The organism is Cellulosilyticum sp. ST5, assembly GCF_046529625.1.
In the GTDB taxonomy this organism is placed as follows: Bacteria; Bacillota; Clostridia; order Lachnospirales; family Cellulosilyticaceae; genus Cellulosilyticum; species Cellulosilyticum lentocellum.
In genome coordinates, this window is record NZ_CP132338.1 from 1,384,118 (window position 1) to 1,441,788 (window position 57,671).

At 34.0% G+C, this 57,671-nt stretch carries 58 protein-coding genes and 1 other annotated feature (2 of these 59 running past the window's edge); of the genes, 13 read left to right on the top strand and 45 right to left on the bottom strand.

Annotated features, from left to right (window positions below; genetic code table 11):
• The 3 genes from QTL86_RS06835 to QTL86_RS06845 all read right to left on the bottom strand — a co-directional run.
• A protein-coding gene (locus QTL86_RS06835) for a BMP family ABC transporter substrate-binding protein (RefSeq protein WP_410496855.1) crosses the window boundary here: on the bottom strand, positions 1–95 show its 5' end (the start). Its footprint begins 1,861 nt before the window's first position; the window shows 95 of its 1,956 coding nt (coding positions 1–95); it begins with the start codon at positions 93–95; its stop codon lies off the left edge, out of view.
• A 70-nt stretch (positions 96–165) separates the two neighbouring features.
• The gene (locus QTL86_RS06840; RefSeq protein WP_410496856.1) at positions 166–534 is read right to left on the bottom strand and encodes a hypothetical protein; all 369 of its coding nucleotides are present in this window, start codon (positions 532–534) and stop codon (positions 166–168) included.
• 55 nt (positions 535–589) lie between these two features.
• Complete coding sequence (locus tag QTL86_RS06845; RefSeq protein ID WP_013657184.1) at positions 590–1,360, bottom strand: DUF3298 and DUF4163 domain-containing protein; 771 nt, start codon at positions 1,358–1,360, stop codon at positions 590–592.
• 149 nt (positions 1,361–1,509) lie between these two features.
• Here QTL86_RS06845 and QTL86_RS06850 point away from each other — a divergent pair, with 149 nt between their 5' ends.
• Positions 1,510–2,865, top strand: a complete 1,356-nt coding sequence (locus QTL86_RS06850) for an aldehyde dehydrogenase (protein ID WP_410496857.1) — start codon at positions 1,510–1,512, stop codon at positions 2,863–2,865.
• 45 nt (positions 2,866–2,910) lie between these two features.
• Here QTL86_RS06850 and QTL86_RS06855 read toward each other — a convergent pair whose 3' ends face one another.
• From QTL86_RS06855 to QTL86_RS06895, 9 genes are all read right to left on the bottom strand, one after another.
• On the bottom strand, positions 2,911–3,138 hold the full coding sequence (locus tag QTL86_RS06855) for a hypothetical protein (RefSeq protein ID WP_127066628.1): 228 nt from the start codon (positions 3,136–3,138) through the stop codon (positions 2,911–2,913).
• Between the two features lie 64 nt (positions 3,139–3,202).
• A complete protein-coding gene (locus QTL86_RS06860; protein ID WP_410496858.1) occupies positions 3,203–4,147 on the bottom strand; it encodes a tyrosine-type recombinase/integrase in 945 nt (314 codons plus the stop codon).
• 66 nt (positions 4,148–4,213) lie between these two features.
• Entirely contained in the window at positions 4,214–5,038 is an 825-nt protein-coding gene (locus QTL86_RS06865; RefSeq protein WP_127066626.1) for a formate/nitrite transporter family protein, read from the bottom strand.
• Between the two features lie 84 nt (positions 5,039–5,122).
• The gene (locus QTL86_RS06870; RefSeq protein ID WP_410496859.1) at positions 5,123–5,974 is read right to left on the bottom strand and encodes a hypothetical protein; all 852 of its coding nucleotides are present in this window, start codon (positions 5,972–5,974) and stop codon (positions 5,123–5,125) included.
• Between the two features lie 480 nt (positions 5,975–6,454).
• On the bottom strand, positions 6,455–6,901 hold the full coding sequence (locus tag QTL86_RS06875) for a GatB/YqeY domain-containing protein (RefSeq protein ID WP_013657176.1): 447 nt from the start codon (positions 6,899–6,901) through the stop codon (positions 6,455–6,457).
• 61 nt (positions 6,902–6,962) lie between these two features.
• On the bottom strand, positions 6,963–7,142 hold the full coding sequence (gene rpsU / locus QTL86_RS06880; RefSeq protein WP_013657175.1) for a 30S ribosomal protein S21: 180 nt from the start codon (positions 7,140–7,142) through the stop codon (positions 6,963–6,965).
• Positions 7,143–7,325: 183 nt separating this feature from the next.
• Positions 7,326–9,971 carry an alanine--tRNA ligase gene (gene alaS, locus QTL86_RS06885; protein WP_410496860.1) on the bottom strand — a complete coding sequence of 882 codons (2,646 nt, stop codon included), beginning with the start codon at positions 9,969–9,971 and terminating at the stop codon, positions 7,326–7,328.
• 28 nt (positions 9,972–9,999) lie between these two features.
• Complete coding sequence (locus QTL86_RS06890; protein ID WP_013657173.1) at positions 10,000–10,584, bottom strand: D-alanyl-D-alanine carboxypeptidase family protein; 585 nt, start codon at positions 10,582–10,584, stop codon at positions 10,000–10,002.
• 50 nt (positions 10,585–10,634) lie between these two features.
• Positions 10,635–10,853: a binding site (T-box leader), on the bottom strand.
• Between the two features lie 104 nt (positions 10,854–10,957).
• On the bottom strand, positions 10,958–12,184 hold the full coding sequence (locus QTL86_RS06895; protein ID WP_410496862.1) for a DUF1015 domain-containing protein: 1,227 nt from the start codon (positions 12,182–12,184) through the stop codon (positions 10,958–10,960).
• Between the two features lie 154 nt (positions 12,185–12,338).
• On the opposite strand from QTL86_RS06895, the gene QTL86_RS06900 reads away from it, so the two are divergent.
• Positions 12,339–13,067, top strand: coding sequence for a lysophospholipid acyltransferase family protein (locus QTL86_RS06900; RefSeq protein WP_127066622.1), 729 nt, complete (start codon positions 12,339–12,341; stop codon positions 13,065–13,067).
• 56 nt (positions 13,068–13,123) lie between these two features.
• Here the strand turns inward: QTL86_RS06900 and QTL86_RS06905 are convergent, their stop codons facing one another.
• The 10 genes from QTL86_RS06905 to QTL86_RS06950 form a co-directional block, all read right to left on the bottom strand.
• Positions 13,124–14,353, bottom strand: a complete 1,230-nt coding sequence (locus QTL86_RS06905) for an NAD(P)/FAD-dependent oxidoreductase (RefSeq protein WP_410496863.1) — start codon at positions 14,351–14,353, stop codon at positions 13,124–13,126.
• Positions 14,354–14,706: 353 nt separating this feature from the next.
• On the bottom strand, positions 14,707–15,282 hold the full coding sequence (gene pgsA / locus QTL86_RS06910; RefSeq protein ID WP_013657168.1) for a CDP-diacylglycerol--glycerol-3-phosphate 3-phosphatidyltransferase: 576 nt from the start codon (positions 15,280–15,282) through the stop codon (positions 14,707–14,709).
• Positions 15,266–16,612, bottom strand: coding sequence for a 30S ribosomal protein S12 methylthiotransferase RimO (gene rimO / locus QTL86_RS06915; RefSeq protein WP_127066619.1), 1,347 nt, complete (start codon positions 16,610–16,612; stop codon positions 15,266–15,268). The genes pgsA and rimO overlap by 17 nt, the downstream gene beginning before the upstream one ends.
• Before the next feature lie 34 nt (positions 16,613–16,646).
• Positions 16,647–17,495, bottom strand: a complete 849-nt coding sequence (folD, locus tag QTL86_RS06920) for a bifunctional methylenetetrahydrofolate dehydrogenase/methenyltetrahydrofolate cyclohydrolase FolD (RefSeq protein ID WP_013657166.1) — start codon at positions 17,493–17,495, stop codon at positions 16,647–16,649.
• A gap of 21 nt (positions 17,496–17,516) precedes the next feature.
• Complete coding sequence (locus QTL86_RS06925; RefSeq protein ID WP_127066618.1) at positions 17,517–19,187, bottom strand: formate--tetrahydrofolate ligase; 1,671 nt, start codon at positions 19,185–19,187, stop codon at positions 17,517–17,519.
• 35 nt (positions 19,188–19,222) lie between these two features.
• Entirely contained in the window at positions 19,223–21,538 is a 2,316-nt protein-coding gene (locus tag QTL86_RS06930) for an FtsK/SpoIIIE family DNA translocase (RefSeq protein WP_127066617.1), read from the bottom strand.
• 99 nt (positions 21,539–21,637) lie between these two features.
• A complete protein-coding gene (locus QTL86_RS06935; protein WP_013657163.1) occupies positions 21,638–21,838 on the bottom strand; it encodes a YlzJ-like family protein in 201 nt (66 codons plus the stop codon).
• Positions 21,835–22,674: a ClpP family protease gene (locus tag QTL86_RS06940; RefSeq protein WP_207669738.1), complete on the bottom strand. Its 840-nt coding sequence runs from the start codon at positions 22,672–22,674 to the stop codon at positions 21,835–21,837. The genes QTL86_RS06935 and QTL86_RS06940 overlap by 4 nt, the downstream gene beginning before the upstream one ends.
• A 61-nt stretch (positions 22,675–22,735) precedes the next feature.
• Complete coding sequence (dapG, locus tag QTL86_RS06945; RefSeq protein WP_013657161.1) at positions 22,736–23,932, bottom strand: aspartate kinase; 1,197 nt, start codon at positions 23,930–23,932, stop codon at positions 22,736–22,738.
• Positions 23,933–24,004: 72 nt separating this feature from the next.
• A complete protein-coding gene (locus QTL86_RS06950) occupies positions 24,005–24,250 on the bottom strand; it encodes a TIGR03905 family TSCPD domain-containing protein (protein WP_013657160.1) in 246 nt (81 codons plus the stop codon).
• A gap of 176 nt (positions 24,251–24,426) precedes the next feature.
• Between QTL86_RS06950 and QTL86_RS06955 the strand changes: the two genes are divergently transcribed.
• The 8 genes from QTL86_RS06955 (at position 24,427) to sigK (ending at position 31,617) form a co-directional block, all read left to right on the top strand.
• Entirely contained in the window at positions 24,427–25,407 is a 981-nt protein-coding gene (locus QTL86_RS06955) for a nucleoid-associated protein (RefSeq protein ID WP_013657159.1), read from the top strand.
• A gap of 201 nt (positions 25,408–25,608) precedes the next feature.
• Entirely contained in the window at positions 25,609–26,481 is an 873-nt protein-coding gene (gene dpsA / locus QTL86_RS06960) for a dipicolinate synthase subunit DpsA (RefSeq protein ID WP_127066616.1), read from the top strand.
• Entirely contained in the window at positions 26,478–27,065 is a 588-nt protein-coding gene (locus QTL86_RS06965) for a dipicolinate synthase subunit B (protein WP_127066615.1), read from the top strand. Before dpsA ends, QTL86_RS06965 begins: the two co-directional genes overlap by 4 nt.
• A 122-nt stretch (positions 27,066–27,187) precedes the next feature.
• A complete protein-coding gene (locus QTL86_RS06970; RefSeq protein WP_127066614.1) occupies positions 27,188–27,445 on the top strand; it encodes a hypothetical protein in 258 nt (85 codons plus the stop codon).
• 117 nt (positions 27,446–27,562) lie between these two features.
• Positions 27,563–28,675 (top strand): endolytic transglycosylase MltG, encoded by a 1,113-nt coding sequence (gene mltG, locus QTL86_RS06975; protein ID WP_127066613.1) that lies wholly within the window; start codon positions 27,563–27,565, stop codon positions 28,673–28,675.
• 164 nt (positions 28,676–28,839) lie between these two features.
• A complete protein-coding gene (locus QTL86_RS06980; RefSeq protein ID WP_013657154.1) occupies positions 28,840–29,514 on the top strand; it encodes an O-methyltransferase in 675 nt (224 codons plus the stop codon).
• Positions 29,511–30,764: a peptidase U32 family protein gene (locus tag QTL86_RS06985; RefSeq protein WP_410496864.1), complete on the top strand. Its 1,254-nt coding sequence runs from the start codon at positions 29,511–29,513 to the stop codon at positions 30,762–30,764. The genes QTL86_RS06980 and QTL86_RS06985 overlap by 4 nt, the downstream gene beginning before the upstream one ends.
• 190 nt (positions 30,765–30,954) lie before the next feature.
• Positions 30,955–31,617 (top strand): RNA polymerase sporulation sigma factor SigK, encoded by a 663-nt coding sequence (sigK, locus tag QTL86_RS06990; protein WP_127066611.1) that lies wholly within the window; start codon positions 30,955–30,957, stop codon positions 31,615–31,617.
• Positions 31,618–31,673: 56 nt separating this feature from the next.
• On the opposite strand, the gene QTL86_RS06995 is transcribed toward sigK, so the two are convergent.
• From QTL86_RS06995 to mtaB, 6 genes are all read right to left on the bottom strand, one after another.
• Positions 31,674–33,341 carry a ribonuclease J gene (locus QTL86_RS06995; protein ID WP_041713665.1) on the bottom strand — a complete coding sequence of 556 codons (1,668 nt, stop codon included), beginning with the start codon at positions 33,339–33,341 and terminating at the stop codon, positions 31,674–31,676.
• Between the two features lie 27 nt (positions 33,342–33,368).
• A complete protein-coding gene (locus QTL86_RS07000) occupies positions 33,369–33,806 on the bottom strand; it encodes a Fur family transcriptional regulator (protein WP_013657150.1) in 438 nt (145 codons plus the stop codon).
• A gap of 46 nt (positions 33,807–33,852) precedes the next feature.
• Positions 33,853–34,155 (bottom strand): DUF1292 domain-containing protein, encoded by a 303-nt coding sequence (locus QTL86_RS07005; protein WP_013657149.1) that lies wholly within the window; start codon positions 34,153–34,155, stop codon positions 33,853–33,855.
• 35 nt (positions 34,156–34,190) lie between these two features.
• Positions 34,191–34,610 (bottom strand): Holliday junction resolvase RuvX, encoded by a 420-nt coding sequence (gene ruvX, locus QTL86_RS07010; protein WP_013657148.1) that lies wholly within the window; start codon positions 34,608–34,610, stop codon positions 34,191–34,193.
• A 47-nt stretch (positions 34,611–34,657) separates the two neighbouring features.
• On the bottom strand, positions 34,658–34,909 hold the full coding sequence (locus tag QTL86_RS07015; protein ID WP_013657147.1) for an IreB family regulatory phosphoprotein: 252 nt from the start codon (positions 34,907–34,909) through the stop codon (positions 34,658–34,660).
• A 90-nt stretch (positions 34,910–34,999) separates the two neighbouring features.
• Positions 35,000–36,307: a tRNA (N(6)-L-threonylcarbamoyladenosine(37)-C(2))-methylthiotransferase MtaB gene (gene mtaB / locus QTL86_RS07020; RefSeq protein WP_127066610.1), complete on the bottom strand. Its 1,308-nt coding sequence runs from the start codon at positions 36,305–36,307 to the stop codon at positions 35,000–35,002.
• Between the two features lie 104 nt (positions 36,308–36,411).
• Between mtaB and QTL86_RS07025 the strand changes: the two genes are divergently transcribed.
• On the top strand, positions 36,412–36,651 hold the full coding sequence (locus QTL86_RS07025; RefSeq protein ID WP_013657145.1) for an HPr family phosphocarrier protein: 240 nt from the start codon (positions 36,412–36,414) through the stop codon (positions 36,649–36,651).
• A gap of 45 nt (positions 36,652–36,696) precedes the next feature.
• On the opposite strand, the gene thiI is transcribed toward QTL86_RS07025, so the two are convergent.
• From thiI to prmA, 5 genes are read right to left on the bottom strand one after another with little or no spacing between them, the layout of a single operon-like run.
• On the bottom strand, positions 36,697–37,878 hold the full coding sequence (thiI, locus tag QTL86_RS07030) for a tRNA uracil 4-sulfurtransferase ThiI (protein ID WP_410496865.1): 1,182 nt from the start codon (positions 37,876–37,878) through the stop codon (positions 36,697–36,699).
• Complete coding sequence (locus tag QTL86_RS07035) at positions 37,875–39,050, bottom strand: cysteine desulfurase family protein (protein WP_127066608.1); 1,176 nt, start codon at positions 39,048–39,050, stop codon at positions 37,875–37,877. The genes thiI and QTL86_RS07035 overlap by 4 nt, the downstream gene beginning before the upstream one ends.
• Positions 39,051–39,098: 48 nt before the next feature.
• Positions 39,099–39,467, bottom strand: a complete 369-nt coding sequence (locus QTL86_RS07040; RefSeq protein ID WP_013657142.1) for a response regulator — start codon at positions 39,465–39,467, stop codon at positions 39,099–39,101.
• Between the two features lie 2 nt (positions 39,468–39,469).
• Positions 39,470–40,210 carry an RsmE family RNA methyltransferase gene (locus tag QTL86_RS07045; RefSeq protein WP_127066607.1) on the bottom strand — a complete coding sequence of 247 codons (741 nt, stop codon included), beginning with the start codon at positions 40,208–40,210 and terminating at the stop codon, positions 39,470–39,472.
• A 16-nt stretch (positions 40,211–40,226) separates the two neighbouring features.
• Positions 40,227–41,195 (bottom strand): 50S ribosomal protein L11 methyltransferase, encoded by a 969-nt coding sequence (gene prmA / locus QTL86_RS07050; RefSeq protein WP_127066606.1) that lies wholly within the window; start codon positions 41,193–41,195, stop codon positions 40,227–40,229.
• A 160-nt stretch (positions 41,196–41,355) separates the two neighbouring features.
• Between prmA and QTL86_RS07055 the strand changes: the two genes are divergently transcribed.
• On the top strand, positions 41,356–41,547 hold the full coding sequence (locus QTL86_RS07055) for a hypothetical protein (RefSeq protein ID WP_013657139.1): 192 nt from the start codon (positions 41,356–41,358) through the stop codon (positions 41,545–41,547).
• Between the two features lie 90 nt (positions 41,548–41,637).
• Here the strand turns inward: QTL86_RS07055 and dnaJ are convergent, their stop codons facing one another.
• From dnaJ to gpr, 8 genes are all read right to left on the bottom strand, one after another.
• Positions 41,638–42,798: a molecular chaperone DnaJ gene (gene dnaJ, locus QTL86_RS07060; RefSeq protein ID WP_127066605.1), complete on the bottom strand. Its 1,161-nt coding sequence runs from the start codon at positions 42,796–42,798 to the stop codon at positions 41,638–41,640.
• Positions 42,799–42,904: 106 nt separating this feature from the next.
• Positions 42,905–44,749 carry a molecular chaperone DnaK gene (gene dnaK / locus QTL86_RS07065; RefSeq protein ID WP_127066604.1) on the bottom strand — a complete coding sequence of 615 codons (1,845 nt, stop codon included), beginning with the start codon at positions 44,747–44,749 and terminating at the stop codon, positions 42,905–42,907.
• A gap of 27 nt (positions 44,750–44,776) precedes the next feature.
• Positions 44,777–45,349: a nucleotide exchange factor GrpE gene (grpE, locus tag QTL86_RS07070; protein WP_127066603.1), complete on the bottom strand. Its 573-nt coding sequence runs from the start codon at positions 45,347–45,349 to the stop codon at positions 44,777–44,779.
• 17 nt (positions 45,350–45,366) lie between these two features.
• Positions 45,367–46,404: a heat-inducible transcriptional repressor HrcA gene (hrcA, locus tag QTL86_RS07075; RefSeq protein ID WP_127066602.1), complete on the bottom strand. Its 1,038-nt coding sequence runs from the start codon at positions 46,402–46,404 to the stop codon at positions 45,367–45,369.
• A gap of 111 nt (positions 46,405–46,515) precedes the next feature.
• Positions 46,516–47,646, bottom strand: a complete 1,131-nt coding sequence (gene hemW, locus QTL86_RS07080; RefSeq protein WP_410496866.1) for a radical SAM family heme chaperone HemW — start codon at positions 47,644–47,646, stop codon at positions 46,516–46,518.
• A gap of 11 nt (positions 47,647–47,657) precedes the next feature.
• Entirely contained in the window at positions 47,658–49,472 is a 1,815-nt protein-coding gene (gene lepA / locus QTL86_RS07085; RefSeq protein ID WP_013657133.1) for a translation elongation factor 4, read from the bottom strand.
• 83 nt (positions 49,473–49,555) lie between these two features.
• A complete protein-coding gene (locus tag QTL86_RS07090; protein ID WP_127066600.1) occupies positions 49,556–50,758 on the bottom strand; it encodes a stage II sporulation protein P in 1,203 nt (400 codons plus the stop codon).
• A gap of 58 nt (positions 50,759–50,816) precedes the next feature.
• A complete protein-coding gene (gene gpr / locus QTL86_RS07095; RefSeq protein ID WP_127066599.1) occupies positions 50,817–51,830 on the bottom strand; it encodes a GPR endopeptidase in 1,014 nt (337 codons plus the stop codon).
• Positions 51,831–52,045: 215 nt separating this feature from the next.
• Between gpr and rpsT the strand changes: the two genes are divergently transcribed.
• Complete coding sequence (gene rpsT / locus QTL86_RS07100) at positions 52,046–52,309, top strand: 30S ribosomal protein S20 (RefSeq protein ID WP_013657130.1); 264 nt, start codon at positions 52,046–52,048, stop codon at positions 52,307–52,309.
• Positions 52,310–52,352: 43 nt separating this feature from the next.
• Here rpsT and holA read toward each other — a convergent pair whose 3' ends face one another.
• The 4 genes in view from holA to QTL86_RS07120 are tightly spaced (each overlapping or abutting the next) and all read right to left on the bottom strand, a layout consistent with a single transcriptional unit that may run on beyond the window.
• Complete coding sequence (gene holA / locus QTL86_RS07105; protein ID WP_410496867.1) at positions 52,353–53,312, bottom strand: DNA polymerase III subunit delta; 960 nt, start codon at positions 53,310–53,312, stop codon at positions 52,353–52,355.
• A complete protein-coding gene (locus QTL86_RS07110) occupies positions 53,275–55,608 on the bottom strand; it encodes a DNA internalization-related competence protein ComEC/Rec2 (protein WP_410496868.1) in 2,334 nt (777 codons plus the stop codon). The genes holA and QTL86_RS07110 overlap by 38 nt, the downstream gene beginning before the upstream one ends.
• A complete protein-coding gene (locus QTL86_RS07115; protein ID WP_127066596.1) occupies positions 55,598–56,560 on the bottom strand; it encodes a GerMN domain-containing protein in 963 nt (320 codons plus the stop codon). Before QTL86_RS07115 ends, QTL86_RS07110 begins: the two co-directional genes overlap by 11 nt.
• Positions 56,557–57,671, bottom strand: partial view of a HAMP domain-containing sensor histidine kinase gene (locus tag QTL86_RS07120; RefSeq protein WP_127066595.1) — the 3' portion only. 313 nt of this gene lie beyond the right edge of the window; only the last 1,115 of its 1,428 coding nucleotides appear in the window; its start codon lies beyond the right edge, outside the window; it ends in the stop codon at positions 56,557–56,559. Before QTL86_RS07120 ends, QTL86_RS07115 begins: the two co-directional genes overlap by 4 nt.

The window sequence follows — 57,671 nt, forward strand, 5'->3', positions numbered from 1 at the left end:
TAACCAGATTCGCCTTTTAAAAGTTTTTGATTCCAAGCTTGTTTACCGCTCTTATAAGCCTGCTCATAAGCATGTTGTAATTCTGTATGATTCATTTTTTTCACCTTAGCTTTCTACATCTATTTAAAGAATTATTTTCAAAATAAGCAGTGAAACTTATTTAAATTATTTGGGTGAAAAGATTTCCAAATGTTCTTGGTCTATCCCCCAATGAAGTTTATTATCTTCTATAGTATAAATCATCTGAAAACTCATATTCCCAACGGTATATTCTATAGTGTTTGGTGAAATAATACGATAAACACCCTCGGGTAAATTATTTTTAAAGGTAACCTTGCCATCTTTTGTAAAGGTTAGAACTTCCCCAGTTTCTTCTGATTGCCAAGTATGAACCAAGGTAATAGCCTCCTTTTGCTTAAGAAAAGCTAAACAAAAGAAACTTATAACAAGTAATCCTATAATCATTAAAACGGTTATAGTGCCTCTATAATGAGGCTTCCTTTTTTTCTTTAGCACATATTTTGGTTGATACATGATTCCCCCTAGTTTTTTCTTTATATTTTACACTAAAATAGACTTATTGACAATTCTATTTCATATAAGGTAATAGCTTTGTCATATCTAAGGGAATTTCTATTACTCCTGCTGCATATGGTGCTATTTCATATACATTAAAAACGATGACAATTAAGCCATCTTGATTAATATAAAAATTTTGCTCATCTTTAATACCTACAAAGCCACCATCGCCTACAAAAAAAACTTCACCTTGTTGTATTCTACGACTTATTTGTTCATTGATTCCGGCATTAATTAAGGCTTTATAATCCACTGTAGGTTTGAATAGATCTTTTAACGAAATAATTTTATTTTTTATTAAATCAATGGTAATATAACGTAGTTCACCTAAGCCATGAGCTCCTCCACTATATTGATATTTAAAAAACTCCAATGTATAGTAAGGATAAGGAGAAGGAATAGCCGTATAACTTTCTAAGTATTCAAATTTCAGCGGCTTTAATCCATCGCGAATCATTTCTTTATTATATTGCAAGGCTTCTGAAATGGCATTTTTTTTTCTGGCTTTTGCTTCTTTTAAAAGATTTTGATTGAATTGCCTTTGAAAGGTGCGATCTGTAAGGCCTTGGAGTTGTGGTATCTTCATGTCTAATGAAATCACTTCGGACTGATAATGATAAGACTTAGGACAAGCTGTTACAGAATTTTGCGTTGCCATTACGAAAATAGCTGCTCCAGGTTTTTCTTTAGCCGGTTGTGTTTTGGCATAAAGTGTTGTAAATAGCATGCAGTAAATCAAACCTAAAGCGCACATTGCTTGAATCATTCTTTTTTTATTCATTTTATGCCCCCTATATAATTTATTTATACTCTTATTGTACCCTTATAAAAAAACCATATGTTAGATAAACATTTGTAAATCTGCAAAGTATTTCATCTTGAAAAATATGTCATAGCTTTGTTTAAAAATTTTTCTAAAGAGGTGTCATAATGTCTTCTATTTCACAATGTGTTCAAGATATGAATCATTATTTTTATACCCGAAAAACTTATGATTTAAAACTTCGTACGTATTACTTAAAAAAATTAAAAAGCGCTATTTTGAATCATCAAAAAGAAATTGAAAAAGCGCTTCATAAAGATTTTAAAAAGCCAGCTTTTGAAACTTACTTAACTGAAATTTATACAACAATTTCAGAAATCAATCATACGCTTAAGAATCTTAAAAACTGGTCAAAGCCTTTACAGTATAAAGGAGTACTTCCGGTTATAGGTGGCAATACAAAAGTATTGAAAGAACCCTATGGTATATGTCTTATTTTTTCACCTTTTAACTACCCTTTTCAATTAGCAATGATGCCTCTTATTGGAGCTATTGCAGCAGGCAATTGTGCCATTGTTAAGCCTTCAGAATATACACCAGCTACGAATAAAGTACTTCGTATGATTTTAAATGAAGTTTTTCCACCCTACTATGTAACACTTGTGGAAGGTGATAGCATGGTGTGTACTGAACTTCTTAACGAACCACTAGATTATGTTTTTTTCACCGGTGGCATAGAAACGGGTAAAAAGGTAATGAAACAGGCATCTGAACATTTAATCCCTGTAACTTTAGAACTAGGTGGGAAAAGCCCTGTTATTGTAGATCATACAGCTGATTTACGTTTAGCAGCTACTCGTATTGTATGGGGTAAATTTTTAAATGCAGGGCAAACCTGCGTAGCTCCAGACTATGTTCTTGTTCATGAAAGTGTAGCAGATCGCTTGTTATGTTATATAGGTTTTGTATTACAACATTTTTACAGAGAAAAAAAGCATATGGCACATATTATTAATGAAGCACATTATGTTCGTTTACTTCAACTTATAAATGAAGATAAAATACATTTTGGTGGACATTTTAATACAGATGAATTATATATTGAACCAACAGTTCTGTACCCTGTCGCACCTTCTGACTTATGTATGCAAGAAGAAATTTTTGGCCCTATTTTGCCTATTATACCTTATAAGCGTTTAGAAGAAGCTATTCATTATGTCCAACGTTATCCTAAGCCACTAGCATGCTATCTTTTTAGTAAAGACCAAAAACGTATTGACTATTTACTTAAACATCTTTCTTTTGGAGGTGGTTGTATTAATGATACAATATTACATGTTACTCACCCACAAGCTCCTTTTGGCGGGGTAGGTTATAGTGGAATGGGGGCATATCATGGTTATAATAGTTTTAAAACCTTTACTCATGAGAAAACCGTTCTTTATAGTACTCCTAGGGAGCTTCCTTTTCGTTATCCCCCTTATGATAAACAATTAAAATGGATTAAAAAAATGATTCGATAAACAAATAAAAGTGACTTCTACGATAAAGAAGCCACTTTTATTTGTTTATAAATCATGACAATCATGCCCTTTTTTCTTCTTAATTTGATTAAGTGTATCTAAGAAGCTTTCAATTTCACCAATTTCCATGTCACTCTTAATGTTCATGGTGTGAATTTTTTCTTCTCTAAAGTTTTTTAGGTGCATGGTCAACCCTTCATTAGAGTCTTTCTCTGTGTAAATACAGCGATAACCTTCGTTATATTTTTGCTTAAGTTCATTTAAATCACCCACAACTTACACTCTCCTTTCAGATTACATGTCTTAGTATAAGTCGTTTTTTGATTTTCATACGAGATTAATAAAAACTTAGTTTTTTAATCTGTTCTTGCTTATTGTGCGCATCTATTTCGTGAGTATAGATGGACAAAGTAATAGAAGGATTACTGTGAGAGATTAAAGAAGAGATTGTAGAAATATCCATATTAGCTGCAATACAATAAGAAGCGAATGTATGTCTAAAAAGATGCGCATGAATATGACGACCCGTTGCAGCAGAAAGTTTTTTCATTAAATCATGTAATGTACGTGTTGGCATATAATTGTTAGAATCTGTTTTACTCGGGAACAGATAATCACTTTCTTGAAGTAGATTTTGAAGTCCCAGAGATAAAGTGCTGATAGATTCATTGTAATTATCTAAGGCTTTCCTTAACTCATCATGTATAGGTACTTGATTATATTTACCTCCTTTTGTAAAAAGTGTAATGGTATTTTGTAATAAATTAATATCTTGTTTTTTTAAAGCAACTACTTCGTGAGCACGACATCCCGTATAAAGAAGAATACTAATAAGAAGCTGATTACGCAGTGAACAATAATAAAGATAGTCATAATAAGTGTTATTTACCTTTAATTTATATTGCTTCTCTTCTTTTTTTAAAAAATCAAAAATAAGAGAGATTTCTTCTCGGCTTAAAACTTCTTTAGGAACAACATTTTTCTTTGAACGTATAGGATCAATGTATTCATGAAGCTCTTCTGTACAAAGTTTTTTACGGTAACAAAATTTAAAAAAGCGATGCATAACTACTCTTTTACGTTTAATAGATGTCATTTTTAATTTAGAAATTTCTATAAAATAATCTTGAAAATCCTCAAAATTTAGGTCATCCACTTCCTTCTTTTGTGTCCAGTTCTTAAATTGATTTAAATCTTGTAAGTAAGCCTTAATCGTGTGAGAAGATAACTGTTCAGCTTCTAAAGACGATATAAAATATTGAATGGCTTTTTCAATAAGCATCTACAAATCCTCCTCATTAAAATAGATATAATAAAAGCCGCAGTATTAAACTGCGACTATGCTATTTTATTGTTGTGATGGTTTGGTGAGTTTTTTGTAAATAAGGAAATACATTCCTCCAATAAATACACCACCAATAATATTACCAAGAGTTACGGGAATTGCATTATTAATAAGGAATTTCCCCCAACTTAGCTGATCAGCTGTTGCATGAGCCAGTTCCATATATTCAGCATTATTCTTCACAAAAAGTGCTACAGGAATATAAAACATATTAGCTACAATATGCTCTGCCCCGCTGATTGCAAAAGCAAAAATAGAGAAGAAACCAGCCATTACTTTTCCTGTAATATCTTTAGCTGCATAAATCATCCAAATACCAGCACATACATAAATGTTACAAATAATCGCTAAACAAAGAGCTTGCGTAAATTGAAGGTTTGATTTAGATACGGCTGTTTTAATCGCATAAGCACCAAAACGACCATCACTCATATTAAGAATGCCGCTATTTGCTACTAAAAATGCGATTGCTACTGCTCCAATAAAATTACCTACTAATACAATAATTAAATTTTTAAAAAATCCACCCCATGTTGTGCGTTTTTCTAAAGTTGAAATGACGATTAAGCAGTTTCCAGTGAATAAATCTGCACCATTGATAACTACAAACATAAGTCCAATAGGGAATACTGCACCCGTTACTAATTTAGCTAAACCTTTATTTGCAACATCATGAGCTGCTACTGAGGAAGCAAAGCCACCTAATGCAATGTAAACACCTGCCATGATAGCCATTACTAGTACTAATAATGCACTACGATTAACTTTGTTGACACCGCCATCGCTAGTATAATTTGTGATTTCCTGTGGTGATAAATAATTTGCCATTTGTATACACTCCTTTTTCAGTATTAGAGTATACCATTATCACCTTGAGAATTCAATAAGCTTCTTGCCTTTTTATGTGTATTTCTACTTCTGTTTATACATATCTTGTAGTTTTTGGGTATAATCACGTTCTAGCTGGTGATAGGCTTCTTTCTCTTTAGTGATTTGTTCTTTTAGATGAGATATTTCTTCTTTAAAGCTTAACTTTTGTTCTAATAATTCATTGCGAAGTTGAAGCTCTTGTTTGTCTTTTAATTGAGTTAACTCCTGTTGTTGCTTCGTTTCTAACTGATTTTTTTCTTCTTTTAACTTTTCTACCTCTCGTTGCAAAAACCAAATTTCAGAAGCTAATTCATCATTTCTATTTTTAAGTTTACCATTCTCATTATTACGTTCTTCGATTTCCAACTCTAAGCGCTTATATCCTGTTACTTGTTCTTTTAATAATGTAATCTCTTCCTCGAATTTGGTATGCAATAAAAGATGGTTATTCAATTGCTGTTGTACTTGCTCCTTCTCTTTTACCTCATCTGATAACTTACTTTTTAAAGCTTCTATTTCCTGAAGTTGACTAAATTCTTTTTTTTCAGCATCTTCTAGTATTTCTTTTGTCTTTTTATGTTCCAACAAAATTTCTTCTTTTTCAGCTACTTGCTCTTCCATTTTTTTCTCTATCTCCTTCAACTGTTCCTGATAGCCTAGCTGACTTTTTTCTATCATATGGGTATAAATACCCTGTACTCTTTTTAATAAAGTCTGCAATTCTTTTAAATCACCTTCAAAAAGTGAGTTTTCTTCTTTTGCTTTTTCTAGCTTATAACTAGCTAATAACATCCCCATAAACTCTTTGCCACTTAGCGTACTGTCTTTCATTAATTCACTTAATTCATTTTTCAATTCCTCTGGTACTTTTACACCAAATGTTACATCTGCCATTACTTCTCTCCTTATATGTAAACTTACATTATAAATAGTTAACCTTTATTATATATAGAGTTAACTAAAGTTAACTCTATATATAAGTTAACATATTTTCAAAATTAAAATCAAGCCACCACAGATAATTTTATATTATCTGTGGTGGCTTGATAAAAAAGTAAGAAAAGGTATTAGATTATTAAACTAATATTCTGTAAATTATATAAAGATTACCATTTAAATATAGAGACTTCAAAAAAATGCTATTTAAACGGGTATTAAAGATATCGTATTTCTAAAATAGAATTCAAAATAAAATGAATGACATTAAGGAGTTAATACTATAGAGAGATATAACAAGGTAATAAATCAGACGAAATAAAATGATTTGGCAACCAGTGAACTGGCTCATTTGGAGAATTGAAGATGAAAATAAAAAATTAGCAAGGAATGCAAAAAGGACGTCCTTCTGGACGTCCTCATTAAGCATTGCACTGATTAATTGGATAAACATTGTTTAACAATGCTGCTCACTTTTTGGTTATCAGCTCTGCCACTCACCTTAGGTTTAATGGCAGCCATAACTTTACCCATATCTTTCATAGATGTTGCTTCAACTTCTTCGATCACTTGATGAATAAGTGAAGTTAGCTCTTCATCACTTAACTGCTTAGGCAAGTAACCTTGTAAAACAGTAACTTCTGCATTAGTATCTGCTACTAAATCTGGGCGATTTCCCTTTTCAAAATCAGCGAGAGCATCTTTGCGTTTCTTGATTTCTTGTACAATAATATCAAGAATTTGTTCTTCACTAACCTCCTGCAGAGTGTCTTTCTCTTTTTGAAGAATGGCACCACGAATGCTTTGGATGGTATTTTTGCGAAGGACATCTTTTTCTTTCATGGCTTCTTTCATATCTGAAAGAAGTTTTTCTTTTAAAGACATCTGCATCATCCCTTGTACAAAAAGCTTATGCTTTTGTATTCATATGGTAAACAACAAACAATTAATATTGTTTATTTTTTTTACGTGCTGCTTCTGATTTCTTTTTACGTTTTACACTTGGTTTTTCATAGTGTTCTCTTTTGCGGATTTCTTGCATGATACCTGCTTTTGCACAGTTTCTTTTAAATCTACGAAGAGCGCTATCTAATGATTCATTTTCGCGAACAGTAACCTCTGACATTTCTTTCCCTCCCTCCGGTGCAATGTTGTGCTTTATGCATTTGTACGGAGAAAAGATTAAAGCACTACGTTAAATTATAAAGTAATTTACGTGATACGTCAAGTATTCCACGTATATTTAATAGGATATCCTTAAGTTTTTATTACTTTTGATTCATATAAAATACATCATATATTATAAAAACTAGGCATTAAGCTGTGCGTTGATTGTTGTTTCAGCAACAGTAATAGCTTCTTTAATCTTAGAAGCATCTTTACCACCAGCTTGTGCCATATTAGGTCTACCGCCACCTTTTCCACCAACAACACCTGCTACAGCAGAAATGATTTGACCACAGTGTACCCCTTTTTCTACAGCACTTGGAGTAGCCATAGCTACAAGGTTTACTTTATCTGCAACATGGCTCATTAATAAAACAACCCCATCCTGAAGTTGATCTTTTAATGAATCACCCATGTTTTTAAGATCATTCATATCAAGTTCATCTATTTGACTTACTAACACTTTTATACCATTAATCGTTTTTGCTTGCTCAGTAAGGGCTCCTGCCTTACTAGCTGCAATTTCAGCTTTAAGTTTTTCATTTTCTTTTTCAAGATTTTTAAGCTCAATAGTCATACTTTCCACTTTTTTTACTACTTCTGTTTTTTTAGCTTTAACGAGAGCACTTACCTCATTTAAGCTATTTTCCATTGTTTGATAGAAATGAAGAGCACCTCTACCTGTTACTGCTTCAATACGTCTTACGCCAGCAGCAACACCTGTTTCAGAAATAATTTTGAAAGTACCAATAGCAGCTGTATTTTGAAGGTGTGTACCACCACAAAGCTCTACTGAGTAATCACCCATATTAACAACGCGTACTGTTTGGCCGTACTTTTCACCAAAGAGAGCCATTGCGCCTAACTTTCTAGCTTCATCAATAGGCATTTCTTTAATAGTAATGGTTAAACCTTCAAGAATTTTTTCATTTACCAAAGCTTCTACTTTTTCAAGTTGTTCATGAGTTAAAGCTTCAAAGTGAGTGAAGTCAAAACGTAGACGATCTTTATTCACATTTGAACCTGCTTGCTCGATATGCCCACCTACCACTTCACGTAATGCTTTTTGTAAAAGGTGAGTTGCACTATGGTTACGAGAAGTATCCATACGTGATGCATTTTCTACTGTAAAAGTAGCAGATTGACCTTTTTCAATAGAACCTTCTACTACTTGAGCATGATGAGCAAACTTACCACCGATAACTTTAGTTGTATCGCTAACAACAGCTTTACCTGTAGCTGTTGTAATAAGACCAGTATCACCTGCCTGACCACCACTTTCAGCATAAAATGGTGTTTCAGAAATAACAACATAAATAGAGTCACCACAGCCTGCTGCTTCTAAAAGTTCTTCATCATTTGCAAGTACCTCTAATGTACCTGTTGTTTCAAGCTTATCATAACCCACAAAAGTTGTCTTCATAGTTGAATCCATTTGATTAAATATGGTTTCATCTGCACCCATATATTTAGAACCACCACGCGCATCCCTTGCTTTTTGACGTTGAGCATCCATTTCTACTTTGAAACCTTCTTCATCAGCTTTTAATCCTTGTTCCTCAAGAATTTCATGTGTTAAATCAATAGGGAAACCATAAGTATCAGAAAGTGTAAAGCAAGCTTTACCGTCTAATACCGTTTTACCTTCTGCTTTCATTTCATCGATGTGTGCTTTTAAAATATTAAGTCCACGGTCAATCGTTTCATTAAAGTTCTTTTCTTCTACAGTAAGAAGTTTCGTAATATATTCATATTTATCTTCAAGCTCTGTATACTCATGTTTGGAATTATCAACTACTGTTTTAACAAGATCTTTTAAGAATAAACCTTCAATACCTAATAATTTAGCATGTCTAACGGCACGTCTAAGAAGTCTTCGCATAACATAGCCGCGCCCTTCATTAGAAGGAAGAACACCATCCGCAGCCATAAAAGTTACTGAACGAATATGGTCTGTGATAACACGAATTGATACGTCGTTTTTGTAATTTTCACCATAAGTAACACCTGCAAGCTGGCAGACGTGATCACGGATAGCTTTGATTGTATCGACATCAAAGATAGAACTTACACCTTGCATCATAGCTGCAAGTCTTTCAAGTCCCATACCTGTGTCAATATTCTTTTGAGCAAGTGGTGTGTAAGTCCCGTCTTCATGGCGCTCAAATTGGGTAAATACTAAGTTCCAGAATTCCATATAACGGTCACAGTCACAACCCACACCACAATCAGGGCTATCGCAGCCAAATTCAGGACCTCTATCAAAATAGATCTCTGAACAAGGGCCACAAGGTCCATCAATACCAGCTTCCCAGAAGTTATCTTCTTTACCCATATAAATAACTTTTTCATTAGGTAAGCCAATTTTATTTCTCCAGATTTCAGCTGCTTCTTCATCATCTTGGTAAACAGTTACAAATAAACGTTCTACTGGAATCTCAAGGTGTTTTGTAACAAACTCCCAAGCCCATTCAATCGCTTCTTCTTTAAAATAGTCACCAAATGAGAAGTTCCCCAGCATTTCAAAGAAAGTACCGTGACGTGCTGTTTTACCAACATTTTCAATATCACCTGTACGAATACATTTTTGACAAGTTGTCATTCTTCTTCTAGGTGGTTCTTCTTGACCAGTAAAGTATGGTTTAAGTGGTGCCATACCTGCATTAATGAGTAATAAACTATTATCATTGTGTGGTACTAATGGAAAGCTTTTTGCACGAAGATGCATTTTACTTTCAAAAAATTTAAGATACATTTCTCTTAGTTCATTTAAACTATAGTTTTTCATTTGCTCCTCCTAATAAATATCATTTATATTAACCTTGATTTAGCGCTATATACTCTTCTAAACAAAGCCCCTTTTGTTTCATCACGGTAGCTACTTCTATACCTACATAACGGTAATGCCAAGGTTCATACGTAATGTGTGTGATGTGTGTTTTATCTTTAGGATAACGTAGTACAAATCCTTCTAAATAACTATTTTTCAAGAGCCATTTACCAGTGGGCGTTTCACCAAAACTTATAATAAGAGGATCTTCCAGAACTCTCATACTCCAAGTTGTCACATCAATGGCTAAGCCTAACTGATGTTCACTATGTCCAGGAACTGCTACTATTTTAGCAGCTTCTATTTTGGCTGTTGTTTCATCCATACCTTGTTTTTGATAGAAAGCTATTTTTTTATCAAAAAGCTTTTGCTGATAAATAAAAGAACGATAGCCACTTACTAAGCTTAAAGGCTCTAACCATTCATTAAACAACCTATTATTAAGCCTTATAAAAGCATGAAGTACAACTTCACATACCCAGATTCCTGAAGTAGGATCCTGAATTAAATCTTCTGGAATAAAAGTCTCACTTAAGCCATGAGAAGGATTAACTAAACAGACGTCATTCATATATAGCCTCCTTTAAAAAGTTACTGGAAATACAAAAAAACCTCAATCCCAATAGGGACGAGGTTTCTCGCGGTACCACCCTAGTTATAGGCATAAAAAGCCTATCACCTTAAGGATTGTTAACGAAATCACCCGAATACCTCTACTTTTGTATGTTCAAGATATTTACTCCAAGACTGCTTCTATAAACAGGTATTAAAAAGCTTTCACCAATTGCTTCTCTCTCTGCAAACCCTTATTTATATACTCCTTCTTTTCACAGTAGTTCATATATATTATACGTTTAGTTTAGTTTGTCATATGCTATTCTTATACGATTATATGTAATCTTTTAGTTTTTGTCAATATATGACTTTTAAGGCTTTAGTACGTCTCAATCATTAATTTCATGAATAAAAATACCACTACGTAGTTTAGGCTCAAACCAAGTTGATTTTGGTGGCATTAATTGATGTGCATCTGCTACTCGAATAAGTTCATCCATAGAAGTTGGGAACATGCTAAAGGCTATATCCATATCTGTATCTGTTCTTCTATTGAGTTCTTCTATACCACGAATACCTCCTACAAAATCAATGCGTTTATCACCTTTTGGATCATGAATTTTAAAGATAGGCTCAAGGACATAGGTTTGTAGTAAAGAAGCATCTAACGAAGCGACAGGATCTGTTTCATCAATCCATTCTGGTTTCATAGTTAACTTATACCATTTCTTTTCGTAACGTATTCCGAAAGTATGTCTCTCCTTAGGTTTATAAATTGTTTCATTGATAGCTTCTATTTCAAATTTCTCTTGTAATTGGTTAAATAATTGCTCAGCATTTAAATTGCTTTCATCTTTAAGAACACGATTGTAATCCATAATACAAAGTTGTTCTTTAGGAAAGATAGTTGCTAAAAAATACTGTGCATCTTCTGAGTTTTTTCCTTCTTCACGGTACTTTCTTGCTACAGCCGCAGCAGCTGCTGCACGATGATGCCCATCTGCAATATAAAGTGCATCAGCTTCTTCAAAAGCAGAGGTAATGTTATGAATCGTATGAGGGTCAGATACTTTGAACACCTCATGTTTAACACCATCTTCTCCTATAAAGTAATAAACAGGTTCATGTTTAGCGGTGTATTCTAATAACCAAGCTGTTATAAGTTCTAATCCTTTATAAGCCAGAAAAATAGGGCCTGTATGGGCCTTGCAGTAAGAAACATGCTTGATACGATCTAACTCTTTGTCAGTTCTTGTATTTTCATGTTTTTTGATAATTCCTTCATCATATTCTTCAGCGGATACTAAACAAACAAGTCCATATTGTGTGGTCATACTATTACTTAAACCATAGATATATAAACTAGGCTCATCTTTAATAAAAACACCTTCCTTAATCATACGTCTTAGCGTATCACCTGCGAAAGCATATAATTCATCCCCTTTTGGATTTGTAATATGCATTTCAGGTTTGTCTACATGAAGAAAAGAATAAGGGTTTCCTTCTACCATCTTTTTTGCTTCTTCTGTATTCATTACATCATAAGGTAAAGCAGCTACTTTAGTCACTAATGAATTGGTTGGTCTGAGTGCACCAAATGCACGTATGGTTGCCATTTTATCACTCCTTTCAATTAATGTTTATATCATAACATATTTTCTGACAAGAATGAATATTTTATGTTGAATCTTTAGTAATGATGTTTTCATTTTACCTTCATTGGTTTTGTATTATAATAAAAAGAGTATCAGATAATTTGGAGGCGAAAAAATGAGGACAATAATGTGGTTTGTAAGCTTTGTTTTTACTTTGATTGGAACTCTTCCTAAATTAAGAAAAGCCCATAGTTTACAAAAAAGTGGTGATGTAGAAGCATTAGAAGCTTATGTTCACGAAGCATCTACAAAATGGATGTTAGGTAATATTAAGCGTAGTGGTGCAACAGTAGAAGTTAATGGACTAGATAATCTTCCAACTGACCAAACTGTTGTTTATGTTAGTAATCATCAAGGAAACTTTGATATTCCTCTTTTGATGAGTTATATCAATAGACCTAAAGGCTTTATTTCTAAAATAGAAGCTAAGAAAATTCCTATCATTGTGAAATGGATGGAATTATTACACTGTGTCTTTATGGACCGTTCTACTTTAAAAGGTTCCGCAGGAGCTATTATTGAGGGAATTAAGGTTTTAAAGCAAGGACACTCATTAGTTATTTTTCCTGAAGGTACAAGAAGTAAAGGTGATCAAATGGGTGAATTTAAAAGTGCAAGTTTTAAGCTTGCTACAAAAGCAGGTGTACCTATTGTTCCTGTTACTATTGATGGGTCTTATAAGCTCATGGAACTTAATCATAATAAAATTAAACCTGCACATGTTAAATTAACGATTCATCCAGCTGTTCCTACTAAGGGCTTAAGTAAGGAAGCTTTAGAGCTCTTACCAGATCAGGTCCATGCAATAATCGAAAGTAGTTTACCTTATAGAAAAGCAGACTAATATTCTTATAAATTATGCAAAACAAAAAATAGAAAATATTTCCAAGGAAATATTTTCTATTTTTTGTTTTGCATAATACTATCTGCACATAAAGCTGCCGTAGAAAACGCCGCTTGAATATTATAGCCACCAGTATCTCCATCTATATCTAAAACTTCACCTACAAAATACAGTCCTTTTTGTTTACGACTTTCCATCGTTGTTGGATTCACTTCTTTAAGATGAACTCCACCTGCTGTTACCATTGCTATATGAAAACCACCTAAACTCGCAATAGTAAAAGGACATCTTGTAAGTTGGTCAACTAATGCTTCTCTCTGTTTCTTTGAAAGTTCTGCGCAGGTTGTATGTTCATCTAGAGAAATACGTTGGCATAAAGCTTGATAAAGTGTTCGTGGTAATTCAAATTGCTTTAAAAAAGTAATGATTTCTTCTTTTCCTCTTTTGGCAACCTCTGAAGCAAAATAGGCTTTAATGTTTTCATAGCTTTTAGGATATAGAAAATTTACTTGCAGCGCATCACCACTTTTCATCCACCTTGAACTATTAATAATGGCCGGTCCTGACAAACCTTTATGTGTAAATAATAAATCACCTACATAATTTTGAATTTTCTTCTGTTCTCTCCAAATCGTTATTTCTATTTGTTTAACTGAAACACCTGAAAGCACTTTAAAAGTATTTTCATCAAGTCTTACATCTGTCAAAGCTGGTCTAGGTTCAATAATGCGATGTCCCAAATGCTTGGCTAATAAATAACCTGTTCCATCTGAACCCATATGTGCATAGGATTTTCCACCTGTAGCAATGACAACTTGATCACTAAAATAGCGTTTACCGGTGGCAGTTTCTACTGTAAAAACTTTATCATATACAGAAATCTGATTTACAAGCTCACTATAAATCATTTCTACATTAGACTTTTGACACTGAACAAGTAAAGCATTTAAGATATCCATACTTTTCATGCTCTTAGGGAAAACTTTATTATTAGGAAATATCGTATAAGCTACACCTGCTTCTTCAAAAAAACGCATGGTTTTTTTATTGTCAAAAGCTAATAAAGCTTTTTTTAAAAATTTTGCTTTATCATCATAGCAACTAAAAAAATCCTCTATATCACCGGCATGTGTAAAATTACATTGGCCAGCACCTGATATAAGAAGTTTTTTACCTGCTCCCTTGTTACGTTCTAATAATAACACTCTCTTTTGCTTTTTAGCTAAAGCTTGAGCAGTAAAAAGACCAGCCGGCCCACCACCCACAATAATGGTATTATAATGCATACCTTATGTCCTCCACTTATTTGACCTTCTTTCCTATTATACAACAATTTCTCACTTTATTTAAAGCTTTAGGTATATTATTTCCATATTCTACACAAATTAAAATGTAGTTAGATAGGTGAGGCGAAAAATGAAACGTTTTATTATTTTACTTATCATTATATTAATTACATTTTTTTGTTTTTGCTACCAAGGTTATACCCTATCACACAAGGTCATTGTACTAGGAAGTGAACCTGAATATATATCTTATTAGCACCTTCTGAGCTACTTTATATTCAGTATGATGCTACAGATACTATTTCAGATTAAAAATACGGTATCTCATGAACCAATCATGAAATACCGTATTTTTAATGCGCTTCTGTTTTAAAGACATCTTTATTTTTCCATAAGTATTCAAAACCAGATACTAAAGTAAGAACTAAAGCTAAATAAGCTAAACAAGTAGCTAAAACAGGAAGTATAGGCCAATTAACTGGTAATAAATACACAATAATCATAGCCATTTGTATAACTGTTTTCAGTTTACCTAGGTAACTTGCTGCAATAACATGATTTTGATTAGCTGCAATAAGTCTTACGCCTGATACCATGAATTCTCTCAGAAGAATAAAAACAACAATCCACGTAGGCAATATGCCAGCAGGTAACATGCCTTTAATTCCAAAGTCAACAACAGCTAACATCGCAGCTGTAACAAGCATTTTATCTGCTAAAGGATCCATAAATTTACCTAAATTAGTCACTAAATTCAGCTTACGTGCTAAATAACCATCTAAAAAGTCAGTTAAACTAGCAATAATAAAAATAGCTAGTGCAATCCATAATACTGTACCTATGGATAAAGACAAAGGTAACCATATGATCCCCATAAAAGCAAATACTAAAACGACACGTAGTAACGTGAGTTTATTCGCTATATTCATCTACTATCTCCCCAATCAAATCATAGTCGTTTGATGCTGTAATACGTACATCTACAAAATCACCTGAAATGAGTTCTCCTTCATATTCTACAAATACTTCACCATCTATATCAGGTGCATCTTGATAGGTACGACCAATATAAACATCCTCATCAGTAATCTTACCTTCAATAAGGACCTTCATGGTTTTACCCACTTTTTCAGCTGTTAAGGCGCTAGAAATACCATGTTGAAGTGCCATAATAGCATCACGACGTTTAATTTTTGTTTTTTCATCAATTTGATCTTCAAATAAAGCTGCTGGTGTTCCTTCTTCTTTTGAATAAGTAAAGACGCCTAGACGATCAAATCGCATTTCTTTTACAAAATCATATAAAATTTGAAAATCTTCTTCTGTTTCACCTGGAAAACCTACAATAAGCGTTGTACGAAGTGCAATACCAGGTATTTCTTGTCTCAACTTACCAAGGCGTTCTTTAAGCTGTTCCAGAGAACTTTTTCTTGCCATACGCTTAAGAATGGCTGTTGAAGCATGCTGAATAGGTATGTCTAAATACTTACATACTTTAGGATTCGTTTTAATTTCTTCAATTAATTCATCAGTAATACTTTCTGGATAACAATATAAAACGCGAATCCATTCAATTCCCTCTATTTTCCCAAGCTCATGTAGTAATTTTGCAAGAGAAGCATTTTCTAGGTCACGCCCATATTCTGTTGTATCTTGTGCTACTAAAATAATTTCCGAAACACCATCTGCTGCTAATTTTTCAACTTCAGCTTTAATTTTATCCATCTGACGACTTCTATATTTTCCTCTTAATTTAGGAATAATACAGTAAGTACAATGCTTATCGCAGCCTTCGGAAATCTTTACATAAGCAAAGTAACCCGCAGTTGTTAAAATACGAGGCATTTCATCTAACATTTCACGATCAATCAAGTCAAAATGCTGAGTACGAAGTCCTTTTTGTTCTAAAATACCATTGGCAATGTCCACAATCTTATCATATGAAGTGGTTCCTACAACAGCATCTACTTCAGGAATTTCATCTAAAATTTCTTGCTTATAACGCTGAGCCATACAACCTGTTACGATAAGGGCTTTACAATTCCCTGTTTCTTTGTAGCCAGCCACTTCTAATATATTTTCAATACTTTCTTTTTTGGCATCTTCAATAAAACAACAGGTGTTAACAACAATGACATCTGCTTTTTCTTCATCACCTGTTAAAGAAAAGCCTCCTTGATTGAGTAGCCCTAGCATATGTTCGCTATCGACTAAGTTTTTATCACATCCAAGTGATACAAAAGATACTAAATAATTCAAAATGCTGCTCCTTTCATGTTAAGCTAACCTTATGTTAGCAGTGATTACTTTTAGCAGCAAGCACACAGTTCTTCATAAGCATAGCAATTGTCATAGGGCCTACACCGCCTGGAACAGGTGTAATAGCTGCTACATGGTCCTTGGCTGAATCAAAGTCTACATCACCACAGAGCTTACCGTTTTCATCACGATTCATGCCTACATCAATTACAACTGCATCTGCTTTTAATTGTTCACCTTTAATAAACTTTGGAATGCCTACAGCGGCAACCACAATATCTGCTTGCTGAAGTATATCAGTTAAATTGTTAGTTCTAGAATGACAGATAGTAACTGTACCATGTTCTCTTAATAAAAGCAAGCTTACAGGTTTACCTACAATATTACTTCTGCCAACAACCACGCAGTTTTTACCTACTATATCTACATGACTACGTTTAAGTAGTTCAATAATACCTGCTGGTGTACAAGATACAAAGCCAGGAAGTCCTATACTTAAGGCACCTACACTTTGCGGATGAAAGCCATCTACATCTTTTGCTGGAGAAATACGCATAATGACTTTTTGTTCATCCATATGTTTTGGTAATGGTAATTGAACTAAAACACCATGTACCTGGTCATCTCGATTAAGCGTATCAATAAGCTCAAGTAAATCTGCTTCAGGTGTTTCTATAGGCAATTCATAGCTAAAAGATTTAATACCTACATATTCACAAGCTTTCTTTTTATTCCCAACATACACCTGTGAAGCACTATTATCCCCAACTAAAATAACAGCAAGACCAGGATGAATACCTTGTGTTTTAAGTAATGCCACTTCTTCTTTTAATTCATCTTTAATCATAGTAGAAATAAGTTTACCATCTATAATCTTTGACATCTTCTCTCCCCCTTATTATCTTTAGAATAAGCCTGTAACAACGCCTTTACTATTAATATCAATTTGTTCAGCTGCAGGCTTTTTAGGAAGTCCTGGCATTGTCATTACATTACCTGTAAGAGCAACAATAAATCCAGCACCTGCTGATATTCTAATCTCTCTAATAGTTGTTGTAAAGGCTTTAGGTCTACCAAGTAATGCCGCATCATCAGATAAAGAATATTGATTTTTTGCCATACATACTGGTAAATACTCAAGACCTAAACTGTTAATTTTAGCAAGTTCTTTTTTTGCTTTAGGTTCAAACACAACTTGATCTGCTCCATAAATAGAAGTAGCAATACATTTTATTTTATCTTCTATACTCATATTGTCATCATAAAGTGTTTTAAACTTACTAGGTTCTGTATCAAGAACTTTTAGAAGTTCTTCTGCTAAGGCAATACCACCTTCTCCACCTTTTTCCCAAACATTAGCTAAGGCAAAGTGACATCCTTTAGCTTTGCAAGCAGCTTCAACAGCAGCAATTTCGGCTTCTGTATCTGTTACAAATGCATTTAAGGTCACTACAACTGGTACACCATAAAGTTGAAGATTTTCAATATGCTTTTCCAGATTACTCATACCTTCTTTAAGAGCTTCCACATTTTCATTTTGTAAATCAGCTTTTTGAATGCCACCATTATATTTAAGCGCGCGAATAGTGGTTACTAATACTACTGCGTCTGGTTTTAGATCGGCTTTACGACATTTAATATCGAAGAACTTCTCAGCACCTAAATCTGCACCAAAGCCTGCTTCAGTAACGACAATATCACCCAATTTTAAAGCAAGTTTTGTAGCAATAATACTATTACAACCATGAGCAATATTGGCAAAAGGGCCACCATGCATAATAACAGGGGTATTTTCTAAAGTTTGAACTAAGTTAGGTTTAATGGCATCTTTAAGTAAAGTAGTCATTGCGCCTTCTGCTTTTAAATCACCTGCTGTTACAGGTTCACCTTTCATATTATATCCAATAATAATTTGGCTGATTTTTTGCTTTAGATCATCTAGGTCTGTTGCAAGACATAAGATAGCCATAATTTCAGAAGCTACTGTAATCATAAAACCATCTTGGCGAGGTACACCATTCATTGGCCCACCAAGACCTACTACGATTTCTCTTAAAGCACGGTCATTCATATCAACGCATCTTTTCCAAGTAATGGTACGCACATCGATATTTAAGCTATTACCTTGGTGAATGTGGTTATCAATCATAGCAGCAAGTAAATTATTAGCAGCACTCATGGCATGAATGTCACCTGTAAAATGAAGATTAATATCCTCCATTGGAACAACTTGTGAATGACCACCACCTGCTGCACCTCCTTTGATTCCCATACAGGGGCCTAAAGATGGTTCACGTAAAGCAATGATCGCATTTTGTCCAAGCTTGCATAAGGCTTGTCCAAGACCTACGGTTACTGTTGTTTTTCCTTCACCAGCTGGTGTTGGGTTCGTAGCAGTTACTAATACCAACTTACCATTCGAATGGCTTTTTACGCGGTTCATTAATTCATAGGAGAGTTTAGCTTTATAATTCCCGTATAATTCTAGCTCTTCTGGCTCAATACCAGCTTTTTTAGCAACTTCTTTAATAGGTTTCATAATGGCTTCTTGTGCAATTTGAATATCTGTTTTCATCTTTTGCTCCTTTAACTTTGTAAATTGGTATGATTTTATAAAACTTTTCTAGGTTTACTTCCTTCATCAGGGCCAACAATACCTCTGACTTCTAAAGCTTCCATTAGTCTAGCTGCTCGATTAAAACCTATTCTAAAATAGCGTTGTAACATAGAAATAGAGAGTTTTTCCTTCTCTGCAGCAAATGCAATGGCTTTTTCTAAGAGTTCATCTTCCTCTTCATCATCTGCAGCTATAGGCATAGCTGCATTTTCCAAAGTTTGAATGACTTCTTCCTCGTAAACTACATGATCTGTTTTAATAGCGTTTACAATGCTTTCAACTTCTTGGTCAGAAATAAATGCACCTTGAATACGAATAGGTTTAGATTGCCCTACAGGATAAAAAAGCATATCTCCTTTACCTAAAAGCTTTTCAGCCCCTACCATATCTAATATCGTTCGTGAGTCTGTACCAGAGGAAACAGCAAATGCAAGTCTTGATGGAATATTAGCTTTAATAACTCCCGTAATAACATCAACTGACGGTCTTTGAGTTGCTATAACAAGATGAATTCCAGCTGCACGAGCCATTTGAGCAAGGCGACAAATAGCATCTTCTACTTCCTTTGCACCTGTCATCATAAGGTCGGCTAACTCATCAATTATGATAACAATCTGTGGTAATTTAGCACTTTCTTCTATTTGTTTCTCATTATAACCCTTCATATCCCTGACATTATTCTCTGCAAATAAGTTATAGCGTTTCGTCATTTCGTTAACAGCCCAGAATAATGCCCCAGCTGCTTTTTTAGGATCGGTTACAACCGGAATTAATAAGTGCGGAATGCCATTATATACACTTAATTCAACTACCTTAGGGTCAATCATAATGAGTTTGACCTCATGAGGTTTAGCTTTATAAATAATGCTTGTAATTAAGGTGTTGATACATACACTTTTTCCAGAACCAGTTGCACCAGCTATTAAAATGTGAGGCATTTTTCCTATATCGGCAATAATAGGTTTACCTGCAATATCTTTGCCTAAAGCAAAAGCAAGCTTAGAGGGAAAAGCTAAGAAGCGATCAGAATCAATAACTTCTCTTAAGTATACCATTTCACTTGTTGTATTGGCTACCTCTATTCCCACTGCAGCTTTACCAGGTATCGGTGCTTCTATACGAATATTAGGGGCTGCTAAGTTTAAAGCAATATCATCTGCAAGATTAACAATTTTACTTACTTTAACGCCTTGTTTAGGTTGTAATTCATAACGTGTGACAGAAGGTCCTTTATGTATTTGTGTAACCTTAGCTTCTACTCCAAAACTACCTAGTGTTTCTTCAAGTTTACGTGCATTACTTAAAGATTTTTTTGAAGCTTCTTTATTTTGAATAGCTTGTCCTTTTTGAAGCAAAGTGATTGGAGGAAATTGATACGGCGGAATAGGTACAGTATTTTCTTTAGTAAGTTCAGCCATAGTTTCTTCTATAACAGTTCCTTCATTAATTGCAACTTTTGATGCTGCCTTTATCGGTTCATCTTCTTTAGTTTCTTTAGTTTCTTTAGTTTCTTCAGTGTCTTCTATTCTTGTAGTGTTTTCACTATAAACTGATGAATCGTATATAGGAATTTCATCAAGTCTATGCGGTTCAGAAGCTATCAATGTTACCTCTTCATCTTGCATTGATGGTGTTTCAGACATAGGTTTTGATAACTTTTTAGAGGCTTTTGATTTCTTTTTGTTGGTTTCTTTGGTTGCTTTCATTTTTTCTTTGTGTGCATTGATATAGGCTACAAAACGTTCATTAATCCATGAAAAAACAGGAAATTGTGTTAAAACTAAAATCCACACTCCTAATAAAACGGTTAAAATAACATAGGTACCATATAAACCTATTAGACTTAAAAACAAGTAACTTAACACGGCACCTATATAGCCCCCATTTTGCCAACTTGCTTTTTCCAAGTAACTGATACTTAATAAGGATAAACTCTTATCTTCTCCATAATAAAGCAAATGAAAAAATATAATGAGCATAAATAATAAGGACCCTAAATAAACTGCTAGTTTAACCACTCTATCAAATCGACCTTGAATATAAAAAATTCCTATAATCATAGTAGCTACGGGAATAATATAGCCACCGACTCCAAATAAGCCTATAAAGACTTGTTTTAGAAAACTACCAAATAATCCGGATTTATCTGAAAAAATACCGATTAAAATCAAAACACCTATACCCATTAAAGAAATACCTAAGATTTCTTTAGAAATAGCTGGGGTAGTATCCTTAAGGACTGTACGTTTTCTTTCACCTGTTGTTCTTTTCTTAGTAGAATATCTCCCTTTTCCTTCTTTTTTACTCATTTGTAATACCCCTTTATTCTTATCTACCCTATCTCCTTTATTAAATGAAAATAGATGTATACATTATTGCATACATCTATTATTATAGCATTCAAAATTCTATTTGATAAGAGCATTTTCAAGTATTTTGCCAGGACGTAAGTCCTCTCTTAAAAAATCTTGAGGATTAGTAGAATAAACACGTTCTAAAATATAACCTTCTGGCGTCTTACACGCTAAAACATGATAACCATTATACTCTATTTCTTGGTATTCTATTATTTCATCTAATCCATAGATAGGTGCTACTGAATACATCATAACTCATTAGCCTCACTTTCTGCTATAAGCTGATGAAGTTTGCTCATAGCTTCTGTTAAACCGCCTAATTCGTCTATGATTTTTTCATCTACAGCTTCTTGGCCTACTAAAATAGTTCCTACATCTCTCGCTAATTTACCCACACTTAACATGAGTTCCTTAAAACGTGCTTCTTCAATGTGAGAGTTTCTCGCTACAAAAGCAACAATACGCTCTTGCATTTGATCGAAGAATTCAAAAGTTTGTTGTACACCTATAACTGTTCCATTCATACGTACAGGATGAATCGTCATAGTAGCTGTAGGTGTAATAAACGAATAGTCACTTGCCACTGCAATAGGAACACCTATAGAGTGAGCACCTCCTAGTACTAAAGAAACAGTTGGTTTATTAACAGAGGCTATGAGTTCCGCTAAAGCTAGTCCTGCTTCTACATCTCCACCTACTGTATTTAAAATAATTAAGATACCTTTAATTTTGGGATCATCACAAAGTCCTACCATTTGTGGAATGATATGCTCATATTTGGTAGTCTTATTTTGTGGTGGTAAACTCATATGTCCTTCTACTTGGCCAATAATAGTAATGCAGTGAATAGGACTTTCACCTTCTTTACCAGGAGGAAGTTGTCCAAATTCCTTAATATTATCAGCTACTTCACCAGCAGGTGGCATATCATTTTCTTCTTGATTTTTAGCGTTATCGGAAGATTGCCCCCCATTCTTACTATTCACGGGTACATCATTTTTTATGAGTACATTCATAGGAACATCATTTTTCATGGGGACATCGTTTTTCATAGGTACATCATCTACAAGATTTCTTTCATTTTTCATGGGCTTGTTCCTTTCCATACATATTATGTTTAGTATGCAAAGAACAAGCCCACTTCATACATTAAAGATTAAATTCATCATGTAAAACATCAATTGCTTTAGAAACCATGCTTTCTCTGATAAGGCAAGAAATAGTCGTTAATGAATCAGCTGTTTGTAAGACTTCAATTTGTGCTTTCGTTAAAGCCTTAATAATACGAGACATAACACCTGGTACCCCGGTCATACGTTCTCCAATAGCTGTTACTTTGGCACAGTCCTCTAAAAGGTCATACTTATACCCCTGTTGCATTAAAAGATTTTCTAATTTATTTTGCTCAGAACAATCAATTGTAAACACTTTATAATTCGGGAAAATATTAATTAAGTCAATACTAATATCCGCAGTTGCCATTCTAGACAAAATATCTTCCTCTGCCAATATATTTTCATGAATTGTAAACTGAACACGTCCATTACGATGAGCAACACTTGTAATTACTTTATGATTAGCTTCTGATTGATAAGGTATGATATTCTGTACAATATAGGTTCCTACTTCATCAGAGAAAGTGTTTTTAATAAGTAATGGAATATTGGCACGCTTAGCATATTCTACTGCACGTGGATGAATCACCTTTGCACCACTATCAGCCATCTGAAAAACTTCATTGTAACTAATGGCTGGAATAATCTTAGCTTTGTCACAAACATTAGGATCTGCAGTCATAATTCCATCGACATCTGTATAAATTTCAATGCGTTCAGCTTTTAAAGCCATTCCTAGAATAGAGGCGCTGGTATCACTCCCCCCTCTTCCTATCGTTGTCATCTCACCATCCATAGTAACGCCTTGAAATCCCGCTACTACAGGTGTAACACCGGCTTCTAAAGCTGCCAAAAGCTGATCTGGTTTTGTACATAATAAATCTGCTTTTTTATGATAACTATCGGTTATAATTCCTGCCTGGCCGCCTGTAAAAGCCCGTGCTTTTATACCAGCTTCATTTAATAGCGTGGCCATGGTTACAGCTGAGATAATCTCTCCGCAGGATAAAAGTAAGTCATATGCATGATCGCTCATTTCTCCTGCCGTTTCTGTAACAAAATCAATAAGTGTATCAGTTGCATAGGGAGAACCTTTTCTACCAATAGCAGATACAACAACTACTGGCTCTTCTCCTTCCAATTTAGCTGCTTTAATTTTCTCTACAACCTTATTTCTGCTTTCAGGTGTGGCTACAGAAGTACCACCAAATTTTTGAACAATGATGTGCATATTATTAGGTCCTTTCCCTTGTTATCATTCTAGATTTATATATATTATTGAGGTGGTTAAATTAGAAGTGTCCTATGCTTTGATATATGCTTCTAAGGCTCTTGCTAATTGGTCTGGACAAGAAGTCCCTCGATTGCGGCAATCAATTCCTTTTAACTTGTTAATAACCTCTTCTATTGGCAAACCTTTTACTAAAGCGACTACCCCTAAAGCATTTCCTGGACAACCTCGTATAAATTCAACATTTTCAATATAGCCGTCCTTCACTTCAAAATGAATTTCTGATGAACAAACGCCTGATGTTTTATAAATTTCCATTTTTGTTCACTCCTTATTTTATGTCAATATAATCTTTTGTATTATAGCATAGAGTGCTTTACAAAAAAACCTTACTTGATAACTAAACCAATTTCATCTATACTATTCATGTTTTAATAAGTACTTTGAACACTATTTTATTCAATATATACTGTATAGATTGGGAGATTATCAAAATGAGTATTACCTTCAAACATACAATCATTCATGTATTAGACTTAACCATGAATATGCCACTATTTTCAACTGATTTGTTACTATTAAATGATGAAACGGAAAGCTTTATTACAAGGCATCTTATGAAAATTTTTGAAAGTAGTTCCAGTAGTGATGCTATTTTTAAAGAAGAGGCCTCTTTACCTAAAGTTTTAGAAATGCCTTTAGACACAGAAGCTTTTACAAGACTTTCTCATGAAATGGCAGAAGTTTTTTATCGCTATATGATGGAATATGGCACCATTCCTAGTGGTGATTTAATTTTGACAAGTTTTATGATGGATGGCGGCAACTATCTCGGTATTTTTAAATTAAATTACAAAGAAGAGTTCACACATTTTGTAGAGCATAATGAAGCAGGGGTTGTAGCGCGCATCATAAAACACAAAGGAATTTTTCCTTCTGCTAGTAAGCAAGTAGACGAAGGTGTGATTATTAATACGGATAATTTAAAAGTGATTTTATTAGATGGAACAAAAAGTAAATATCTTTCACTTCTCTTTGATTTAGAGCCTGCACTTTCTGTTAAAGACACGATTAAAGCCATTGAAAAAGTAGCAACTAAAGTCATCGAAGAACATTATGATAACCCAGTAAGTGCACTTACAGAACTCAAGAATAATATTAGCGAAAGCATTGCTCGAACACAAACCATACCTGTTCAAGAAATTATGGAACAAACTTTTGGTAGTGATGAAGAAGTATTTGAAAGCTGCACGATGCAAATGGAGGAATACGGGATTAAAGAAGCTAAGATAGAAATTGCTGATCCCAAGATTTCTAATAAATTTGCTTCTCAAAAACTTAAAACAGACACCGGCATTGAACTTAAATTTCCTACCCATTTATTTAAAGATCCAGACTTTATAGAAGTTGTGAATAATCCTAATGGCACACTTTCTATTGTTTTGAAAAATATTTCTCAAATTACTAATAAATAATGACAATAATTAAAGGACGCTTTTGCTATTTATCAGCAAAAGCGTCCTTTAATTATACAAAATAGCTATTGACTAGAGTCACGATAAAATCTACTAGGCACGCCAATGTTTTATTGAATGTCATTATTATCCAAGCACCAACCTCCTTTTTTCTACATATGTTATAGTGCAGACATTTTATATAGGCTGGAGGATTGAAAGATGGCTGGAATTTCTGTTGCAATTGTAGGTGGTGACCTAAGATTTGTTAGGCTAGCCCAAATTTTGTATGAAAAAGGTTTTATTGTATCTGTATATGGCTTATGCCATCCAGATTTACCTGAAGCTATTCATCATTGTGCTTCAATAGGTGAAATAAAAGACTGTCCTTATATTATAGGTCCTATCCCCTTTTCAAAAGATAATAAATGCGTTTTTACGCCTATGTGTAACACCTATATTTCACTTGAACAATTTTTCTTAGCTGCTACTAACAGCTTCGTTTTAGGTAGTGTACTCAATCCTACCCTTAGAAACCTTTTTAATACACATCATATTAAATGGTGCGATATTATGGAGTTAGATGAAATTGCTATTTTAAATGCTATTCCTACTGCAGAAGGCGCTATTCAATATGCAATGCAAAACAGTGAAATCACATTGCATAATAGCAAATGTCTTGTACTAGGATTTGGACGTTGTGGCAAAATATTAGCGCATAAATTACAAGCTTTAGGAGCTAAAGTTTCCGTAGAAGCTCGTTCAACTAAAGATTTGGCTTATATTAGCACCTATGGCTATAGACCTATTCCATTAGATGATCTTGCGCATTATTTGAATGAGTTTGATTTCATTTTTAATACAATTCCTGTTCGTTTATTAACATCATCTCTTATTGATTTATTTTCTCCAGAAGTTGTTTATATTGAACTAGCTTCTACTCCTGGAGGTATAGATGTTGATTATGCTGAACAAAAGGGCATTAGCTATGTTCCAGCACCAAGTTTGCCAGGTATTGTCGCTCCCAAAAGCGCCGCTGATATTCTCTACCAATGTCTCTTACTCATTTTACGTAATCAGGGGGCTCATATATGAAAAACTTAAATGAATTAAATTTAGGCGTAGCACTTTGTGGCTCGTTTTGTACTTTTGCTAAAACCATTGCCCTTATAGAAGAGCTTGTTAATAAAGGAATAAATGTTTTTCCTATCATGTCTTTTAATGCTTATAACACTTCCACTCGCTTTGGTGATCAAGCTGATGTTGTCTATAAAATTGAAGCATTAACCAATAAATCTATTATTCACACCATTGTTGATGCAGAACCAATGGGACCAAAGGGAATTCTAGATGCACTTCTTATTGCACCTTGTACTGGTAACACCTTGGCAAAGATGACTTATGGTATTACAGATACACCCGTTTTATTAGCTGCAAAGTCACTTATGAGAAATGGGAAACCCATTATCATTGCCCTAGCAACAAATGATGGTGTAGGAGCAAACCTTAAAAATATTGGTCATATGATTAATAAAAAAGATGTTTATTTTGTTCCATTAGGTCAAGATGACACCATTAAAAAGCCGTATTCTCTTGTAGCTGATTTTTCTAAGACGCTTTTTACAATCGAATTAGCGCTTGACCATACGCAAATACAACCTTTCTTTATTCAGTATTAATGAAAAGCAGCACATAAAAGCACAGAGCTCTATGTGCTGTTTTTATATCCTATCCTTATTTGTTGTGTTATACTATTATTAATGCATAGATCACTTGAAAATCAATTAAGGGGTTGATTAAAGTGAACTTTAAAGGTACTGTTATTACACATTGCAATAGGCATTTTGGCATTGCTCTAGTAAGCTATAGTGATTTTCGTCACATAAAGGCTTTAAAGGAAATAAGGAGATACTGCATAAGCTATTTTAAAGACGTACCATTTTTAATTGCTTGTGAAGATGCAGTTGGTAACCCTCTATACCATGGCGATCAAGATTTAATTCAATTATTAGATGAGATTAAACCTTCTAGCATAACATGGGAAGCCTATACAGCTTAAAATCAGCAAGTTATCTATGCATAACCGCCAAAAGAGACTCTAGCTTCGGCTAGAGTCTTGAATTGTATAGTAAAAATAGTTATAATTTTTTAAAAGACGTATTCTAAGGAGACTATTATGGCAAAAAAACGTGGGATTTCACGGATTTTAATAAGTACAGTTTTAAGCTTTACCATTTTAATAATTGGCATTGTCTTTTGTTATAAAGCAATTGTTTCTTCTTACAACTATACTTTTAATATTATAGAAAGTGAAGCTATTAGAGAATCAAGCAAAGATGTTTCTAAGATGACACTAACTATTACTGAATCTACAAATCTTGATGAAATTGCAAAAATGCTTTATGATCAGGGCTTTATTTCTGATATGAAGTATTTTAAATTAGAAGCGAAACTTTATCATGCAACTTCTGGTTACATCCCTGGCAAATATGATATTAGTAGCAATATGTCTAGTACAGAAATTCTCAAGCGTCTTACAACTAGTATTAAAAATGAAGAGGAAACAATTAAGTTTACAATTCCAGAAGGTTATACCATTAATCAGATTGCACAGACATTAGAAGACAAGAATATTGTAACCAAGGAAGCCTTTTTAGATGCTGTTACTAACAAAAGTTACGATGCAGAATATAGCTTTTTAAGAGATATTCCTACTAATGGCAACTATCAGTACAAATTAGAAGGTTATTTATTCCCTGATACATATATTGTTCGTAAAAGTGTTACAGCAGAAGAAATTATTATCATGATGCTTAATCGTTTTGAAGATATTACATCTAAATATGCTGCATATCTTAATAATTCTTCTTATAGTCTTCATGAAATTATAACCATTGCATCTATTATTGAACAAGAAGCTAAATTAAGTGAAGAACGCCCTATCATTTCAGGTGTTATTTATAACCGATTACGTGACCATATGCGTCTTCAAATGTGTTCTTCTGTTCAATATAGTTTAAATAAACGTAAAGCTAATCTTACAACAGATGATTTAGCTAAAGATACACCTTACAATACTTATTTATATGAAGGGTTACCTGTTGGACCTATTTGTATGCCAGGAGAAGATTGTATACGTGCTGCCTTTTCACCGGAAGAACATGATTACTATTATTTTGTTGTAGATGATGAAGAAAAAGGAACACACTTCTTTAGCAGTACCCTTGACGAACATGCTGCAGCTAAAAGTCGTTATAAACAAAATAATGATATTAATTTTACAGAATAATAGATTATTTTTATTTATAAAAGGAAGGGACTAGTGTCCCTTCCTTTTATAAATTTCAAAGATTTATAGAATTACTTTTCCAAGAGAGTTTGTATTTACCTCTTGAATTCATAGCGTTTTTCCTTTATAGTGGCATAAGAGAATAAATTAGAAAGGGTCTTATTATGAGTGAAATTAATTATAGCTACATTGTTGAATATATCAGGGCGCTTCATGAAGTACCCCGCTCTTCTCTTTTAGCCAATATTGAGCATCAAATTGCTATAGAGGCTGAAACCTGGCCCATAATTAAACCTGAGGTTGCAGATTTTATCAAAGTACAACTTTCATTAGTACAGCCAAGTACAATACTGGAAATTGGAACCGCTGTTGGGTATTCTTCTATTTTTATGAGCAGTTATTTAAAAGAAGGTGGCAAAATCACCACGCTTGAACGCTTTGATTATATGCTACGTCAAGCACGTAAAAATATTAAAGCCGCTGGTCTTGAAGATACCATTGAAATTATTGAGGGTGATGCAGCTATCACTTTAACACAATTACCTAGTGAAAGCTTTGATGTTATTTTCATGGACTGCGCTAAAGGACAGTACATTAACTTTTTACCTGAATGTATCCGTTTATTAAAACCAAATGGACTACTTATTACAGATAATGTACTACACAAAGGAACGGTAGCACGTTCACGCTACTTAATCGATCGTAGACAACGTACGACACACTCAAGATTAAGAGAATTTTTATGGACTATTACTCATAGTGATACACTCAGATCAAGTGTTATTCCTATTGGTGATGGTGTTGCGCTTAGTTACAAAATAGGAGGAACAGAAAAATGAGTCATCAAAAAAAAGTTGAATTATTAGCACCTGCAGGTAGTTTAGAAAATTTAAAGATTGCTGTTTTATATGGTGCAGATGCTATTTATATTGGAGGAAATAAATATGGTCTTCGTGCTAAAGCGAAGAATTTTACTCCTGAGGAAATGAAAGAAGGTATTGAGTTCGCCCATGCTCATGGTGTACAAGTTTACGTTACTTGCAATATCTTTGCTCACCATCAAGACTTTGAGGGGATGAAAGAATACTTCCTTTACCTAGAGTCTATTGGTGTAGATGCACTAATTGTAGCAGATCCTGGTGTATTTAGCATTGTACGTGAAACAGTACCTCATATGGAGGTTCATATTTCAACACAGGCGAATAATACTAATTACCACACTGCTCTCTTCTGGGCTAATCAAGGCGCTAAACGTATTGTTACAGCTCGTGAACTTTCTTTCCCTGAGATTAAAGAAATGCATGATCATTTACCAGAAGATATTGATTTAGAGTCTTTCGTTCATGGTGCTATGTGTATGGCATACTCTGGACGTTGCTTACTTAGCAATTATATGACCCATCGTGATGCTAATCATGGAGAATGTGCCCAACCTTGTCGCTGGAAATATAGTGTGGTTGAAGAAACAAGACCAGGTGAATATATGCCAATTGAAGAAGATGAAAGAGGCACTTATATTTATAACTCTCGCGACCTTTGTATGATTGAATATATTCCAGAACTTATAGAAGCAGGTATTTATAGCTTTAAAATTGAAGGACGTATGAAAACACCTTTGTATGTAGCAACAGTTGTTAAAGCTTATCGTGAAGCTATTGATACTTTCCTCAATAGTCCTGAAGAGTTTAAGGCTAAGAAAGATTACTTCTTAACAGAGGTAGGTAAGGCAAGCCACCGTGAATTTACAACAGGTTTCTATCAACATAAACCAACTGAAAAAGATCAAACTTATAGTCATAATTCTTATGTTCGTAATTATGACTTCTCTGGTATGATTAGGGACTATGATCCAACTACTCAAATGGTAACAGTTGAACAACGTAGGAAGTTCTCTGTAGGCGATGAAGTTGAAATTCTTGTTCCAGAAGGACCTTTTATTCCTGTCAAAATTGAGGCGCTTTACGATGAAGAAGGTAATGCTATTGAAGCCGCACCACATCCAAAACAAATCATTCGTTTTAAATGTGAGCAACCTGTTCCTGTACCATCTATCCTACGTAAATTTGAACAAACAAGATTTGAAGAATAAGAATTATTAATAATGGTTCTATAAAAAGCAGTATACGGATTATATACTGGTTTGGAACAATCATAAATAGACATAAGTGTATACTTACGTCTATTTATGATGTATTTAAAATTTTTTAAGTACGGGCACCATTTCTACTTTTAGTTCATACACTAATTATGAACCCTTTCTCCTGGAGGTGTGCCTTATTATGCTACCACTCTTCTGTTTTTCCTATTTCAGTAGCATTTCCTCTTTTCCTCAGCCTCTATCAGCTGAAGAAGAAAAGCACTATTTAGAATGTTATCAAGCTGGCGACGAAGCTGCAAAGAACATATTAATTGAAAGAAATTTAAGACTCGTGGCACACATTGTCAAGAAATATAATAATATCAATAATGATGTAGATGATTTAATTTCAATAGGCACCATTGGACTCATTAAAGGTATTAGCTCCTTTGATCCAAATAAATGTACGAGATTAGCTACTTATGCTGCACGTTGCATTGAAAATGAAATTCTTATGAGTATTCGTGCAGGACGTAAACAACGTTATGAAACCTCTCTTCATGCACCTATTGGCATGGATCAAGAAGGTAATGAAATTAGCTTACTTGATATTTTATGTACAGAAAATGATACTATTTTTGATCAAGTAGATTTAGACATTGAGGTACGAAAGCTTTATCAACATATTCGTATTTTACTTAAGCCTAGAGAAAAAGAAATACTATTACTTCGTTATGGACTTAATAATCAAGAAGAGAAAACACAACGAGAAATCGCTGAGCAAATGGGGATTTCTAGATCTTATGTGTCACGTATTGAAAAAAAAGCTTTAAAAAAACTTTGTAAGGAACTACAAAAGAAATAATAACTATATAAAATAAAAAAACTCACTATTCTATCATTAAATAGTGAGTTTTTTATTTAAACTTCCATAATAATTGGAAGTATCATCGGACTACGTTTAGTTCTTTGCCATACAAATTCACGTAAGTCATCTTTAACAATTGTCTTAATCTGTGACCATTCTACGATATGCTTATCTTCACAGCGATCTAAAGCTTTTCTTACTACTGCTTTAGCTTCATCCATAAGATTTTCAGCTTCTCTTACATAAACAAACCCTCGTGAAATAATATCTGGACCTGCTACAACCATACCTGATTCCTTTTCTAAAGTCATGACTACAATGAGCAGACCATCTTGTGAAAGATGTTTACGATCACGTAAAACGATATTTCCTACATCTCCTACACCTAAACCATCAACTAAAACTTGACCAGATGGTACATTACCAACAACTTTAATATTATCAGGTCCTAGTTCAATGACTTCTCCAATAGATGGAATAATAATATTATTACGTTTCATACCTAATTCCATAGCAAGTTCAGTATGCTTTTGTAAATGTCTGTATTCACCATGTACTGGGATAAAATATTTAGGTTTAATTAAAGTATGAATCAGTTTTAATTCTTCTTGAGCCGCATGACCAGATACATGAGTATCTTCACGAATAACTTTGGCACCTTTTTTGCAAAGTTCATTAACGACTTTAGAAACTGTTTTTTCATTACCTGGAATTGGTGTTGAACTTAGGATAATAACATCTCCTGGTTTAATATCAATTTGCTTATGATCAGAAGTAGCCATTCTGGAAAGAGCAGCCATAGGTTCTCCTTGACTTCCGGTCATAATAAGTACCACTTGATCATCTTTATAACGTTTTACATCATTAATTTCAATCAGTGTGTTTTCAGGAATAGTGATATATCCTAATTCACTAGCTGTTTTTACTACATTGACCATACTTCTACCAATAACTGCTACTTTACGCTTATATTTATAAGCAGCATTTACAATTTGTTGGACACGGTCGATATTAGAAGCAAAAGTTGCTACCATAATACGTTTGTCTATATTATTAGCAAAAATATCTTCAAATTTAGCCCCTACCATTTTTTCTGATTGTGTATAACCTGGTCTTTCAACATTTGTACTATCTGCCATAAGTGCTAATACTTTTTTTCTACCTATTTCTGCTAGACGGTGTAAATCTAATGTTGCTCCACTAATAGGTGTAAAGTCAACTTTAAAGTCTCCAGTATGCACTACGATACCAGCAGGTGTCCAAATAGAAAGCATAACTGCATCTGCAATACTATGATTTGAACGAATAAATTCTATTTTAAAGTTAGAACCTAATTTAATCGTTTCTCCTTGCATAACGCTAATACGCTCAGTTGTACGCAATAAATTATGTTCTTTTAGTTTATTTTCTACTAGCCCTATTGTTAATTTTGTGCCATAAATAGGTACATTTAATTCTTGAAGCACATAAGGTAGTGCCCCAATATGGTCTTCATGACCATGAGTCAGTACGATTCCTCGTACTTTTTGAATATTTTTCATGACATAAGTAATATCAGGAATAACTAAATCTATTCCAAGCATTTCATCTTCAGGAAATGCTAATCCGCAATCTACTATGAACATGTCATCTTCATATTCAAATAGTGTCATATTCTTTCCAATTTCGCCTAATCCTCCAAGAGGAATAATGCGCAATTTACTTTTAGCTTTTTTGGGTATCAAAGCTACACCTCCATTATATATCGATTATTCTTTTTGTTCACAATCCTTACATACGCCATAAAACATAACGTTGTGATCATGAATTTTAAATTTGTATTTCCGTTCAATTTCTTTTTCTATCTCTTCTAATAAATCATTTTCTACTTCAAACACCTTATTGCAAGATTCGCAAATAAGATGATGATGGTGATGCACTGTATCTTCTGAAGAAAGTTCAAAACGACTACATCCATCATCAAAATTTAAGCGATCTACAATACCCATCTCCTCAAAAAGCTGAACTGTACGGTAAACCGTAGCTAGTCCAATTTCAGGATAATTTTCTTTAACAAAATCATAGATTTCTTCTGTAGATAAATGCTCATTACAATGTTTAATTAAGACGTCTAATACACTTCTACGTTGCAAGGTCAGTTTACAACCTTTTTGTTTTAATTTTTCTTTAAATTGTGCAGCGTTCATTGCTATCAGCCCCTCATTCTCTCAATTTTATACCATCATAAAAAGGCTATAACTCAATATCATACTCTTCATTTGTCATAAATTCTACAGCTGCCTTTTTGAATTCATCTTCGTCTTCTACAAGGGCATATTCTAATTCTTCATTTTTTTCATTTATTTGTTTTAAAATGGTGGAGATGTCCTCTTCATCAACAACTAATATATATTTAATGTTGTCAATAATCACTTCATCTATCACTTCAAATAAAATCTCCTCGCCTGTTTCTTCATCTACAAAAGAGATTTTTTCAACTACTTCTTCCATATTATTTTCATTCATCGGTGTATTTTCACCTATTTTTTGATCCATAATAGTTCCCTTCTTGTTTTCTTAAGCAATAGTCATTATTGCTTAGCATCTAAATAATTTTGTAAAATAATAGTTGCTGCTAGTTTATCAATAACGTTTTTTCTTTTTTTGCGACTCATATCCGCTTCAAGTAACACTTGTTCCGCAGCTACTGTACTTAAACGTTCATCCCATGTTTCTACAGGAATCTTAAGCTTATTTTCTAATTTTTCCTTGAATAAAAGTGTCTTTTCACCTCTTTCCCCTAAAGTATTATTCATATTTTTAGGAAGTCCGAGAACAATCTTTTCTACCTTATAAGCCGTACAGATTTCTTCAATTCGCTTCATTGTTGCTTTAAGGTGCTCATCCTCTTGTCTTCTTATAATCTCTAAGCCTTGTGCAGTCCATCCCATTGGATCACTAATGGCTACACCAGTTGTTTTTGTTCCGAAATCTAAACCTAATATACGCACATTGTGCCTCCTATAAAAAAGCTGTAGAGTTCCCCCTACAGCCACTTTTAGCGTTTAAGATAATAAGTTACTAGTTCTTCTAATATCTCATCTCTTTCTAACTTACGAATCTTGTTTCTTGCCCCATTATGGCTCGTAATATAAGTTGGGTCTCCGGACATAATATATCCTACTATTTGATTAATGGGATGATAACCTTTTTCTTCTAAAGCAACATAAACATCCATTAATATTTCTCTAGTTGAGGCTTTTTCTAAACCCTCTAAATGAAATTGCATTGTTTCATTCATATTTTCCATCTTGCTCACCTTCCAATAGCTAAACCTTGTATAACTAAAGTATACCATAATTTGTAACAAAACTATAGATAAAAATAAAAAATATTATTTTTATCTAGTTATGACATGTCCTACCAATAAATGTTCATCCTTAATAGCATCAATTCTTACCTTTTGGATAGTGTTTTCAATGGTTTCATTTCCTAATACTTGAACTTTTAAATAATTACTTGTATAACCCGTTACTTCATTTTCATGATGTTTTTCAAATAACACCTCTAGTTCTTTGTCAATAAACTGTTCCATATATGCTAGGCGTAATGATTTTTCTACTTCTGATAAAACCTTAGCTCTATGCTCTTTTATTTCGGGTGCCACTTGTGCTCTCATTTTAGCAGCTGGCGTTCCTTCTCTAGGTGAAAATGGGAAAATATGAATTTGTGCAAGATGAACATCTTTTACAAATTCAACTGTTTCTAAAAATTCCTCTTCAGTTTCTCCCGGAAAGCCAACAATAACATCTGTTGTAATAGCTACATCTGGCCAAAGAGTACGTAATCTCTCTACACTAGCTTTATATTCTACTGCTGTGTATTTGCGATTCATACGTTTTAAAATCGTTTCGCTACCGCTTTGAAGAGATAAATGGAAATGATGGCAAACCTTTGGCATTTCCTTTAATGCATAGATAAACTCATCTGTAATAGCTACAGGTTCAATAGAACTCATTCGGATACGTTCAACACCTTCTATTTCATGTACACGCTTTAGTAGTTGAATTAAATCAGTATTACCTAAATCTTTCCCATAAGCAAGTACATGTATTCCTGTTAAAATAATTTCTTTAAAGCCAAGTCCGACTAACTTGGTTACTTCTTCAACAACCTGCTCTTCTTTTCTACTTCTTATTTTACCACGTGTATAAGGAATAATACAATAACTACAATAATTATTACAGCCTTCTTGAACTTTAACATAAACACGCGTACGTTCTCCCATATCTGAAATGTGAAGTTCTTCAAATTCACCTACATCCATAATATTTGAAACCGTATTAATGGTTTGTCTTTTTTCCTTTTCAAAGTTGTCTACCAAATCTACGATTTCATTTCGTTTATTGGTTCCAACAATAATATCTATTTCTTCTACCTGGTCTTTTATTTTATCCGCAGCAATCTGAGCATAGCATCCCATAGCTACTAAAATACTGTCTGAGTTAATTTTCTTTGTCTTCCTTAACATTTGTCTACATTTTCTATCACTTAAATGAGTAACTGTACAAGTGTTGACCACATAGACATCTGCATATTCGTTAAAATCTACAACTTCATAGCCTTGCTCTTTGAATTTTTCTAGCACGGCTTCTGTGTCATATTGATTTACTTTACAACCTAATGTATAGAACGCTACTTTTCTCAAATTCTCACCTCTTTTTATTGACATTCTTTGTTCCAAAATATATGATACAAGTAGCTTAAGAAATAGAAATCAAGCTACTTATTCTACAACTTATGGGGGTAATTATGAAATCTGTGTATATTTCTCTTAATTCAATTGAAAAAGTTAAACAATTTGTCAATCTCATTAATGCTTATGATAGCGATTTCGATCTCTCTTCTGGTCGTTATATTATTGATGCTAAATCTATTATGGGTATTTTTAGTTTAGATCTCAGTAAAGCATTAAGACTTGACATATATAATGATAGTTGTGCAGATGATTTAATCACAGCACTTAAACCTTTTATAACTGAACCAAACTAAATATGATAAAAAGTCCATTTTAATAAAATGGACTTTTTATTTTATCTAACAACGAATAATTTCCATTTCCTCTATGGCTTTAGCCATCATTTCTTCAATAATATCATCTAATAAAGCTTCTGAACGCTCAATATACTCTAATTTTGGCTTTGTTTCAGGATGCTTTGCCACAAAAATTGTACAACAATCTTCATAAGGTAAAATAGACGTTTCAAATGTATCTATTTTTTTTGCAATTTGAACGATTTCTTCCTTATCAAAACCTATAAGTGGACGAAAAACAGGCATAGTTGCTGCATCATCTGTTACAACTAAACTCTGCATCGTTTGGCTTGCTACTTGTCCAATACTTTCACCTGTAATAAGTCCCATACTTCCATTTTTCTTAGCAATAGCTTCTGTAATATACATCATGATACGTCTCATAATAAGTGTTAATTGTTCATGTGGACATCTTTCATATATTTTAAGTTGAATATCTGTAAAATTAATAATATGAAGTTTCATATTTCCTGTATAAATAGCCACCTTTTTAGCTAGGTCCACTACTTTTTCTTTAGCACGATCACTTGTATAAGGTGGTGCATGGAAGTAAACAGCATCTACTTCTACCCCACGTTTAGCAATCATCCAACCAGCTACTGGGCTATCAATACCACCCGAAAGTAATAAGGTTGCTTTACCATTGGTACCATATGGCATTCCACCGGCACCTTTGTGTGTCTTAGCATAAACATAAGTGTGATTTCTAAGCTCAACCATTAAAGTTACGTCTGGATGACGTACATCTACTTTCGCTTTGTCACCTAGCTTATCTAATAAATAACCACCTATCTCAGCGCTTATTTCCATAGAATTCATAGGAAAACGCTTATCAGCACGTTTTGTTTCTACTTTAAAAGTAATTGGACCGTCTGCACATTCTTGTTGCATTTGCATTAAAGCAAGACGTTTAATAGCTTCAAAAGAAACCTCCTCTTCCTTTAGACCATACGCAATACCGATAATACCAAATATACGGCTTAAACGATCAAGTACTTGTTCTACTTCTATTTGTGCATCATCAACAGGTTCTACCATGATACGTCCTTGCTCTTTAGAAACAACAAATTCTCCGATTGTTTTGAGATTTTTTTTGATGTTAGCAACAAGCTTGTTTTCAAATAAGTGTCTATTTTTACCTTTTATAGCGAGTTCGCCGTATTTAATTAAAAATACATTTTTCACTTTTTTCTTCCTCCTGGTGTATATCTTCTTAATAGCGTAACTTGTGATTGAATAATCTCTATTACTTCATTTATATCTTCTAGAGATGTATCATGTGCAAAAGAAAAACGAATAGCATTATCTAAGCAGTCATTAGGAAGACCAATAGCTACTAAGACACCATCTTTAACTTTTTTATGACTACTACATGCAGAACCTGATGAAACAAAAATCCCTTCTTGTTCTAATGCATGTAAAAGCACTTCAGCACGCACATCCTTAAAACCAATATTTAAAATATAAGGTGCTCCTTCAGCTAACCCTGGACCATTAACCCATATGTCTGGTAAATGATCTAGTAAACCATTTGCCAATGTTGCTTTACAATTAGCCATATGGCTTAAAATAGCTTCTTGTTCTTTAAATACATACTTAGCTGCACTTAAGGTACCAGCTACACCTGGAACATTTTCTGTCCCTGATCTGAAATTCTTCTGTTGGCCACCACCCCAAAAGAGCTGCTTCATTTTTGCTTGCTTGCTTTTATACAATAAACCAATACCACGTGGCCCATAAAATTTGTGAGCACTCATAGATAAAAAATCTATTTTTGATTTCTTGACATGTATTGGTAGTTTACCAAAAGATTGCACCGCATCTACATGAAAAAGTGTGTCAGGATTTTTGGATTTAACTACTTTTCCTATTTCAGTAATGGGTTGAATCGTTCCTATTTCATTATTCACATGCATGATACTCACTAAAATAGTTTCCTCATCAACGGCATTTTCTAAAGCTTTTAAATCCACATAACCTTCTGCATTAACACCAATAATTACTATTTCAAAACCTTGGGTTTCTAGATATTTAAATACTTCACCTACAGATGGATGTTCTATAGTAGTTGTAATAATTTTTTTGCCTTGTCTTCTGTAAGCTAGACTAGCACCTATAATGGCCATATTATTACTTTCTGTTCCACCTGAAGTATATAGAATTTCCTCTGGTACACAGCCCAGTACCTTTGCAAAAAATTGACTTGCTTCTTTAAGTATATTTTCTGCTTCCATCCCCTTTTTATGCAAAGAAGATGGATTACCATAATACGCTAACATGGTTTCTTTAACAACTTCTGCTACACATTCTAGAGGTTTTGTAGTAGCAGCATTATCTAGATAAATCTCTCGTTTCATTTTTAATCTCCCGTTTCGCCACATAAAAAATGAGGGTATCCCCCCATTTTATCTGTTCATTACATTATAAATTGCTTGTAATACACGTGTTTTTTCAAAGGGTTTGACAATAAAGTCTTTTGCACCTTTTTTTATTGCTTCCACTACTTTTGAATGCTGTCCCATAGCTGAACACATAATAATCTTGGTGTTTGGACTTACTTCTAAAATTCTATCTATTGCTTGTATACCATCCATCTCAGGCATAGTGATATCTAAGGTTACAATGTCTGGTTGAAGCTGCTGTGCCATTTCAATAGCTTGAAGTCCATTCCCTGCCTCTCCAACAACAGTAAAGTTAGCATCTGTTAACATTTTTTTAAGGACAGTTCTCATAAATATTGCATCATCAACAACTAAAAACCTTACATCTTCCATTGCTAAATCTCTCCCATCTCATACATGATGTTGGCTAAAGTTACAAGTCCAGCTGTCTCACTTCTTAAAATACGCTTACCTAATGTGATCGGACTTATTTGAAAAGTACTTGCTAAAAGTACTTCTTCATCTGTAAAGCCTCCTTCTGGTCCAATGAATATACCTATTGATTTGGCTTTACAGTTTTTTAAATAAGTCTTAATATGAAAGGCATGTTCATTCTCAAAAGGAATACAAGACACCTCTAATTGTTGTTTAGCATAGGTAAGTGCTTCTTTAAATGTCATCGGCCACAAAACTTCTGGCACAATGCCTCTTTTACTTTGTTTTGCTGCACTTTCTGCTATTTTTTGCCAACGTTCACACTTACTTTTTGTTTTTTTATCCGATTCAAGTTTTACAATACAACGTTCTGTTATGATAGGAATAATGACTGTCACACCAATTTCAATTGCTTTTTGAATCACAAACTCCATCTTTTCCCCTTTTATGAGAGATTGAAATAAAACGGTTTGTACAGCAGGTTCTGTTGTCTCTTCTAATTCACCTATAATATCAGCCGTTACTAAATCTGTATCAATTAACTTTATTATACACTTATAGTCCTTGCCTTGTCTATTGTTAATTAAAATTTCTTTGCCTACAGGTAGACGTAAGACGTTTTTAATATGATTAACATCCGTTCCTTTTATGTGGATTTCATTTTCAAACACATCTTCTGCATTTACAAAAAATTTCGTCATAGTTCACCCTTCTCGTTTAAAAATCAGCCATAATGGCTACCCAATCATTTTTCTCTGTCATATGTTTTACCGTAAATCCGACACTCTCCAAATGTTCTTTCACTTCCTCACTGCGATCACTAATAATACCTGAAGCAATGAGTGTTCCTCCTGGTTTGAGGAAGTCCTTTAAAAGTTCCTTCATGCCAATAATGACGTCTGCCACAATATTGGCTACTACTACGTCATAACAACCTTGTCCAATGGTCTTAACTAATGCTTCATCTGCTATAACATTGCCACAATGAAGTGCAAATTGGCCTTGTTTCATACCATTTTGTATAAAATTATCTTTTGCAATATCGACTGAATTTTGATCAATATCTACTGCTGTTACATGTTGTGCACCTAATAAAAGTGTTGCAATCGATAAAATACCACTGCCGCATCCCATATCAAGTACTTCGGCATCTGGCTTAATGATTTGTTCTAATTGTTCAATACAAAGTTGAGTCGTATAATGTTGACCGGTTCCAAAAGATGAATTAGGATCTATTTCTAAAATCATTCGGTTTGTATTTTCATTATAACTTTCCCAAGTAGGTTTAATAACAAATTTCTCACCTACTTCAAAAGGTTTAAAATACTTTTTCCAGTTATTTGCCCAGTCTTCTTCGTTAACGTTACCTAGACTCATTTCTAATGAGCCGTAATCTGCTCCTTCAGGTGAATCTTTCATACGTTCTAACGTCTTTTTAATTTCCTTAAAAGTTTCTTGTCCTTGCATATTCTCTGCTAAATAGAATTTGATATTAGTCGGACAATCTTTAAGTTTTTCTACATCTTCATCCATGTAATCCCAAGTTTTACCTTGATAAGTTAAAAATTCATCAAAATCATCAGGATCTTGAATCACAAATCCCGTAACGCCCAGTTGTAATAATATACCTGTTATTGTTTCTAATCCTTGTTTGGATGTATCTATAGTTACTTCTAACCAATTCATTATTTCATCTCCATCTATCTGTAATAGTTCATATTATAAGTGAAAGTATTTTATAATTCAAGCTATGTCCATTTTCACCCTCCTTCATACCATTTTCCACATAAATTGGATGTATGATTCGCCTTGTTATTTGTAACATTAACATAAAGGAGGTGTTTTTATGACTAATGGTAACTTCATTAATTATGTTTTTATTTATGGACAAGTTATTTTGCAACTTATCATGTATATTGCTATTATTTATTTGATTTGCTGGCCATTACGAGATGTCCTTTATGCTATAAGAGACTATCTCAAATCACATGAATCTTTTTCAAAACAGGAAATAGAACACACTTCTAAAGAAGCTTAGCCGTCCTTTCCTTATGCATAAGAATAAAAGGCTATACCTTTGAAGATTATCCAAGTGTATAGCCTTTTGCTTTTACTTCTTATCTTTACATTATTTATTTTTTTTAAAAATGTGTTGCCAACCTTTTTTAGATTCTTCTGCCTGCTCGCCTGCTTCCGGTTCAAATTCTCTTAGGATGCTTTTTTGCTTTTCAGTCAGATTCTTTGGTACTACAATATAAACTTCTACATATTGGTCACCACGCTGTTTGCTATTACGTAAGCTTGGTATACCTTTGCCTTGTAGTCTAAATTTAGAAGAAGTTTGTGTACCTGGTTGAATGGTAAATTTCACATTACCATCTAAAGTTGGAATAGAAAGCTCTGCTCCTAAAGCTGCTTGAGTAAAGCTAATTGGCATACGCATATAAACATCTTGGCCATGACGTTCAAATACTTGATGTGATTTGACTGAAACTGTTACAAGTAAGTCACCTGCTGGTGCTCCTGGATCTCCCACTTCACCCTTGCCAGATACACGTAACGTCTGACCATGGTCAATACCTGCTGGAATAGATACAGTTACTTTTTTAACGGTTCTTACTTTACCATGCCCATGACAAGTCGTACATTTTTCTTTAATGACTTTACCTTCGCCTTGGCAAACATCACAAACCTGTTCTGTTTGCATCATACCCATAATCGTACGTTGTGTCACTACAACACGTCCCGTACCACCACATTTTGTACATGTAGATGTAGAGGTTCCAGGTTTAGCTTTGGTACCATTACATGTGCCGCAGATTTCAGAAGTATTAATAGAAAGTTCTTTTTCGCAGCCAAAAGCGGCTTCTTCAAAGCTAATTTGAATGGTCTGTCTAATATCAGCCCCTGGTCTTGGGCCTCTTGAACGTCTACGATTACTACTTCCACCAAAGCCACCACCAAACATACCATTTAAAATATCTCCAAGGTCGATGTCCCCATCGAAGCCACCAAAACCGCCAAAACCACCAAAGCCGCCAGCACCAGCACCGCCAGCACCTTGTTCAAAAGCGGCATGGCCATAGCGATCATAAGCTGCTTTTTTATCAGGATCACTTAAAATCTCATAAGCTTCTGTTACTTCTTTAAACTTAGCTTCTGCTTCTTTATTATCCGGATTAGCATCTGGATGATATTTTTTTGCTAATTTACGATAAGCTTTTTTTATTTCTGCGTCCTGAGCCGATTTATTTATGCCGAGGACTTCATAATAATCTCTTTTATCCACGCTTTTCACCACCACTACTCAAATTTATTATCTCATTTATTTGTCCTTATAAGTGAACACAGAAACAGTCAAAGAGACGTACTCTTTGACCGTTTCATACTCTATCTTATTCTTCTTTGAAATCAGCGTCAATGACATCGTCATCTTTTGCACTGCCACCAGCTGCTGCATTTGGATCTTGAGCGCCCATATCTGGTGCTGCTTGACTATATAATTTTTCAGAGATTCCATAGAATACTGTTGTTAACTCTTCTTTAGCTGCTTTAAGTTCAGCAACTTGTTCATCAGTCATAGCACCGATAACAGCTTTTTCATTAAGTTCTTTTAATTTTGTAAGTGCTGCATCCACTTTAGCTTTATCATCAGCTTCTAATTTATCTTCCATGTCTTTAAGCATTTTTTCTGTTTGGAATACCATACTGTCTGCTTCATTTTTAACATCGATAGCTTCTTTACGTTTTTTATCTTCAGCTGCAAATTGTTCTGCTTCTTTAACAGCTTTTTCAATTTCATCATCACTAAGATTTGTGCTAGCTGTGATTGTAATGTGTTGTTCTTTACCTGTTCCAAGGTCTTTGGCAGATACTTTAACAATACCATTAGCATCAATATCAAATGTTACTTCAATTTGTGGTACCCCACGTGGAGCTGGCATAATACCATCTAATTTAAAGTTACCAAGCGTTTTATTGTCATTAGCCATTGGTCTTTCACCTTGAACTACATGAATATCAACGGCTGGTTGATTATCTGCTGCTGTTGAGAATACTTGTGATTTCTTAGTTGGGATAGTTGTATTTCTAGGAATAACTGTTGTAGCTACACCACCCATTGTTTCAATACCAAGTGAAAGAGGTGTTACGTCAAGAAGAAGAATATCTCCTGAACCAGCTTCACCAGAAAGTTTACCACCTTGAATAGCTGCTCCTACAGCAACACATTCATCTGGGTTAATACCTTTGAATGGGTCTTTTCCTGTAATACGTTTTACAGCATCTTGAACAGCTGGAATACGTGTAGAACCACCAACTAATAATACTTTATCAAGTTCTGAAGCGTTAAGACCTGCATCGCTAAGTGCTGTTCTAACTGGTCCCATTGTTCTTTCTACTAAATCTTGTGTTAATTCGTCGAATTTAGCACGTGTAATGGTTACATCTAGACTCTTTCCTTCACTGCAGATAAATGGAATAAGTACATTGGCACTTGTTTTTTGTGAAAGTTCTTTTTTAGCTGTTTCAGCAGCTTCTTTTAAACGTTGCATTGCTACTTTATCAGCTGAAAGGTCAATGCCTTCTTGTTTTTTGAATTCTGATACTAAATAATCAATTACTTTTTGGTCAAAATCATCTCCACCAAGGTGATTATCACCGCTTGTTGCAAGTACTTCAATGACACCATCACCGATATCAATAACAGATACGTCGAATGTACCACCACCAAGGTCATATACCATAATTTTTTGTTCATGTTCATTATCAAGACCATAAGCTAAAGCAGCAGCTGTTGGTTCATTAATAATACGTTTTACATCAAGACCTGCGATACGTCCAGCATCTTTAGTTGCTTGTCTTTGGCTATCTGTGAAGTACGCTGGTACAGTAATGACTGCTTCTGTTACACTTTCACCAAGGTGAGCTTCTGCATCAGCTTTTAATTTTTGAAGAATGATTGCTGAGATTTCTTGTGGAGAGAATTTCTTATCATCAATATTTACTTTGTAGTCTGTTCCCATGTGACGTTTAATGGAGATTACTGTTCTTTCATGATTTGTAACAGCTTGACGTTTTGCCACATCCCCTACAAGTCTTTCACCAGTTTTACTAAAACCAACAACAGATGGTGTTGTTCTATTACCATCAGCATTAACGATAACAACTGGTTTTCCACCTTCCATAACAGATACACAAGAGTTTGTTGTTCCTAAGTCAATTCCTATAATTTTACCCATGATTATTTTCCTCCTACTAAACTAATATTAATTTGCTACTTGGACTAAACTATGTCTAATCACTTTTTCTTTATATAAATAACCTTTTTGAAGTTCTTTAGCAATGATATTTTCTCCATAAGCTTCATCATCTATGTGCATAATCGCATTGTGAAGATTTGGGTCAAATTCTTTGCCTTCTGCTTCAATTGATGTTACATGCAACTTTTCAAGCATACTCATTAACTGTTTATAAATCATTTCCACCCCTGTATAGAAGTTTTTATCTTCACTTTCTACTTGAAGGGCACGTTCAAAGTTGTCAATAACAGGTAATAACTCAGCTACTGTATTACTTACTGCAAAATCATAGCTATCAGATTTTTCTTTTTCACTACGTTTTCTGTAGTTATCAAACTCCGCCATTAAACGTTGTAAGCGTTCAAGATATTCTGCTGATTTATCTGATTCTTCCTTTGTTTCTTCAGGTATTTCTTCTACAACTTCAGCTTCTACAGCTTCAGTCTCTTTAGGATCTTCTACTTCAGCAGATGCACTTTCTTCTACTTCTGACACTTGATCAGCCTCTAGTACTTCATCAACTTTTTTATTTTCCTCCATGATTTCACCCTTTCACGTTAAGAGTCATTCATTTCTCTTAACATATTCGTTATATGATGAGAGACGTATTCAAGTACTGAAACGACTTGACCATAATCCATACGTGTTGGACCAATAATACCTATGTTACCAATGGTATGTTCCCCTATGCTGTAACTTGTTGTTACTACACTACAATCTTTCATTGGAGTTAGTATATTTTCTTCTCCAATACGGATTGTAATGGTGTTAGGTGGTGTATGATCTAACACTTGTAATAAATATGGCTTTTCTTCCAATACTTTAAATAATTCTCTTGCTTTTTCTTTGTTATTGAATTCCTCAAAGTCAAGAATATTATTGGCACCACGTATATAAATATCTGGCATATCTTCTTGATGCAAGGTTTTATCAATAGCCTCTAATACACTTCCTGCAATGGTACTGTATTCTTTCATTTTTTCTTCAATAGATACTCGTATTTTATCCAAGCTAATTTGACTTAGTGTGCTTCCTTTTATGCTTTCATTTAAAATGTGTGTTAAAGCGTTACACATATTAAAATCAATAGCTTTAGGTGTAGGGATAATGTGATTTTTCACGCTATTCGTATCTGTCACAATCACACATGCTACAGAATGCTCATCTATTGGAACAAGTTGAAGGTGCTTAATACGTACTTGAGTAATAGAAGGTGTACTAGCAATGGTTGCACAATTAGTGAGCATTGCAATAAGTTTAGCAGTTTCTTCCACTAGTGTATCAATACGATTCACTCTTTCTTTGATCATCTTTAAAATGATCTCTTCTATTTCTGGTTCAATGTGTGTACGTTGCATCATACCATCTACATAAAGGCGATATCCTTTATCAGAAGGAATTCTTCCTGCAGAAGTGTGTGGCTGCACAATGAGACCGAGTTCTTCTAGGTCTGCCATTTCATTACGAATGGTAGCAGAACTAACGCCTAAATCGTACTTCTTAGAAATAGTTCTAGAACCAACAGGATCTCCTGTTTCTATATAATCACGAATGATTGCTTCAAGTATTTTCAGCTTACGTCCGTCTATATCCATCCTATCACTTCCTTCTTGTTGTTAGCACTCACCATTAACGAGTGCTAACTATAAAATAAAGATATCACTAAAATTTTCAGTTGTCAATATCCTATCTAAAGAATTTTGTATTTATAAAAAAGAAGCAAAAACCTCATTACAAACATCTAAACCATAAGGTGATAAATAGATTCTTTCTTTATCTTTTACAAGTACATTATATTTTATCCATTTGGTTAATTGTTCGTTATAAACTTGCCACACACTTTCTCCGAAACGTCTCTCAAATGCTAATGTATCAATACCTTGAAGTAAACGAAGCCCCAAAAACATGTATTCTTGCATTGCCATTTCTTTAGTAAGTTGCTCTTCTTCTTTCCTTAGTAAGGAAAGATTACCTGCTGCTGATAAATACGCTTCCATATTTGTTTCATTATAATATCTAGCATGATTCATCAACGAATGTGCTCCTAGGCCTATTCCTATATACGGTTCTAATTGCCAATAAATTGCATTATGCTTACAACTCTTACCTGGCTTTGACCAATTTGAAATTTCATATTGAATATAGCCCTTATCATTTAAATAACGTTGCGCTGTATGATACATTCGGCGATCCAACTCATCCGATGCTACTTCTAATTTGCCTTCTTCATAAAGCTTATAAAAAGTTGTACCTTCTTCTATAATCAGCGCGTAAACAGATAAGTGTTCTATATCATAAGCCGTAACTGTATTTAAAGTCTCAAGAAAGGCCTCTTCTGTTTGTCCTGGAAGTGCAAACATTAAGTCTGTATTAATTTCCCATGAAGTATGTTGCTTAATAAGCCGTATACTTTCTTCCCAATCCTTAAAGGTATGAATTCTTCCGATTTTTCTTAGTAAGTCATCATGAGTAGACTGTAAACCTAAGCTTATTCTAGTAATAGGATACTTTCTTAGAACCTGAAGCTTCTCTATATCTATTGTCCCTGGATTAGCTTCAATGGTCCATTCAGCATCAGGCTCTATATTAAAACATGACACAACAGCTTTTAATAATTTGTCCAATAAAAGGGGTGGTAGTACTGTTGGAGTACCACCACCTATGAAAATGGACTTTATAGTTGTGCCACTTACTAGATCTTTTTTAGTTTGTTCCATTTCCTGAATCAGTGCATCCACGTAGGCTTCTTGTTTTTCATGTCTTTTAAAAGATAGGAAATCACAATAATAGCACTTAGATGCACAAAAAGGAATATGGATATAAAGTCCAATTGGCATAATCTATTCCTCTATTCATCTAATTTAAGTACGCTCATGAAGGCCTCTTGTGGTACTTCTACGTTACCTACTTGACGCATACGTTTTTTACCTTCTTTTTGTTTTTCTAATAATTTACGCTTACGTGAAATATCACCACCATAGCATTTTGCAAGAACGTCCTTACGCATAGCACTGATTGTTTCTCTAGCAATGACTTTATTACCAATAGCTGCTTGAATTGGAATTTCAAATAAATGTTTTGGAATTTCTTTCTTGAGCTTCTCAACGATTTTTCTTCCTTTATGAACTGCATTTGTTTCGTGAACAATTAAAGAAAGAGCATCTACAATTTCTTTGTTAACTAAGATATCTAATTTAACTAATTTAGATTCTTGGTAACCTTTCATTTCATAGTCAAAAGAAGCATAACCTCTTGTTCTTGATTTAAGCGCATCAAAGAAATCATAAATAATCTCATTAAGAGGCAAATCGTAATTGAGCACGGCACGTGTGGCCTCTAAATATTCCATTCCGAAGTAGATTCCCCTTCGCTCTTGGCAAAGTTCCATAACAGCTCCCACATATTCTGTTGGTACAATAATTTTAGCATTAACCATTGGTTCTTCCATATATTTAATGTAAGATGGATCTGGTAGATTAGCTGGATTAGAGAGTTCAATGACCTCTCCATTAGTCTGATGTACTTTATAAATAACATTTGGTGCTGTTGTTACAAGGTCTAAATTGTATTCACGTTCTAAACGTTCTTGGATAATTTCCATATGAAGTAGTCCCAAGAAACCACATCTAAATCCAAAGCCTAAAGCAATAGAGGTCTCAGGTTCAAATACAAGGGCTGCGTCATTAAGCTGAAGCTTTTCTAAGCTATCACGAAGGTCGCCATATTTTGCACCATCTGCTGGGTAAAGACCACAGTACACCATTGGATTAGCTTTTTTATAACCAGGTAAAGGAGCATCAGCTGGATTAGTGGCATCTGTTACTGTATCTCCTACATGCGTATCTTTTACATTTTTAATACTTGCTGTAAAGTAACCTACTTCTCCTGGAATTAAGCCTTCTTCACTTGGCCTAAATTGTCCGGCACCAAAAGTTCCTACTTCTACCACATCAAATTCAGTCTTGGAAGCCATCATACGTACACGCATACCTTGCTTAAGTGTTCCTTCTTTAATTCTGCAAAATACAATAACTCCTTTATAAGGATCATATAATGAGTCAAAAATTAACGCTTTAAGTGGTGCATCCATATCACCTGTTGGTGCTGGGATATGAGTCACTATTTGTTCTAATACATCTTCCACATTAAGTCCTGTCTTAGCTGAAATGAGTGGTGCATGACTAGCATCTAACCCAATAATGTCTTCTATTTCTTCTTTGACACGTTCTGGGTCAGCACTTGGTAAATCGATTTTATTAATAACCGGCATAATTTCTAAATCATGCTCTAAGGCTAAATAAACATTAGCAAGTGTTTGTGCTTCAATACCCTGTGCTGCATCTACAACTAACACAGCACCTTCACAAGCTGCCAGGCTTCTAGATACCTCATAGTTAAAATCAACGTGGCCTGGAGTATCAATTAAATTAAATACATACTCTTCCCCATCTTTTGCTTTATATACCAACCTTACCGCTTGTGATTTAATGGTAATCCCTCGTTCTCTTTCTAAATCCATATTGTCTAGAACTTGTTCTTGCATTTCGCGTGCTGTAAGTGTACCCGTCATTTGAATAATACGGTCCGCAAGTGTACTCTTACCATGATCAATATGGGCAATGATAGAGAAATTTCTTATTTTCGATTGTTTTGAAAGAGACATTTTGCCCCTCCTTATTTCTTTTGTCTATTCTTTTCGTTTCATTATAGCATAGCCCTTCTTTTTGTATCAATCTTTTTGTTTCATTAGCTTTTTCCTAGAACTTTAGCTAAAATTTGTGCCATAGGTTCCACAGCATTAAGAGCTTCTTCTCCTGTATTAGTTTGTGCCCCCCATTCCATTAAAAGAGACTGAGGTTTCATATGAGTACTATAACGCCATTCATCACAGAAAATTTTTCTCGAAAAACCTGGATAATATTCATTGGCAGTTAAAAGTGTTTGAAGGGCAAAAGCTAAATTATCACCTAGATATGGATTGGGTAAATCCACTTTATTTACAACTTGGCCTGCCACATTACGATTGCGACATAAAGGGGCTACCAACATCACCTTAGCTGTTTGTTTACCATTAATATCTGTCACTAAATGGACTTTGTCATCTACCCCATCACGGTGTAAATCAATGGCTACAGATATAGAAGGGTTTTCTTCGATTACTTGCTTAATCTTTGCCTCCATTCGTTCATATTCTCCACCTGTAGGAAACTTTCCTTTATTACTTTCCTCATAAAAAGAGTCCTCTATATGTAATACAGCAATATCATATTCATCTTCTAATTCTTTTTTTAATGCCTCTGCCACCTCTATAACAGTTAGTCCACCCATATAATCTTCTCTAGAATGTGTATGGAAAATAAGAACTTGAGGTCCTTTTATAGATTCATTTAAACGTATAGGTTGCTGAGCAAGCTTAGAAAAATCCCATTCCTTTATCATATCTACTCCAAATTCCATTTCTGCTGAAGCAGTCATATAACGATTAAATACATATTGTGGATCTTTAAGAGCTTCAATTGAAACCTTCTCCTGTACTTGAGAAGTTCTATCATTTTGTGTTTCTTTTACTTGCTCATTAGTTTGTGATATTTTTTGATTTTTTAAATCATTAGGTGTAAAATAACCCACTATTTCATTGTAAGAGGCTTTAAATCCTTCATTTTCTTCTATATAAGGAATAGCATTAGCAAGCAAACTTAAAGGTTCTCCAATTATAACACCAGAAAATAAATAGCCATATTGTTTAAAGAATATGGTTTTATATGTTGAAGAAGATTTAGGTAATGCCTCAGAAAAAAAAAGCTCTCCGACTGGGTATCCTTTAAGCTGCAAGCTATATATATTAATCATCAATGAACTAATAATACCTATATAAAGAATCATTTTTTTATAGCCGTTTAGTCGAAAATTAATCTCATAGTGCTTTATAATCTTTTCAAGTTTTAACACATATATCCCCCCCTACACCATTCTTTATTATTGTATAGGCTTGTATATTATTTTATGACTAATAAGTATATTTATTAATATCTTTTAATGTCATGCCAGGATGAACTGCTAGATTAATACCATTAGCTACAATGCTTGATAAATATTCCATCACCTCATCTATTTCTTTTGGTGTTACAAATAAATCACTTATTTCAGGATAAATACTTTCTTTTATTAATTGATAATGTTCCTCTTCTGTTAAGTCTTTTAATACATCATAAAAAGGTGAATGTTCAGCTTGCTTTAGCATATGCGAAATAAGATCATTTAAAGCATCGGAAACTAAAGTCACTGTATCTACTACAGTAGGTACACCTACAGCAATTACTTTGCATCCAATAGTAGCTTCATTAAGTTCCTTACGCTTATTACCTACTCCTGCACCAGGAGAAATACCTGTGTTTGTAATCTGAATCGTCGTATTAATGCGTGTTGCACTTCTAGCAGCTAAAGCATCAATGGCAATAATACAATCCGGTTTAACATTGTCTGCTACACCACGTATAACTTCTGCTGTTTCTATACCAGTTAGTCCCATAACACTAGGTGCAAAACTACTTAAATAACATACACCTTCATCTAGAAGCTCTGGTGCTTTAAGTGCCATGTGTCTGGTTACAAATACTTGATTAGCTACTTTGGGACCTAATGTATCAGGCGTAGCAAAACGATTACCTAATCCAATAACTAATATATTTAATGGGTCTTGCTTTTTTTCTGGCAAAAGGGATTTAATAGCTTCTGCCAGCACACTAATTATTTTTTCATGAAGCTCTGGATTATTTTGCTTTAAGCCATTTGATTCAATAGTAATATAATCCCCTATAGGTTTCCCCATATTTTTTTCGCCTTCTGTATTTAATATACATACCTTTGTTACAGCTAAGGCTCCTTCTTCCAAGGCTTTTTGTTTAACTTCTACCCCAGGTATTTCATAAGAATCATCCCTATCTAACTTAAGGGCATTACTAATTTCAATTGCCAAATCTGTTCTTGGCGAGAAATTTCCTACTTTTTCATATCCATCCATAAATTCACTTCCTTTTTTTCGGCTTTGCCTTTACTCTGTTTAAAAGATTGATTATAATGTTTAATGGCAAATATCTTACGTACATTAGGTAGTTTGACCATTATTTTTATGGGTATACATTGACTTTGTCCGGTATTTATACTATAATGAGTCCTGTTAAAACCGTTCATAGTTCCCCAAACCGTGTCCAAGAATATGAATGGAGGTGCCATCAAATGGCAAATATTAAATCAGCAAAAAAACGTATCTTAGTTATCGCAACAAAAACTGCACGTAACCGTGCAATTAAATCAGCAGTTAAAACTCAAATCAAAAAAGTTAGATTTGCAGTAGAAGCTAATGATCAAGCTGCAGCAAAAGTAGCTTTAGTAAATGCAGTTAAAGCAATTGATAAAGCAACAGCAAAAGGAATCTTCCACAAAAACGCTGCTGCTCGTAAAAAATCTTCTTTAACACGTTTAGTAAATACACTTGCTTAATAAGATGCAAAAATAAAAAGACCTCTTTCGAGGTCTTTTTATTTTATCCGTTTAAACAATTCATAATAAGCATCTCTACACATTTACTACTTTCCATCTTACCTGTTTTAATGGCTTCATCAGTATTTAAACATGCTTCTAAAATATCTTCTAGCTGTTTAAACTGGTAGTGTTGTACCTGCTCACTCATTTCTTTCACCACAAAAAAGGGAAGTTTTGTTTCAGCAGAGATTTCTTTGAGTGGACTTCTATTAGCCAATAAATATTTAACTTGGTACATCATGCGAAACTGCCTTGCAATAAGCACTAAGATACCAATAGGGGATTCCTTACTTTGTATCATGCGGCTATAAATCTCGAGTGCCTCATTGCCCTCATGGTTTACTATTTTTTTTACCATTTCAAATACACGTGTTTCTAATGAGAAAATACATATTTCATTAATAGCTTCTTTCGTTATAACCCCATCTTGAACATAACTGATAAGTTTTTCCCATTCTCCCAATAGATAAGCCATATCTTCTGGCATTTTTTGTATAAAATAACGAAGAGTCATTTCATCGCTACTAAGTCGTTTTTCTTTACAAGCATTTTTTAAAAATTGATAAACAGCCTCCTCACCAGGAAAATGAAATTCTACAATTTGTGCTTTTGCTTTCATGGTTTTATAAAGCTTATTTCTTTTATCTACTTCTTTTTCATCTATTAATAAAACCACATAATCTGGTATATGAGCCACTAAAGTCTCAAACTTTTCCGTTTCTTCTTTTTTTCCCGTTTTAAATAGTCCAGTTTCTTTAAGCAAAATAAGCTTTTGCTCAGCAAAAAAAGGTAGGGTATCTACAGCATCTTGAACTTGACTTACTATGACTTCTTTATCTTGTGCTTCATAAAAATTCATCATTTCATTGCCACTTGCAAGAACTTCCTTTTTGACCTTTTCAATATATTGTCCTTTTGACCAACTATCTTCCCCTAGCAGTAAATAACATCCCTGCATCATGCTCTAAATCCTCTCTTTGTTTGTTTATTTTCATCTTATAGCCATTTGTCTCAATCCAAACAGCTCCTGTTTCATTTGTTTGGCTATACGTAATATGATTCTCAGTTAGTAAATCAGTAACCTCTTTATGAGGATGTCCATAACGATTCTGCCTGCCACAACTTATCATAGCATATACAGGATTAACTTTCAAAAGAAGTTCTTTTGAGGTACCTGTTCTTGAACCGTGATGACTTATTTTCAAGATACTAATAGGATTTAACTGACTATAAATCCATGACTCAGAATCTTTAGATTTGTCGCCTGTAAATAAAGCTGAAAAAGCCTTATATTGTAGCATGCACACAAGAGAATTATCATTAGCTATTTCTTTCGGAGTTATAAAGTTAGGTGCTAATGCTGTTAGTTTTAAATCTCCTAAAACAAGTTGATCTCCTCTCCCTATAGCTAGTATAGGAATCTCTTTTCTCCTACATTGTTCTTTAAATCGCACTAAGTTTTCAGATTCATCTGCTTTAGATATACAAACCTGCTTAACACGAATAGTTCCTGATATAAGTTCTATTAACCCACCTATATGATCCTCATCTGAATGAGATAAAATCATCATATCAATTTGGGTCTTACCTTTATATTTTAAATAACGTTCTATAACACCTCCTTTTCCAGTCTTACCGCCATCAATAACAATCACTTGTCCTTTTGGTGTAATAATAACAGCGCCATCTCCTTGCCCTACATACAAAAAAGCAACATTCAATTCTTTTGGAATTACTTTAATACCTACTATTAGAGAAAGGGTTAATAAACAACTACAGGCATATAATTTTATTTTATTGCCAATCCCCCATACTCCATAAAGAAATAAACCTATAACTATTATATAAAGCAAGAGTTCTATACCACTAGGTCTACCTACACAAATGGTACTTAAAGGAACTGATAACACCAAACGAACCACAAAACTTATAACTTGTAATAATAAACTGATTACAGATGCTAACAAATATCCTAAGGGCCAACCCAACAATCCCATCAATAAACATCCCCAACCACCAATCATTATCAATGAAAATAGAGGAATAACTATAAAATTAAGCAAGCTACTTAAAAAGGGAACTTGATAAAAGTGATAGGCTAATGGAAGTGACAAGATAAGCTGAATAGGTAACCATGGCAATAACCATTTGTGCCATGGTTTCATTTTTTTCTCCTCTTCCAAATGCTCAATGATTATTTGACTTATTATGATGGCTACCATTGCAAGAAAGGATAATTGAAATCCCACAGCAAACAACTGATAAGGTTGTACAATTAAAATACATAAACTAGCCAGGGCTAGATTGATCCATCCATCCTCTTCTTCCCAAATAAGACGACCCATTACTAGAAAGCTCATCATCCAAGTTGCTCTTAACGTAGATACTCCCCAGCCTGTCAAATAAGCATATAACCATATGCCTAAAAGAACTATTAAATAACGTAGGGTATAGCTCATCCCTAATTGCCCCATAACAAGCAATAAAAAGCCTGCAATCACGCCTACATGAAATCCTGATATACATAAGACATGGCTAATTCCTGAATCTGTGTAGATTTCATCAGTACTTGCTTCTAGCGCCGTATCATCTCCTAAAAGTAAAGCTTTCATAATCCCCTGGTCTTTCCCTTGGAATAATTCATCCAACTTACTTTTCAATTTGTTTTGAAGCTTCTCTATCCACGGCGTTTTTACATCTTGGGTTAGTATTTCTTCTACCTTAATTCTGCCTACTATGTTTTTCGTTTTAAGATAGGTAATGTCATTAAAATCACTCGGATTCATCGCTCCTTCTATAGCTTCTACCGTTCCTCTAACGTCTACCCAATCATAAGGAGTGATAGTGTTTACAGTATTAACACTGAGTTGTAATGAAGACCGAAGCTGTACTTTATGCTTTTCTTTATATAAGGTTACATGTTTTATAGAAATATACTGTCCGTAAGCTGTATTTTGCACTTCATATACTTCGCCTTCTAATTGTACCCTATTACCTGGTTCAAAGTAATGGGGTTCTAATCGAAGAGGATGTATGGTCAATAAAAGAATTCCTGCTATACTACTTATCAAAATTATCATTAAGCCCTTATAGCGATATTTTAAATAGTAAAATGCCCCAACACTAAGTAACCCTAGTATAAAAAAAGAGGAAACATATTTCTCATTTAGAAACATGTTTCCCCCTATAATACCTATGATGAAACCTAATGTCATATGGGCAATTGGACGAGTTAAATACTTACTTTTATTCTCCAATATAAGCCTCATTTCTTTCAAAGGTATCTCTTAAATCTATCTCTTTTGTAAACTCAATATCACTTTTTCCATCTACTAAAAAAGCTACCTTTTTAATTTTAGGAATATCGGTACGGAGCTTAGGAATCTCCGTAAGTGAATTAACAATTGCATAAATCATTCTTTCTTTCACCTCTGGCGAAGTAAAAAACTTTGATTTTAAATCAAAGGATAAGTCTACTTGACAAACACCATTAGTTGTTGTTGCATCATTCACTTTCATATCACTTGGTAAAGAAGCTGATAATCCTTCAGAATTAGGTCCTTTAATCAGTTCTTCAATAAGCAATTTCTCTACAGATGTAGGATCACTTACACGAACACCCCTTTCCTCTTTTACTAACTTACCTTCTGCATTTACGAAATACAATGGTAAAGTATATGGTGTTGTTGCAGGATTAGGTTCTAACACATTAAGTTTAATATTAGCTTGTGAGATAGGTCCTATAACCTTTCCAGTACTAGTTGTTAAAGGGCTATCTTCAATATAAAAGTCAACACTATCAATGAAATCTAATTGTGTCAAAGAATATACAATAGCAGCTCGTATGCCGATACGTTCCTGAGTGGCTAAATTATTATAGTCATTACTAAATTTAATTTGTACCATACGGTCATTGATATTTGTAGTAACGCCTATGATGGGCATAGGATTAGTTGCTACAAGTGTATTTCCCTGTATATTCTTATTCATAGCTAGTTCATCAATAATATACTCTACTTTTTCTTGGTCTGTCCCTAAACTTAGAAAGGCTGCTCCTAGTGGTTGACTAAATAACTCACCTTTTGTAGTATCAAAATAATAAATTTGTGGGGAACCATCTGATTGAATTGTCGTCTTGGTGCAGCCTGATAAACTGATTAGTACCACTAACAATAGGAATAATCCGATTTTACCTTGTTGCTTTTTCATTTAGTACCTCCTTCCCATACATGGCGCAGCGGGAATTGAACACTAAATACTGAGCCTTTTCCTTCTTCACTTTCAACTTGAATGGAACCATTATGCATAATAACCGTTTTATAAGTAATAGCTAATCCTAAACCTGTTCCACCTGTTTCTCGATTACGTGTTTTATCCGTTCGATAAAACCGTTCAAAAATTCTAGATTGCTCCTCTTTAGCAATACCTATACCAGTATCTTGAACTGATATGAATGCATCCTGCAAATCACTTTGAATCACAACCCCGACTTCTCCACCACTTGGTGTATATTTAATGGCATTTTCAATTAAATTAGTAAGTGCTAAAGTGAATTTCACTTCATCAATTTCTGCAATAATATCTTTATGACTTTCATAAATTAATTTAATCTCTTTCTTTTTTGCCAGTGGCGTTAATCTCTTTAAAATATTTTGTGTCATTTCATTAATGTCTACATTGGCAATATTAAGTGGAATTTCTCTTTGATCTAGTCTTACCAAAGTTAACAAATCAGAAATAATATTATTCAGTCTGTCAACTTCTGAGTTAATGTCCTCAAAAAACTCTTTATACATCTCTACTGGTACATCTTCTTGAAACATTAAAGATTCGGTTAATACTTTGATCGATGAAAGAGGTGTTTTGAGCTCATGTGAAACATTCGATACAAATTCCTGTCTAGACTGCTCTACTCTTTGTAGTTGATCTGTCATATGATTAAAAGCATTACCTAATTCTGCAATCTCGTCTTTACCAATAACATTTACCTTCTGATCCAATTGTCCATTCGTAATTTTTTGAACGAATTTCATAAGCGTTTTTAAAGGCTTAGTGATAACAGATGAAGTAGCAAAGCTAAGCAGGCCCGCAATAAGTGCAATCACTAAAGAGAGTAGGTAAATTTGATTTTTCATATCTTGAATAGGTAAAAAAACATCTTTAATTGATGTCACTAATACTACAGCTCCCACCACAGTTTTTTTATCCTTATCAAGTACAGGAACTGCTGCTGTCATAATCGGCAATCCTTCAATCTTCTGAGCCTTTTCCTGATTATTGAGTGCTGAAAGAACTGTGTCATTCATAAGTGTATTATTGG

Bases quoted from the DNA above. Each gene is read 5' to 3' on its own strand.
- QTL86_RS06865 (WP_127066626.1), bottom strand. From the start codon at position 5,038: ATGGCAAATTATTTATCACCACAGGAAATCACAAATTATACTAGCGAT.
- dpsA (WP_127066616.1), top strand. From the start codon at position 25,609: ATGGCTGGAATTTCTGTTGCAATTGTAGGTGGTGACCTAAGATTTGTT.
- hemW (WP_410496866.1), bottom strand. From the start codon at position 47,646: ATGCCAATTGGACTTTATATCCATATTCCTTTTTGTGCATCTAAGTGC.
- QTL86_RS07115 (WP_127066596.1), bottom strand. From the start codon at position 56,560: ATGAAAAAGCAACAAGGTAAAATCGGATTATTCCTATTGTTAGTGGTA.
- QTL86_RS06840 (WP_410496856.1), bottom strand. From the start codon at position 534: ATGTATCAACCAAAATATGTGCTAAAGAAAAAAAGGAAGCCTCATTAT.
- alaS (WP_410496860.1), bottom strand. From the start codon at position 9,971: ATGAAAAACTATAGTTTAAATGAACTAAGAGAAATGTATCTTAAATTT.
- QTL86_RS07015 (WP_013657147.1), bottom strand. From the start codon at position 34,909: ATGGAAAATATGAATGAAACAATGCAATTTCATTTAGAGGGTTTAGAA.
- pgsA (WP_013657168.1), bottom strand. From the start codon at position 15,282: ATGAATATAGCGAATAAACTCACGTTACTACGTGTCGTTTTAGTATTT.
- QTL86_RS06955 (WP_013657159.1), top strand. From the start codon at position 24,427: ATGAGTATTACCTTCAAACATACAATCATTCATGTATTAGACTTAACC.
- prmA (WP_127066606.1), bottom strand. From the start codon at position 41,195: ATGAATTGGTTAGAAGTAACTATAGATACATCCAAACAAGGATTAGAA.
- QTL86_RS06930 (WP_127066617.1), bottom strand. From the start codon at position 21,538: ATGAGTAAAAAAGAAGGAAAAGGGAGATATTCTACTAAGAAAAGAACA.
- QTL86_RS06850 (WP_410496857.1), top strand. From the start codon at position 1,510: ATGTCTTCTATTTCACAATGTGTTCAAGATATGAATCATTATTTTTAT.
- grpE (WP_127066603.1), bottom strand. From the start codon at position 45,349: ATGGAGGAAAATAAAAAAGTTGATGAAGTACTAGAGGCTGATCAAGTG.
- QTL86_RS07055 (WP_013657139.1), top strand. From the start codon at position 41,356: ATGACTAATGGTAACTTCATTAATTATGTTTTTATTTATGGACAAGTT.
- QTL86_RS06895 (WP_410496862.1), bottom strand. From the start codon at position 12,184: ATGGCAACCATACGTGCATTTGGTGCACTCAGACCAACCAATTCATTA.
- QTL86_RS07045 (WP_127066607.1), bottom strand. From the start codon at position 40,210: ATGACGAAATTTTTTGTAAATGCAGAAGATGTGTTTGAAAATGAAATC.
- QTL86_RS06935 (WP_013657163.1), bottom strand. From the start codon at position 21,838: ATGATGTATTCAGTAGCACCTATCTATGGATTAGATGAAATAATAGAA.
- QTL86_RS06985 (WP_410496864.1), top strand. From the start codon at position 29,511: ATGAGTCATCAAAAAAAAGTTGAATTATTAGCACCTGCAGGTAGTTTA.
- hrcA (WP_127066602.1), bottom strand. From the start codon at position 46,404: ATGGATATAGACGGACGTAAGCTGAAAATACTTGAAGCAATCATTCGT.
- QTL86_RS06845 (WP_013657184.1), bottom strand. From the start codon at position 1,360: ATGAATAAAAAAAGAATGATTCAAGCAATGTGCGCTTTAGGTTTGATT.
- QTL86_RS06940 (WP_207669738.1), bottom strand. From the start codon at position 22,674: ATGAAAAATGAAAGAAATCTTGTAGATGATGTACCTATGAAAAACGAT.
- QTL86_RS06925 (WP_127066618.1), bottom strand. From the start codon at position 19,187: ATGAAAACAGATATTCAAATTGCACAAGAAGCCATTATGAAACCTATT.
- gpr (WP_127066599.1), bottom strand. From the start codon at position 51,830: ATGGATGGATATGAAAAAGTAGGAAATTTCTCGCCAAGAACAGATTTG.
- QTL86_RS06890 (WP_013657173.1), bottom strand. From the start codon at position 10,584: ATGAATGACGTCTGTTTAGTTAATCCTTCTCATGGCTTAAGTGAGACT.
- QTL86_RS06875 (WP_013657176.1), bottom strand. From the start codon at position 6,901: ATGTCTTTAAAAGAAAAACTTCTTTCAGATATGAAAGAAGCCATGAAA.
- sigK (WP_127066611.1), top strand. From the start codon at position 30,955: ATGCTACCACTCTTCTGTTTTTCCTATTTCAGTAGCATTTCCTCTTTT.
- QTL86_RS06980 (WP_013657154.1), top strand. From the start codon at position 28,840: ATGAGTGAAATTAATTATAGCTACATTGTTGAATATATCAGGGCGCTT.
- QTL86_RS06870 (WP_410496859.1), bottom strand. From the start codon at position 5,974: ATGGCAGATGTAACATTTGGTGTAAAAGTACCAGAGGAATTGAAAAAT.
- QTL86_RS06965 (WP_127066615.1), top strand. From the start codon at position 26,478: ATGAAAAACTTAAATGAATTAAATTTAGGCGTAGCACTTTGTGGCTCG.
- dnaK (WP_127066604.1), bottom strand. From the start codon at position 44,749: ATGGGTAAAATTATAGGAATTGACTTAGGAACAACAAACTCTTGTGTA.
- QTL86_RS07005 (WP_013657149.1), bottom strand. From the start codon at position 34,155: ATGGATCAAAAAATAGGTGAAAATACACCGATGAATGAAAATAATATG.
- QTL86_RS07035 (WP_127066608.1), bottom strand. From the start codon at position 39,050: ATGAAACGAGAGATTTATCTAGATAATGCTGCTACTACAAAACCTCTA.
- QTL86_RS06900 (WP_127066622.1), top strand. From the start codon at position 12,339: ATGAGGACAATAATGTGGTTTGTAAGCTTTGTTTTTACTTTGATTGGA.
- rpsU (WP_013657175.1), bottom strand. From the start codon at position 7,142: ATGTCAGAGGTTACTGTTCGCGAAAATGAATCATTAGATAGCGCTCTT.
- rpsT (WP_013657130.1), top strand. From the start codon at position 52,046: ATGGCAAATATTAAATCAGCAAAAAAACGTATCTTAGTTATCGCAACA.
- lepA (WP_013657133.1), bottom strand. From the start codon at position 49,472: ATGTCTCTTTCAAAACAATCGAAAATAAGAAATTTCTCTATCATTGCC.
- folD (WP_013657166.1), bottom strand. From the start codon at position 17,495: ATGTCAAAGATTATAGATGGTAAACTTATTTCTACTATGATTAAAGAT.
- dapG (WP_013657161.1), bottom strand. From the start codon at position 23,932: ATGCACATCATTGTTCAAAAATTTGGTGGTACTTCTGTAGCCACACCT.
- QTL86_RS06860 (WP_410496858.1), bottom strand. From the start codon at position 4,147: ATGCTTATTGAAAAAGCCATTCAATATTTTATATCGTCTTTAGAAGCT.
- QTL86_RS07040 (WP_013657142.1), bottom strand. From the start codon at position 39,467: ATGGAAGATGTAAGGTTTTTAGTTGTTGATGATGCAATATTTATGAGA.
- QTL86_RS07025 (WP_013657145.1), top strand. From the start codon at position 36,412: ATGAAATCTGTGTATATTTCTCTTAATTCAATTGAAAAAGTTAAACAA.
- QTL86_RS07000 (WP_013657150.1), bottom strand. From the start codon at position 33,806: ATGAACGCTGCACAATTTAAAGAAAAATTAAAACAAAAAGGTTGTAAA.
- mltG (WP_127066613.1), top strand. From the start codon at position 27,563: ATGGCAAAAAAACGTGGGATTTCACGGATTTTAATAAGTACAGTTTTA.
- QTL86_RS06905 (WP_410496863.1), bottom strand. From the start codon at position 14,353: ATGCATTATAATACCATTATTGTGGGTGGTGGGCCGGCTGGTCTTTTT.
- holA (WP_410496867.1), bottom strand. From the start codon at position 53,312: ATGATGCAGGGATGTTATTTACTGCTAGGGGAAGATAGTTGGTCAAAA.
- QTL86_RS06950 (WP_013657160.1), bottom strand. From the start codon at position 24,250: ATGGAAATTTATAAAACATCAGGCGTTTGTTCATCAGAAATTCATTTT.